Below are 55,184 nucleotides of genomic sequence, written 5' to 3'. Positions count from 1 at the left end.
CCGCGAGAAGCAGGCTGAATGGCGACCAGAGATCGTCGCCCGACTGCAGAAGACAACCTCCTCGACCGACGGGTCATCGGTCATCGCCAACGTACGCGTAGCGGCGGCGCTCGAAATCTTGTGGATCGTCCTCGGGCAATGGAGTGCGAGCGACGGCCAAGAGGACCTCGGCAACCTGCTGGACGCTGCGTTCGCCGCCTTCTCGACCCCGGCACGCCAGCAGACGGACGCTCCGTTGTAAAGGGCCGAGGCGGCGGCTTCCTCGGCGGTGCCGAAGCGGCCGAAAGGAGTGATCGCCCCGGCGGCGGTGATCGCGTCGTCGGAGTCCAGCCCCGGCCGCGAGTCCAGGAGTGGGGTGTCGATCCGGCCGAAGCGGACGGTGTCCACGCCCAGCCGTGCGGGGCCGCCGAGGCCCCCACAGCACCTATCTGCGCGACCTCTAAGCCAGGGCGGTGGGTCAGCGTGTCGACAGACGGTACTCGCCGGCCGGCGGCGCGATCTGGTGCAGGGCTGCCGTCATGGGCTCGACGGTCGTCACGATGGTGACCGTGCCGTCGAGGAGTTGCCACTCGAACTGCGTCAGCGGTCGCGACGGGACGGCGGGGCCCACTTCGAAGCAGCGCCGGTCGAGCTGCTTCCGTGCGCGGTCGCGGCTCGGGTACGGGCGGTGGGCCATGGCGTCGCCTCCTTGATCTCCGTCAGGATGGCAGACGCTCACGGTTCCTCGGGCCAGGTCGTCAACGCGCCGCCTGAAAGGGGCATGCCTACGCTGGGGGTGTGGGCGTGCGGATGTCGTGGGCGTGGGAGGTGGACGGGATGGCGGGCGCCGATTTCGCGACCGTCGACGATGCCGCCACGGCCATGGCCGAGAGCGTGGAACTGGCGGCCAGCCACTTCGGGACGGACCGGCAGCGAGAAGTGGTCCGGTCGTGCGTGCTCCCCATGGGTGCCCGTATGCGTACCGAGGGAGCCCGTACCCTCGCGGACGGCCACGGGTGGTTCTGTGAGTGTGAGGGCCTGTACGTGCGAATGAACCCCGAGGAAGGATGACGGGCCGCCTCGCCCTGAGCGGCAGGGTCAGTCCGCCTCTGGCCACTCTGCCAACGTCTCGCTGGTCTCCTCGTCGGTGAGGGTGACCTGTGGGTCCGGCATGCTGCTGTACTCCCGGGCCCACGTGTCGAAGTTCCGACGCCCGGTTTTCTCCTCATGCCACCAGCCGTGCTGTACCGGTCGGCCGCCGGTGGCGAGCAGGAGGTGGTAGCGGCCGGCGCGCGTCACCTGAGCCGGATCCCGCGCCAGCGGTGAGGGTTGCGGACGATGGCGCCCTTCGCTGCCAGCTCGGCCAGCTGGTAGTGCACGGATGCCCGGGAACGCATGCCGACCGCCTCGCCGATCTCCGCCATGGTTGGTGCTTCCCCGCGGTCGGCGATGGCTTGCCGGATGTGGCGGAGGATGCGCTCCTGGGTGTCGGTGAGGTGGTCTACGCGGTGCATACTGAGATTAGAGCGCATGTTCGATTTTCTGGGCAAGGCGAGACACGCCAGCGCAGTGCAGAGGAAAACCCAAGTGCACGACGATCACCCGCCGACCCGCCTCGACATGCTGCGGTTCGCCCGCCGCGTCGTCGAGCAGCAGACCGCGCGGCAGCTGGCCCTGATCGACCGGTGGATCGCCGACGAGGAACGGCGGGAGCGCGAGCGCCGGCAAGGCGAGCAGAGCCGGCCGCCGGAGCCGGAGTGGCTGATCCAGTACGGGCTCAACCGCAGCAACGTCGACGCCGTGCACACCGGCAGCTGCTGGACGGCGGCCACGAGCGGGCGGTGCCGGCCGGCGACCCGGCAGCAGGTACTCGACGCGCTACGGCGCGAGGTGCCGGCATGCCCCCACTGCCGGCCGGACACCGCACTCGGCATCCTGGACTAGCGTCGGAGCAGTCAGGCGCTGCGCGGGCGGCGGCCTGTCGACTTCTTGGCGGTCGTCTTCTTCGCCGTGGTCTTCTTGGCCGGCTGCTTTTTCGCGGGCGCCTTCTTCTTCGGCTTCGGCAGCTCGTGCACTTCGGCCGGACCGGTCTTCTCACCCCGGGACGCCTTGGCCTGCTGCACGGAGGCGTTCAGCGCGGCCATGAGGTCGAGGACCTGGGCCGGTTGCTCCGGTTCGGGCACCTTGGGGAGCGGCTGCTCCTCCCGCTTAGCCTCGATGATCTGGCCGAGCGCCTCGGTGTACCGGTCGGTGAACTCCTCGCCCTCAAGGGCGTCGACCGTCATGGTGTCCATCAGGGCGAGCGCGCCCTCGATCTCCTCCTCCGACACTTCCGTCGGCGCGGGGAGCAGCTCGGTGGGATCGCGAATTTCATCTGGCCACAGCAATTCCTGAAGAACCATGGCGTCGCCGCGTACGCGGAGCACGCCCAGCCTCTCCCGGCCGCTCCATGCATACTTCGCGATGGCCACCCGGCGAGAGCGGCGCAACGCTTCGACCAGGAGCTTGTACGGCTTGGCGGCGACCTGCCCGCCGGCGGCCAGGTAGTACCCGGCGCCCATGCGGATCGGGTCGATGTCCTCCAACGGCACGAAGGCGTCGATCTCGATGGCCTTCGCCGTCGGCAGCGGCAGGTTGCTCAGTTCCTCGTCCGTGATCGGGATGAGCCGGTCCCGGGTCAGTTCGTACCCCTTGCCGATCTCGGACTGGTCGACCTCGCGGTCCTCCAGCTCGCACACCTTCCGGTAGCGGACCCGGCCCATGTCCTCGAGGTGGTACTGGTGGAAACGGATCGAGTGGTCCTCGGTCGCGCTCACCACATTGATCGGCACGGTCACCAGGCCAAAGCTGATGGCTCCTGACCATATGGTTCGGGGCATCGGTAAACCTCCGTGATAGCCCCGAGCACCATCAGACTACGGACGGTGCTGGTGTCCCGCATGCGCGCTCCCGGCGCGCGTCGCACCCTGGCAGCATGACCGAGATCCCGCAGGTCGTCGTCTACCCGCCGGCCGACGACGGCGGCAGACGCGTCCGCGTCGGCAGCCGGTTCGTGGGCATGGCCTACACGCTGTACGACATCGTCGAGTTCCTGAACCGGACCGGCTCACAAGACCTCGATCCGGAGGACGTGGCGAGCGCGGACTGGGTGGAGTGGCGGGGCTCCGGGCCTGACGTGTGGGCGCCGCCGGGGTAATGGAGGGCAAGTTCACGAGATGGCAAGGACGTTCAGGCCAGACGCGGAGTTCCGGTGGGAGAAGCCCGGTGCCGTGGTGAAGCGCCGTAGTCAGGGTGTGTCGCCGAAGTAGTAGAAGCGGCAGCTGATACCCGGGCCCGGGGTGCGGGGCTCGCCGGAACGCGGGTCGTACAGGGCGCGGCCGCCGGGCCACCGTGACAGCTCGGTGGACAGGGCCACGCCGTCGTCGACTTCCTCCGGCCGCCACCCGGTGATGTCCAGCAGCAGCCCGTCCAGCGGACCGCCGACCAGTGCGGCGTACGTCCGGTGCGGACGCGGGCCCGGGTTGGGGTCGTCGTGCTCCGCGCCGTAGACCCGGCCGTTCAGCAGCTGCTCATCGCCGTTCATCCGACCAAGCGTTGCACCCGCCACCGACAACGCGGGCTTGCCCAGCATCGCCTGGGCTTGCCCGCGTGGTCGGTCGCCGCGGCTTGCCCGGGTCAGGTGCGGAAGCGGGAGAGCCAGCCGCCGGCCTTCTGCGCGGCGGCAGCCTGTTCCTCTGCCTCCTGGCGCAGGCGCTCCTGCTCCTGACGCTCGCGTTCGTCGGCTTCGGCCTGCGCCTCGGCTGCGACGGCCCGGCCCTGGCAGTCCTCGCATAGGTGCGGATGCGACTCGCGCTCGCCCCAGCCACGGGTGTAGCCGATCGCCTCCCATCGGGCATCGGTGAACTTCTGCCCGCAGTCCTTGCACACCGGCCGCCGCGCCTCCCGCTCCGCGGCCTCCCGCTCCTCACGGCGCCGCTGCTCTTCCCGAGCGGCCTGACGGCGGTGGGCGAGGTAGGTGTCCCGGCGGGCGTTGCCGATCGCGTCCAGCAGCGGCTGGCGGTGGTCCCGGCCGAAGCGCCAGAAGGCGGGCCCGACCGGGCCGTGTGCGCGCAGCTCCTGCAGCGTGGTCGCCACGATCGGGATGCAGCGGTCGTAGGAGTGGTAGCCGCCCTCGGGATGCCACCGCCCCTGCCAGTGGTGGCGGGTGAGGTCGGCGACCCGGGCCATCTGGCTCTTGGCGGAGCGCTGGCCGACCTGGTGGAAGACGAGCAGGACCGGCGGGTGCACCCGCTCGTACTCATCACAGGCGGGTGCGGACCAGCGGGTGCGCCACAGCGGCTTCTCGATGCCGTCGGTGTCCTTCTCCTGCCTCTGGAAGAACCGGGCGTACTTGTCGAACTTCTGGGCGATGAGGACGGCTTCCTCGGTGCAGTTGTCGGCCTCGATGAACAGCAGCGGCACCCCGGCCTCCGGGGCGGTCAGGACGACGTCGGCGCGGGCGCTGCCGATCGCGGGGTTCTTCCAGGTGCCCTTCACCGGGAGCGCGACCTCGGTGGCGTAGGAAGGGCTTGCCCGCCATCAGGCTCGCCCTCCCGTCGTCCGCGACCGGCCAGCGGCCGGGCGCCGGCCCCCGGCCGTGGAGGGGACCGGGCCCCCGAACCTGACGATCTCCCCCTGTGGAAGCCACCGTGCCCACTCATCCCCAGCGGCGGCCCCGCACGGAGCGCCACGGGTTCGGCCGGCCACCGGGGTACTGCCGTGAGCGGGAGCGGCGCCGGACGGGCGGCGGCTTCGGCGACGGGTACAGCGCCGCGCGCAGCCGGGCCGCGTCGGCGAGCTGCTCCAGGCGCTCGCGCTGCTCCGGCGAGAGGTGCGGCAAGGTCGGGTAGACCATCGGGGCCTCCGTGCTTGGGTGGGTTCGCTCCCCTGCACCTTCGCCGTCTCCGTCGCCCGCAGGGGCGCTCGCGCGGCCCGCGTCCCGACAGGCGCTCCAGCGACTTCGTCCGTCGTCCCGTGAGACGGGCACGAGGGCTCCGGGGCCCTCGAGGAAGCGAATGCGCTGGCGCCCACGGACATCTGGTCCGTGGGCGCCAGCGGGGTCAGCGGTCGGCGGTCAGCTCGCCATCATGGCCTGGAGGTCGCTGAGCGACAGCTCGTTCGTGCCACGGTCCGCCGCCTTGCTCTGCGTCCACGCGAGGATCGCCGGGTGGGCGTCCTCGTACTGGGCGCCGACGGTCGTGTGCTGCCCGTCGGTGGTGGCGACCTGGGTGAGGTAGGCGGCCAGGGCGTGCGGGCCGCCGCCGTTGTACCCGATCTCGTAGCCCAGGCCGTTCCTCTGCGGAAGGAGCGAGAGCACGCCCTTGTCCGTCCGGGCCCAGAACAGACCGCGGCCGGTGTAGAAGCGGCTGAAGACGTCGTCCGGTCGCAGTTCGAGCGGGGCGTACGTCGTGTAGCTCCACTGGTCCGTGCCGCCTTCGCGTCGTTGTTTGAAGTGCTGGCCGACGACGGGCAGCCCGTACTCGGGGTCGTAGAAGGTCCGGCGGCACATGCAGCCCGAGCCGTTGCTTGCCAACGGGCTGTTGGGGTCCTCCGTGACGCACGGGTGGAACAGGCCCGGGATCTCCTTCGACCCCACGAGGGTGCAGTGCAGCGCGTTCGGCTCGCACCGCGCCAGCCTGCCCAGCCACTCCTGGAAGTGTGGTGTCACGGCCTGCTGCGCCTCGATGTCCAGCACTGCGTTCAGCGACGACGTGACGGCGCCGCGCTGGGGCTCGGTGTAGAGGACGAAGTTCAGGTAGCCCTTCGTCGGATCGGTCAGGTTCAGATCGCGGGCCTCGTAGGGCAACGTGGCGCTCCAATGCGGGTGCCTGGCGGCCGGGGCGCGGCCGCGGGAACGGGGTGCCAACGCCCCGATTCTCATTCCGGCTCCCGCAGGCTCGCGGGTGAAGTCGCAGATCGGCCATGCTCTGGCCGGTTGCATCCCTCACCGCTCACGGCCCGCTCCCCTGCCGTGGTCAGGCCGGTTCGTGTGGTGCTGCTGCTGGTCGGCGGGCTTGACCACGTCGGCCGGCTGCTCGGGCTTCGGCCGGGCCTCGAAGGCGCGACGGCGGGCATTGGCCGTGCGGGTGAAGGCGGCGAGCCGTTCCAGGTTCTCCGGTGTGCGCAGCCACGTCGCCGGGTCGGTCGTACGGCCCTCGAGGTGCTCCTCGGGCATCGCGCCCTGCTGGTGGGCCTGAACGGCGGCGGCCCGCTGCGCTGGGGTGAGCACGGCATCCCGGCCTGGCTGGTCGACGGCGTGCGGCGGGTCTGACGCCTGATCGTGGTGGTCTTCCGTGTGCCCGGCGGCCGGGGCGTCGTCCCGTGCGGCGGCGGGCGGGGTACGGGCGGCGCGGATCGCGTTCTGCACGGCGAGGCTGGCGACCCGGGCCCGCTCGTACCGGCTCGACTCGCGGGGCGGATTGCCGTCGGCGCCGGCGATCCACCAGCGATCGGGCTCGGTGAAGTCGGCGGTATAGAAGAGCTGGTCGGTGGCCGGGGCCCGGCGGCCGGGCTGGGGAGCGGTGGTCTGGCGGGAGTGGTCGGACAGGGCGCGGCCTGCGATGTAGTCGTCCAGGCCGCGCGTGAACTCCTGGCCGCGCAGGGTCTCCAGCAGGTGCCGGCGGGCTTCGGCCAGGACGTGGCGGCGGGCGAATTTGCTGCGCACGGTGGAGACGACCGCGGCGACGTCGACGGCGGCGAGTACGGCATCGACGTGCGGGTCGACCCGGGCCCGGATCGCCGCCCCCGCCGCGCGGCAGCGTCGAAGAAGCCCGCCGATCATCTGCTTGCCGAACTTCAGGAGCGCGGACGCCCGCCACCATGCGAGCAGCTGCTTCAACGGGCGCGGGGTCTTCTTCTCGGGGCGGGTGTCCTGCGCCGCCTGCCACCCGAGGCCGTGGCGGGCTTTCTCGCCGGGCAGCCGCCCGTGTTCCTGCGCGTACTTGTAGGTGAGGCCCTCCAGGACGTCCTCGATCCGCTGGCGGCGGGTGGAGGACCAGTCGATGAGCTCCGAGTCGACACCGGCTATCTCCATGACGGGGCGCAGGCCCGGCGTCACCTCCCGGGGCACCGTCGCCAGTCCCAGCTCCTCACACGCCTCGGTCGTCATCGCGAGGGTGTAGAGCGTCCCGGCCGCCACCACATGCCGGTAGAGCCGGGTCGTGTCCAGCGCGCCCCACACCGGCTCGCCGTTGTCGTCCAGCGCTGCACGCGGTTGAGGATCAGGCAGTGGTCGTGCAGGAGCGGGAAGCCGTCCCGGTTGTCGAAGTGCCGGAACGCCGCGACCACGAGGGCCGGCGTCTTCGCGCGGCCGCGGCCCGAGGACCACCGGGTCTCCGCGACCTCATCCTCCAGCCAGCGCAGCACCTTGGCGATGGCCCGGTCGTGCGCCCGCTCGATGATCCGGCGCGTCCTGTCGTCTCCCAGCGCCCACAGCACGATCAGGGACGCCTGCGGCCGGAAGGTGAAGTCGAGGGCGAGCAGCGGGGTCTGCTTGCGGGCCTCGATCTCTTCGATCGGCTGCCCGAGCACGGTGGCCAGCCGTGCCGTGGCCGGGTCGACGCCGTCGTCCAGGAGGTGCCGCTCGATGCGGTCGGCGTCCGGGTGCCGGCCCTGTCCGAACAGCAGCTCCATCTGCCGCTCGGACACTTCCGCGCCCTCGATGAGCCCGAGCGCGTCCAGGCCGCGCCCCACCCACCTCCCCGGCGGGAGGCCGGCCATCTCCTGGGCGTCCTTCAGCGACTGGCCGACCGGACGGCGGCCGTCCCCGAACGCGACTCCCCGCACGTAGTACCGCCACGCGTTACGCCTCTGAACCTTCGCGACACTGATCATCCCCACAGGGGACACCAGCTCTGACCTGCGAAAAAGCGCGATCCCGTGGGGCGGGAGAGTTCACCGGAACTTCACGGCCGATCCCGCACGGCGGGCGTCGGCGGCAAGGCCGTGCCCGCCCGGCGGGCACCATCGGGGCCATGCAAATGCTGCGCGGCGACCAGCCACACAAACCTACGCCGCCACTTCTACGAGGTCGTCTTCGAGACGGCCGTGCCACTTGAGTCGGACACGACCCGCATCTGTCAAGTCGGAAGGAGAACTCAGGCCCAGCCAGGGGCAGTTGTGCTAGCTTCGGGGCAATCTCAGACCGAGCTCAGCGCCCGGTCTGTCCGCGCCCTGGGCGGCCCGGCTCCGTGCTGGGGTGCCAGGAAGGTTTCCACAGAACCGTGCCCGCCTCCGACACGGGCGGCCGGGGAGTGGATTCGAACACGCAGGCATGTGGGCCTGCATGCACCACCCTGTAAGAAGCCCCCGGGAGCTGATCCCGGTCTGAGTTCTTGGTGTCGGCGGGAAGTCAGTTCTGCCCACGCACAGCGTGGTCGAACTGAGCCTGCCTCCTACCGGTTCGACCACCATCAAGAAAGGTCGGCCGGTGAGCAACTCAGCAGTACTCACGCTCCTTGCAGGCGCAGGTGTCATCTCCGTTCTCCTGTTCGCTGTCCGAGGCATCCTGGAGCAGTTGCCTGATGTCCTCCGGTCATGGCAACGGGTCCGTAAGGCCTGGCGCGACACGGCGTCCAATGATGACCAGCCCGCTCCGTGACGCACGGCGGCACCGCAGAAGCGCGGTGACAACCACCACCCCTGGCATCCGCCGGTGGCTTCATGCTTCCTGGAGCTGTCGCCGTGCCCACGCACAACTCTTGCCCCACTTCACCGCCAGCCTGGCCCGCTCCCCCCGAACAGAGTCACCAGTCCCTGGCCGGGAGGTCCCACAGGAAGCTGAGCGGCCCACTCCCTGACGAGTGAGCCGCTCAGCTTCCGCGAGTAGGCGCTGCATGGAGGATGTCCCGCCTCCTCTGCTGTGAGGAAAGCGAGTGCCACTGCAGCTTGTCAGCTGGCTTCGGCCGCGAGCTGCTCGATCGACCGCACCATCTCGGCGTACCGGACGGGGTCCCGTCGGATCGCCTTCTCGTTCAGGAACCGAACCAGATCGAAGAAGTGGTCGTTGTTTTGCACCTTCGCGTCCAAGAGCATCGCCAAGGGCCCGGGCTCGTCATACGGAACTTTCCGGAGCGCCCGCTCTTCGCTAGCGCTTCCGTCCGGGACGGCCTGGGCCGACGGGTCCGTCCTCGGCTCAGGGATCGTGTCCGAGTCAGGCATGACGGGGCTCGGCCCCGTCATGCCGGTGTCCGGGGTGATAACTGAGTTATCACCAGCCAGATCCATGGCTTCTTCCGTCGGCTCGGTGCCGGGGGTGATAACTGAGTTATCACCCTTCGGAGCGGCCTTCGCCGCCTTCTTCGCGGCAGCACGCTGTTGCTTCTTCTCTGCGTCGACCCGCGCCCGCCGGTCTGCTTCTTCCCGCTGCTGCTCGTGTGGGAGCGTCGAGAGGTTCCGCACGTGGGAGACGAGCCGTTGCCCTGTAGCCAGGTCGGCCTGGAGTTCTGGGCTGAGTTCCAGGAGGGACAACTTCTGGCTGATCAGGGGCTGGCTCATCGTCAGGCGCTTGGCTGCCTTGTGCTGGGAGCCGTAGTGATCGACGAGGCGCTTCAGCGCCTGAGCTTCCTCAAGCTCTGTCAGGCCCTTGCGCTGGGCGTTGGCGATGAAGGCGGCCTCAAGGAGGGACTCATCCGTAGAGGCGAACTCGTTGCCAAGGATCACCTTTATCTCTGGCAGTCCGGCCTCACGCGCTGCTTTCAGGCGGCAGTTGCCGTCGACGACGACGTACTTGGCGCCTTCCTCCAGATCGTCGCGCCGTTCGGGCCGGTCAGCCAGGTAGGCGTCGACCGTGGCGACGGTGATGGCCACGATCTGCCCGACCTCGGTCATGCTGTCGCGGAGCTCCGACACATCCCCGATCTCATCGCGCGGGTTGTCCGGGTTGTAGCTGATCTCTGAAGTGGGGACCTTGGGCGTCTCCGGGGGCAGGGGATCGCCCATCACATCCGAGATCATCTGGCCCCGACGACTTCGCCCGCCAAAGGACGGTGCACCGACGCGGTCGGCCGCAGTCTGGCGGTTACTCACACGAACTCCCGAACGATCCGACGGATGACCTTGGCCTGCTGGCTGTTGGGGGCGTAGGAGAGCAAGGCCTTCTTGTTACGCACGGCTTCCCTCTGGTCCTTCAGCCGTGCGATCACGCCGATGACGCGTGGCTCTCCAACAGCCCTCCACGCGTTGAGTGATGAGGTGACGACGTAGCCGTCGCGGGCGTCGTACAGGTTGACGACGAGGCCGAGGTGGTCGACCTCGATGTTCCAGTCCGCCTGCCCGTCGTCGATCTGCTCGATGAGGAGTTCGAAAGCGTCGGCGGAGGAGTCTTCCGCCTGCACGGGGACGAGTACGCCGGAGTTGTTGGGTTCTTCGTCCGGCCGCCGGCGTCCGTAATAGATGGCGGCGTCCATCCCGACTCCGAGGCTGGGTGGGCAGTCGATGACGATGGCGTCGTACTCGGCTTCGAGGGGCTTCAGTACCCGCTCAAGGGTGGCCTGCCGGTTGCGGTCTGTGGAGATCATGATGTCGAGCAGGAAGGCATCGGCACATGAGGGCAGCACGTCCAGTCGGCCACCGAAGCGGTCGTCAGCCACAGTGACGATGAGGTCCTTGGCGGACCCCTGCTGGACAGTGCCTGCCATGTACTTGGCCAGACTGGGCTGTTTCGCTGGGATCTGCGGGATTCCAAGTTGGCTGGTCAGGTGTCCCTGAGGGTCGTAGTCCACAAGCAGGACGCGCAGTCCGAGACCGGGGTGGACCTCGTCCAGGTCTTGGATCTGGACGTCATCGAGATCGACGTCTGCTGCTTCCAGATCCTCGAGCAGGGTCATCTTCTGAGAGGCAACGAGCACCTTCAGGTCGCTGCCTTCAGCGCAGGCCGCCGCGACGCCGGCGGCGACCGCGGTCTTCCCGACGCCGCCCTTCTGGTTGCAGACGATGATGCGGCGGGTGTAGCGGCGAGCAGGCGGAGTGGCGTTCTCGGCCAGCCAGAGCGACACGGACTGTGCAAGGCCTTGGACCTGCGGGATCTTCCGCTGCGAACAGGTCTCCTTCAGTTCTGCCCACTGCCCCGCGGGGAGCCAGGTTGACCAGGCCCGGCCGGTGGCCGTGTCGACGGAATCGAGGTCCTCTCAGTTATCACCCCCGAGAACACGGCAAGCGCCTCAAGGCGCGCGGGTGTGGCTGATTGTCCCGTCTCACTCAATCGAGTCGTTTTCTCAACGAACCGAGTCGTTCGGGCGTCTGTCTCAGCGAACCTAGTCGCCCGGCTGAGTGCGCTGAGGGTGCTGGATGGCCGTACCGGCTCGGGTGGATCTGGAGGGGCCGTTCCTAGCTGGGGCCTCAGTCGCAATGGGCGACCGAGTCGGGAGCGGCGTCGAGCGCATCGAGCACTGCGTCGCCGTTCGCCCTCGCCCACTCGGTCAGCATGTGGATCGGATCGATCAGCGTCGCCCCGAGCGGGGTGAGCTCGTACTCGACGCGGGGCGGCACCTCGGCGTAGGCGTGGCGGCGGATGAGTCCGTGCGCCTGGAGCCGTCGGAGCGTCTGGGTGAGCATCTTGCGGGAGATGCCGCCGATCAGCTCGATCAGCTCGCCATGGCGTACCGGGCCCTCGCTGAGACCGTAGAGCACGACCACCGTCCACTTGTCGGCGATCAGTTCGACCGCCAGACGCGCCGGACAGTCGGCGAGAAAGGGATCACCGGGACCGAAACCGCTCATGGCGCCCAAGGTACCTGCGCCACAGGTACGTGCTGGTTCCTATCGGAAACCTAGCCTGGGCTCTCTTCTCCCCTCCAAAGCCAGGAGAGTCATGCGAGTCATCACCCAGCAGACGCTCGGCGGTCCCGAGGTGCTCACCATCGTGGACGCGCCCGAGCCCCAACCCCTTCCGACCGAGGTTCTCGTCCGCGTCAAGGCGATCGGGCTGAACCCGCTGGAGGCGCGCCTGCGTGCCGGCGAGTTCCCGCTGCTCGGCCGGCCGCCGTTCATCCTCGGCTGGGACATCAGCGGCGTGGTCGAGGAGGCGCCGCAGACGTGGCGGTTCAGGCCCGGCGACGAGGTGTTCGGGATGCCGCTGTTCCCGCGGGCGGCGAGCGCGTACGCCGAGGTAGTGTCGGCGCCGGCGGTGCACCTGGCACGCAAGCCGGCGTCGCTCTCGCACGTCGAGGCGGCGGCGCTGCCGATCGTCGGGCTGACGGCGTGGCAGGGCCTCGTCGACCTCGGCGGCGTGAGCGAGGGCGACCGCGTCCTGGTCCACGGCGGTGGTGGCGGGGTCGGGCACGTCGCCGTCCAGATCGCAAAGGCGCTCGGCGCGCACGTGATCGCGACCGCGGGCGGGAGCAAGCGGAAGTTCGTCGAGGGGTTCGGCGCCGACGAGGTGATCGACTACACGGCGGTCGACTTCACCGCAGCGGTGCGCGATATCGACGTCGTGCTCGACACGATCGGGGGCGACACCGTCGAGCGGTCGCTCGTAGTGCTCCGGCCGGGCGGTCACCTGGTGACGGCGGTCGCCGAGGAGGATTCGGAGCTCATCGCCAAGTACGAGGCGGCCGGCATGCGCTTCAGTGGCATCGCGGTCGACCAGGATCCGGTCGCCCTGCGAGGGCTCGTCGAACTCGTCGAACAGGGCAGGCTCCGGGTCCACGTGCAGGAGACGTTCCCGTTCGAGCGCGTCGCCGACGCGCACCGGCTGCTCGACGGCGGTCACCTCCAGGGCAAGCTCGTCCTCACCGTCTGATCCCGTCGTGAGGCCTCGCGTGAGCGAGGCCCCCCACTGAGATGTCCTCCGAATCCTCACGGGTTGGCTCCGGCCTTTCGCCTCAACCAACCGCGTCGGCCTGTCTCATCCAACTCAGTCCACGCAGGTCACCGTCATGCGGACGACTAACTTCGTTGAGACAGGACACTGATGTCCTGTCCAGGTGATGTGTAGGCAGTCCCGGACTTCCGTGGGCATATGCGGCGACGTCCCGGTCATCTGTAGGCAAGCTCTGAGGTGCGGTCAGATCATGACGCGCGGCGCATCCGCGTCGCACGAATGTCCCGGCCGGTGCCACCGTAGGCGCACGCAGCCGCGGTTGCGTTCCACCTGCTGAGACCGGCGACGAGCTTGCAGGTGATCGAGAACAAGACAGCCACGGAGCGGACCCCTGTTCGGCCGGGCTCCTTCAGTCGATCAAGAACCTTCCCTGGCATCACACGTACCGCATCAGAACGGTCGTCAGCAGGGGGCGAGTGGTCGACACACTGAACCCCAGTCACCCACAGAGACGCACCCTTCAACCCGATCATGGCTGTCTGTATTGGATCTAGTGCGTATAGTGATGGTCTCTTTATGGTCAAAGCGCCGCCAACGTCGTATCCCTGGAGGATTCGTGGCACGCTTCCGCACTCGTCTGGCCCTGCTCGGCTCGGCCGCAGCTCTCGCCGCAGGCACTCTTGTCCCCGCGCAGTTCGCCGGGGCTCAACCTGCCGCCGCGGCGGACCGCCAGTGGGTCGCCCTGGGTGACTCCTACACCGCCGGGGTCATCCCGGCCGCCGGCGAGGTCTTCGAATACCCCCGCGATGGCTGCGAGCGCACCGACCAGTCCTACCCCCAGGTCATCGACCGCGACCTCGGCTCGCTCTTCGACCTGCACAACGTCAGCTGCGGCGCCGCCACCATCGAGAACGTCACCGACGAAGCCCAGGAGCCGATCGGACGTCACCTGCCGCCCATCTCCGAGGACCCGGACTACCCCTTCCCCGCAGTGCCGCCTCAGTCCGCGGCGGTGAGCGCCAACACCGACGTGATCACCGTCGGCGTGGGCGGAAACACCCTCGGCTTCGCCGGCATCCTCCTCAAGTGCCAGGAGCTGGGCCAGGGAAGCGGCGGCGTGGGCACCCCGTGCAAGGACGCCCTGGCCGCCGGCATCCCGGCCCGGCTGAACAAGGTGAGCAAGGAATACGACCGGATGCTCACCGTGCTCCACGAACGCGCCCCGCACGCGAAGATCCTGACCGTCGGCTACCCCACCATCGTCCCCAAGGACACATCCAAGTGCCGCTACAACGACCTGACGCAGTTCGGCTCGGTCACTAAGGGCGACCTGGACTGGCTGCGCCAGGACGTCCTAGAACCCCTCAACAAGACCATCGAGAAGTCGACCGGCACGCAGGAAGCCGCCAGCTTCGTCGACCTCTACGACTCCTCCCAGGACCACAGTGTCTGCGACGCCGGCAAGTGGGTGGAGGGCATCATCACACCCCCTGACCAGCTGTCCTTCGTACACCCCAACGCCCGCGGTCACCGCAACGCCGCCGACCACATCGAAGAAGCGATGTTGAACGCCATCAGCTGAGCCGACCCGGCACCCGGCCGACGACCCCACAGTGAACTGGCCTCCGGCATCATCGGAGGCCAGTTCTGTTCTGTGTGACTCTCCGACGCGTGCCACACGCCGAACTGCCTACACATGAGGCGGACGTCCAAGGCCAGCCAGTCCCAGTCAAGACGAAGCGCTCCAGGCCACGACCTGACGCCGCCTACTCCTAGTTGGGACAGGACAGCTGATGTCCTGTCTCACTGAACCTTGACCGATCTCACCGAACTCTGACCGGTCCCGCTACTGGTCAGCAGGCTGTAGACGCTCGGGGGCGGTCAAGGTTCGTTGAGACGCCGGTCAAAACGAGACGGGCCATCTACCCAGAGGCCTCTGCGGCAGGCTGTTCTGCCCGAGGCGCAGCCGGATCAGTTTCGGGACAGGGCCTGCCGAACCAAGTTTGCGAAGGTGGAGTAGGTCGTGTCGTCCTCAAGCTCACCCAGGAGTTCGGTCACCGCAGCGGCCTGGATCGCAGGCGCCCACCGAGCCTTCATGTTCATCATCGCCGGTGTGCTCTCGGCGTAGACCACGTCCCAGAAGCCGGAGTTACAGATCACCACCATGTACTCAGGGACAGAGTCCAGACCTTCTTTGCGGCGGTAGATCTCCAACCACAGGGGTGTGAAGTCCTTCTTCGACAGCCTGCCCCACTCGTAGTACCCGGCCGCCTCGACGGCCTCATCGTGGTCCAAGTCGAACCGGGCTAGCGGATCGGCTTCCAGCTCAACCCAGTGATCCGCTGTGGTGAGCATGAAGGCACCCTTCTTCGTCATGCCGCCACGGTGCCGCATCAGCAGGCCATGCACCGCCGCTTTGGTCACCATTTTCCGCCCGCGCGACGGCAGTCTGGGTCCCCTCTCGCTGCACCTTGACCAGCATCTCAAGGACCTTGCCCCCACAGCCTCAACAGCCTGCTGACCAGTAGGGACCGGTCAGAGTTCGGTGAGATCGGTCAAGGTTCAGTGAGACAGGACACCTGAAGATCCTGCATGAGAAGCAGCCGGAAGCGTTGTCCCGTCTCGAAGGATCTGGCCTCCGTCTCAAGTGACCTGGTCTGATGGGTCGTTGATCTCAGTTGATCTGGTTCGTCCTCCTGATCACTGCATTACTCTGTCGAGCCATGAACGCGGACCGCTGGTTGGCAGACACCCGGACCTCCTACGACACGGTCGCGGCCAGCTATGCCGACCAACTACGCGAGGCTCTGGCCGGGGCGCCGTATCTTCGGGCGGCTCTGGCGCTGTTCGCCGACCTGGTGCACGCCGCTGGCGGTGGGCCGGTGGCGGACGTGGGCTGCGGACCTGGACACGTCACCGCTCACCTGCACGAGCTGGGTGTGGACGCTTTCGGCATCGACCTTTCTTCCGTGATGATCGACGTGGCTCAGCGCGACCACCCCCGCCTGCGGTTCGAGGTGGGCTCGATGACCGACCTCGACCTCGCCGATGCTTCAGTCGCCGGCCTGCTCGCATTTTGGTCGTTGATTCACGTCCCGGACGAAGCCGTGCCCACGGTCTTCGGCCACTTCCGGCGCGTGTTGCGTCCCGGCGGACCACTGCTGCTCGGCTTTCACGTCGGCGACGGGTCGAGGCTGAAGACGCAGGGCTACGGCGGTCACCCGATGAACGTCCACGTTCACCGCCGCCAGCCTGACCAAGTGGCGGCCTGGCTACGCGATGCCGGGTTCACCGTCGAGGCCCAAATGCTGATCGACCCCGACGAGACCGTTCCAGGTGCGGTCCTCTTCGCACGCCGTCAGTCCTAGCCACGCCAGCGGTCCGGTTGCAGCCGACGGCACAGCGAAGTCGGACCACATCAACTGAGACAACCTCTGGCATCCGCTCGCCCGGTGTCGGCGTACACACGATCGTCCCCGGTCGCGTACGAGTGAAAAGGGACGCTTGATGGTGCGGTGAATCGTGGTGCCCGGCACCCTGCTGTTCGTCCGGTGAAGGGTGGCGGAGGGCGGTGACGCGGTGGTTTTGGACCCGCAGCGCTGGCTGGAGCTGCGGCGGTTCCGTGCTCTGGTTGAGTCAGGAGCGGTCAGTCTGACCGAGGTGGCCAAGGAGACCGGGCTGGACCGCAAGACGGTCCGCAAGTATCTGTCGAGCACGGCGGCGTCAGTGCCGCCGAGGCGGACGTCGAACGGCCGGCCCCGGAAGAAGGTGGTCGACGAGGTCGCCCCGTTGATCGACGCGATGCTGCGGGCAGAGATCCTCATCAAGGGCGCCGTGGTGCACGAGCGTCTGGTGAAGGAGTACGGCTCGACGATCAACTATCAGCGGGTCAAGCTCTATCTGCAGGAGGCCCGGCCGCGGATCGCGGGTGAACTGGGCATCGAACCGCGGGAGTTGGCGGGTATGCATCGCCGCTTCGAGGTGGTCCCCGGGGCCCAGGCTCAGGTCGACTGGGGCGATGAAGGCAAGATCCTCGCCCACCTGGGCATCCCGAAGGTCTACTCGTTCCATATGGTTTTGTCGTACTCGCGCGACCCGTTCTGCTGCTTCACCACGAGCCAGGACCTGCAGACCTTCTTCGACTGCCACCGGCGGGCATTTGCGCACTTCGGCGGGGTGCCGATGTCGATCGTCTACGACCGGACCAAGACCGTCGTGCGCCGGCACGTCGCCCCGGGCGAGGCGGTGCCGCTGCATCCGGAAGCGGTCGGCTTCGCCGGCCACTACGACTTCGACATCGACGTGCTGGCCGCCTACCGGCCCACCGGGAAGGGCCGGGTCGAACGCCAGGTGTTGATCGTGCGTGATCACGTGCTGGCCGGGCGGGCGTTCTCCTCGCTCGAGGAGCTGGATGCCGCCTTCATGGCGTGGGTGCCGCAGCGACGCGCCCGCACCCACGCCACCCACCACGAGGTCATCGGACACCGGGCCGCCCGGGATCACGCCGCCCTCAAGCCGTTGCCACCCTCGCCCTATCTGGTGGCCGAGCGGCATCTGCGGCCGGTCGGCAAGGACTGCCTGGTCGCGTTCGGCGGAAACCTCTACTCGGTGCCCGCCCGCAAGGTTCGCCCGCGTCAGCTGGTGGAGATCAGAGCGACGAAGTCCCAGGTCATGGTGCACACGACCGTCCCCGATGCCGGCGGCGAGACCCTGCTGTCCAGCCATCCGCGGGCGGTCGGCCGTGGCGTGGTTGTCAGGCAGGACGAGCACTGGGACGGCCTGCCGACCGGCAGGAACCGCCGCACCACGACGGGCGACGAGCCGCCACCACCGCGGAGCGAGTCCTCCGCGTCCGGTCGCATCGGGCCGTTGCAGGCCCTGCTGAGCCGGTCCGCCGCAACCCAGATCGAGGTAGGGAGGCGACCGCTATCGGTCTACGACGAACTGACCGGCACCCGGCCCTTCACCACCAACTTCCCGACGAAGGAGTCGTCTTGAGCGAGCTGACCGGCAACCGCATCCGCACCACGGCCGGCAAGCTCGGCCTGCCCCACCTGGCAGAGACCATCAACGAGTACACCCGCCGGGCCGACGAGGCGAAGATGGGCTACCTCGACTTCCTCGACCTGGTCCTGTCCGAGGAACTGGCCGTCCGCGACGACCGCCGATTCCGCCAGGGCCTGCGGCTGTCGAAGCTGCCGCACCACAAGACGCTGGACGAGTACGACTTCTCCTTCCAGCCCGAGCTCGACCCGCGCAAGGTCAAAGACCTCGCCAGCCTCTCCTTCGTCGACGGCAAAGCGAACGCAGCGCTGCTGGGGCCGCCCGGAGTGGGCAAGACGCATATCGCCGTCGCTCTCGCTGTCGCGGCCTGCCGGGCCGGCTACTCGATCTACTTCACCAGCCTCGACGACATGGTCCGCAACCTGAAGGCCGCCGAGTCGGCCGGACGGCTGGTCAACAAACTCGGCACCTACCTGCGGCCGAGCTTCCTTGTGGTCGATGAGGTGGGCTACCAGCCCCTCGAACGAGCCGAGGCGAACCTGGTCTTCCAGGTCATCTCCAAGCGTTACGAGAAGGGCTCCACCATCCTGACCTCAAACAAGACCTTCAGCGAGTGGGGACAGGTCTTCGGTGACGAGGTCCTCGCCACCGCGATCCTCGACCGCCTCCTCCACCACTGCGAAGTGATCGCCATCAATGGCCCGAGCTACCGGCTCAAGAACCGCCTACAGGCCATCGAGCGAGAGACCGACGTGGCCTGACAACTGGGGACGTTCAAACGTACCGGCCCGGCCCGAAGGGAGAGTACGCCGACACCCGGGACCACATCACTTGAGATTCCTGGCTTTCCCACGTCTCAACTGAACTGGTCGCCGCAGGTCAGCGACCCGACTCGGAACTAGATCATTTGAGACCGGACAAGTACAGGGCGCTGCTCCAGGAGCTGGCCGAGCAGGAGCAGCAACCAGTCTGAGTCTCCAAACTGGGCTGGAACGCAAAAAGGCCCGTGCGCCCCGCGAATCCATCGCGGGGCGCACGGGCCTTCGCCGTGTGGTCATGTGCGTCAGACTGACCGTGTCGCAGGTGCGTGGTCAGCCACGGTCATCCCCAGCGCTCGCGGGATGGGTGTAGCGGATGGGCTTGCCAAGACTGCGGGCGTAGTCGATCTCGTTGCGGGTGCTGTCGCCGATGTAGCCGTCGGGGTTGACGACCAGGATCTCGTCCGCCATGTCGATCTTCCGCAGGTGCAGGGTGCCCAGCACCTGCTTGAGCCGGTGGGCCTGCTGCGGATCGGCCCAAAGGGGGTGGGGGACCTTCATGTTGCAGCCAGGGGCGAGGACGATGCGGCCGGCCACAGTCTCGTACAGGGCCGCTTCGGCGAGTTCGTCCCAGTAGGTGGTGGAGCCGCACAGGACGACAACGGTGGGCCGCTCGGGGGCGTGGGGCTGTTGCACAGGTTTCCTTTCAGGTGGGTGCGTGTTTCTCAACTCCGGCTAATCGCATACCTTCCGTGGGTCGCGTCAACGAGTACGTCAGCACTTGCCGAGCAGCGCGGTCAGCCTCAACGATGACGCGGTGGCAGACAACACATGGACTTCGCTCATCACTGCAGGCGGCGCCCTCTTGGGCGTTGGCCTTGGCGGATGGCTCACGACTTGGCGGGATCGAAAGACGTGGGCCAACGAGGACCGTCCAGCACGCCGGCGCTGGTGCGGCTTGCTGCGCAGCTGCCCCGCGTCGGTCAATCGCATACGCGCCCGTAAGCAGTTGAACCCGGATAGAGTCCCCTCTGCACTTGCTCGATCTGAAAAGGGGGGGTCCCTTTGCGTGCTCGTCTTGCTGTCTCGGCCACGGCTGTCGCCCTGGCCGGCATCTTCTTCAGCGCACCAGCCGCTTCTGCGGCGACGCTGCCGTCCACCAACACCGCCCACCACTGCACCCGCCACACCACCGGCCTGTGCGGCTGGACGCACCACCAAAAGCCCAAGGACAAGTACGAGACGGCGAAATGCGTCGACGCTTCCCTGTCCTACTCGCAGCACTCGCAGGGCACCTGCTCCCACCACCACGGCGTGAAGTACTGGTTCAAGTAGACCGACCCAGCACAGGTCGCCTGCGCATCGAGCGCAGGCGGCCTGCTGCGTTTCGCCGTAAGCCGGCAGACGTCCCGACAGCTGAGGGTCAGCCGATTCCGGTGACCTGCAGGGCCGTGGTCCAGTTGTTCTTGATAGCGCTGCGGGCGGAGGACAGGGTGATGGTGCCGGCGCAGACGGCGTTCTTCAGCTTCGTTTCCACTCCGTCTTTGGAGTGCGCGGTCTGGGAGCCGGCGTAGGGCTCGGGCCACAGGTTGCCGGCATCGCGCGGTGCGCCGCCCAGTTCGAGGGGGACGAGGTGGTCTTCCTCGTAGTCGGCCATGTTGGTGTCGGAGTAGCCGTAGTCGATGATGCCCTGGGCCTTGAGCGGGTTGGTGTAGGAGGTCGGGGGGCGGACGGTGGCGGTCCAGCCGGACACGCAGATGGTGCTGTTGATGTTCGACTGGGTGACGTCAGGGTTGTAGGCCCCGGGTGTGCACGAGGAATCGGGCAGCGGCAGGAAGGCGTGGGAGCAGGTCGAAGCCTGGGCGGTGCCTGCCGAGGCGGTAATCAGGCCCGCGGCTCCCAGAGCCAGGACGCTGATGGTGGCGGTGAAGCGGCGCATGTGGGGTTCTCCCGCAGAGTCGGCCCGGACAAGGAGGGGCGGGCGGCTGACGGCATGACACCATCACCCGCTCTATGCGGGTAGAACCCGTGGAGTGAACACGAAGTGACCTGTGCAGTTGCTTCGAAGTACCCGCTGTTTTCCCGGGGTTGAGCGCCATTCAGGACAGTGGGGCACGGGCCGGCCGGTCTCCCCGCTCTCAGCCGGGTTCATTGACAGCCTGGACAGCGTGCTGTCCAAGGCCGCGGTGCGCCCCGCTGTAATGATGGAGGAGCGGGGCGCGCTGCAGTCTGCTGGATCCCCGGCGCCGCGTGCGGCATTGGGCCGTCGCGGGGGCGTCAGTCGCAGGTGTTGAGCATCTCGACGAGTTTGTTCTTCTCAGGGGCTGTGATGCTCAGCCCGTACCCGTACTTCACGTCGGTCCAGGCCCGTGAGTACGTGCACCAGTAGTCCTTGTTCGGCGGCGCCCACTGATCCGGGCTCTGGTCGCCCTTGGAACGGTTCGAGCCGGCGGAGACGGCGATGAGCTGCGAGTGGTCGAGGTCGTTCGCGAACTTCTTGCGCTTGTCGGTACTCCAGGTGTCGGCACCGGAACGCCAGGCGTTCGCCAATGGGACCATATGGTCGATGTCGATCTTGGAGGCGGCATCGAGTGTCTTGTCGTCATACGGGCTGTACCAGGTTCCGGCGACGGCCCGGCACATGGAGTCCTGCGTGACGCCCTTCCCGTCGCGGGCGAGGACGACTTCGCGGGTGTCGCATTCCCCGTACTGCTTGATCCAGTGGGGGAACTTGGCGCGGCTGTAGCCGGTCATCGAGTGGGGGGCCTCGATGACGAGTTCGTCGAGTTCCTTGCGGGCGACGTCGGAGCTGGGCGGCTCGGGAAGGTCACGCCGGACGACCTGGGCGGCCGCCGTGGTTGCGGCAGTGGCGGCGGCAGCGGGGACGGCGCTGACCGTGACCAGGAGGGACAGACACGCCACGGCGAGGCAGGCGGCGCGGCGCCGCACGGTTGAGGTGATCACGGAGGAATCAACTGGGCACGGGCCGCCGCGGTGCTGCTTCGTCCCCCGATCGCGGCGTGCCACTGCGGCGAGTTGACGCGGTGCGCGCCGCCCTGCTGCCCGTCCGTGTCCCGCGACCGGGTGACGTGGCGTGGATATGCCCGGGCTGGTCAGCCTCGGGTGGCTAGGCTGCCCGGCGAATATCCAGGTCGGTGAGAGGGACTGGACAGGCGATGAGGCGTCGGCAGCAGTGGTGGGCCAGCCAGATCACTGCGACGGTACTGGTCACGGCAGCCGGGTGCACCAGTTCTCATCCCGGCGGGACACCGACATCGGCCGGCCGCGGTGCCGGCAGCGCTCACGCACAACAGCCAACGACCCTGCCCGGCCTGCCCACCGCCGAGGTCGCGCGCAAGGAACTGACCGGCCTGACGGTCGCCGCCCAAAAGACCCTGACAGGCTACAGCCGCGCCGACTTCCCGCACTGGGCCGAGCAGGACGCCTACTGCTACACCCGGGAAAGAGTGCTCGAGCGCGACGGCACCGGCGTGCGGCGCGATGCCGAGTGCCAAGCAAGCTCGGGCCGGTGGACCAGCCCTACGAGGGCAAGGTCCTCACCTCTGCCACCCAGACCGACATCGACCACACCGTGCTGCTGGCCAACGCCTGGCGCTCCGGCGCCAGCACATGGACACAGGAGCAGCACACGAAGTTCGCCAACGACCTCACCCAGCCGCAGCTGCTCGCCGTCTCCACCGCTTCCAGCCGGTCCAAAGGCGACCAGTCACCCGACCAGTGGGCGCCACCCGCGCACTCCTACTGGTGCGCCTACGTCCGTTCCTGGGTGTCGGTGAAGGCCACCTACCAGCTGACCGTGACCGCGGAAGAGAAGAACAAACTCACCGGGATGCTGGACACCTGCACCGCATGACCACCCGTCAACACGCCCGTACAGGCTGCCTCGACGAGCCGGACACCGGCCCGGTCGACACCGACGCCGACTACCACTGGCGCGACATCCCCGACCCGCCGATCCTCCACGCCCAGGATCGGGGCTTGCGGGACGCCAGGCGGCCCGCAAACCGACCACCGCTCCCACCGCCCCTCGACGGCACCGGCAGCTCTCGGCTGGGCGAGCAGGGTGGAGAGAGGTGCGGAGGGGGGAGCCAGGATGAAGGAAATCCATGCGCCCACACCCACCACCCTCAGCAGCGCAAGACGCACCGTAGGAAAGCCGGGCCGGGAGGCGATGAACATCAGCGGGGCAGCAGGCACTGACCGGCACGTCGACGCGGTCATGGCCGGGCCGGGAGGGGTGATGACCGACCAGGTCGGCGTCATCACCGGTGACCTGACTGTCCGCACCGTCCTCGGCGCTGACAGGCACACCGCGCACGTCACCGTCCAGTACACCGGCGCCGAGGAGTGGTACACCCTCACCGGCAGCCCCGCCCCCGTCCCGGACGGGAACCTCACCGCCTACCACCAGAACCTGCTCGACCGCATCCGCAACGGCGGAGCCACCGAGGCCACCTGACAGCCGCCGGGGGGCTGTTCCGGCCCCTGCGTTGCGGCACAGCCACCCCCGCAGTGCGCAGACGCCGACCAGCCTCACACCACCAAGGAAATGATCTCCATCCGAGTCGACTCGCTCCTCGAAGTCATCCTCAGGGCCCTCGCCGCCGAACCCGACCCGGCCCCAACACCGGGCCACGCGCCAAGCCTCCTTCGACGCTTCATCGACGCCCTCGCCTGCCGCCCGCCAAGCCCCTGACACCCAGCGCAAGCCCCTCCACATGAAGGGCACCCCGGCAGCCTGCTGCCGCGGGCCTGCGCACCGTCGGCACTACCTCGTGGCGACCGCTCCCCGCCGCTCACACCAACACGGCCCGGCAGGCAGGCCGGGCCGTCAGGCGGCCGCCAGGCCGAGCCTGCTCAGTGCGGTGGTCCAGTCCGTGGCGATGGCCTGCTGTGCGGCCTTGAGCGTGACCTTGCCGGAGCAGACCGCGGTGTGCAGCTTCGTCTCCACCGGGTCCTTCTTGTTGTTGATCCCGCCGCCCGGCCTGTGGCCCGGGTCGGCCGGCTCCACCCACAGGTTGCGGGCATCGTTCGGGTCACCGCCGAGCTGAAGGCTGATGTCGTGGTCGTACTCGGCATCCCCAAGACTGCCGGTGTAACCGTAGGAGGCGGCGTTCAGCTTCTTCTCCTTGCCGGTGACCGCCACCGGCGGCCGGATGTCCTTGGTGTAACCGCCCTTGCGGCAGATCGTCTGTGCCAGATTCGCCTGCGTCACCGCCGGCGACGTCGCACCCGGCGTGCACTTGAGATCCGGCAGCGGCTCACCCTTCTCATGCCGGTAATGACAGCTGCCCGCGGGCGGCTGCTGCTGCACCGTGTACGTCGACTGCGGCCCCGCACCCACCGGGATCTCCCCCACCGAACCCGCGGCCGGCGCCGAACCCGACGGCCCCGCAGCCGACGCGCCGTTCTTCCCTCCAGCACCCCCACCCGCATGCGAACCGGACGACGAACACCCCGCCAGCACAAGACACGACAGCACCACCAGCGGGACGGCGCGACAACGCAACGAACTCATGACGACCCCTCACGGACGAGCAACAGCTGAGCGAATGCTCCCCCACCCCCGCACCCGGCTACTACCCGGGGGCACAGGCGCACAGGCGCACGGTCGGAGAGCCCGGACGCCGGTGAGGCCGACATCGGTAGCCTCCTCGCGTGGATCGAAACGCACGGGCGGTTGGCACGGTCATCGGCGCGGCAGTCGGCGACGCATTGGGAGCGCCCTTCGAGTTCGGCCCGCCGGGGGAGTTCTCCGCTCGGTTTCCGGCACCCGGCGCCGGCGGTGAGATGTGCGGAGGCGGGGGCTGGGACCCAGGGGAGGCGACGGACGACACGCAGATGGCAGTCCTCGTCGCCGAATCCCTGATCGAGCGGCAGGGGCTGGACCTGCCGGACATCTTCAGCCGCTTCCAGCGGTGGGCCGCATCCGAGCCGAAGGACATAGGCCTGCAGACCGAGGACGTGCTCACCAACGGCATGCCCTGGGACCGGGCTGCCGCCGTTCACTTCCAGACCAATCTGCGGGCTGCCGGCAACGGCTCGCTGATGCGAGCCTCCACATCAGCGGTCCATTTCGCCGACCAGGGACAACAGGCCACCATGAATGCGGCACGCCGTATCGCCGCCCTCACTCATGGCGACCGCGCGGCATGGGAGGGCACGGCCATTTTCCATGAACTCGTGCGCCGCATGCTTCACGACGCTGACCCTGTAGCCGCGCTCCCGGACATCCTGGGTTCAGTGCATCCCGACCACCGGGACCGATACGCCACCGTTCTGGCCCTCGACTGGACACCTGACCAGGCGACCGAGTTCAACGGAGCCGTTTGGCCCTGTCTGGGCTCCGCCGTCTGGGCGCTGCGCACCACCAGCAGTTACGAAGAGGCAGTGCGAGCCTCGATCGACCTCGGCGGCGACACCGACACTGTCGCGGCGGTCACCGGTGGTCTCGCGGGCGCCTACTACGGGCTGGACTCGATTCCGGCCCGCTGGACCGAGCCTCTCCACGTCCCGATGCCGAGCTCCGGCAACCGGGTACTACAACTGCCCGAGCTTCTCGATCTCGCACTCCGACTTGAAGCCTGAGTCACGGCCACGAGGCCCGCCCCACCGCATTGACTGCCTCCGCCAGACGCAGTCGATTGGTGACTGTCGGCGATATAACCGTGACAGCCAACCTGGGGAATGCGTCGCGCTGTCGCGGCTACGGATACGAGGCGGTCGATGGTCGCCTTCGTGACATCGGTGACCGTGGTGTTGTCGTACACCGAGTACCAGGAACCGGAGGCCGGCTGGCAGCTGCCCGGCTTGTCCTGCACGTTCTTCCCGTCCCGGGCCAGCACCTCCTGCCGGGTCGTGCACCCGTCGGGCTGAGAGGCCCAGATGCCGAACTTGTCCCGGGCGTAGCCGTTCACCGAATGCGGAGTAGCAACGGTCAGCGCAGCCAGCTCGCTGCGGGCGGATGCCGTTCTCGTACCGACCATGGTGGCCGGTGGTTCGAGCGTGCGGTGTCTCGAGCGGGTGATTTCCGGCTCGAGCCGGTGTGCGGCGGCCTCGCCAGGGGCTCTTGCGGCTGTCCGGTCGGGGCCACCCGCTGCCGAGGGGACCTCGGCCACGTCAGGGGGGCGAGCTACCGGGTGCGCGAACAGCCTGGCGGACAGCGTTGCGAAGCCAGTGGTGGGCTCCGTCAGCGGCATGGCGGGGGTGCCAGGCCATGCCGATAGCCAGGGGCGGCAGTGGCACGGGGACGACGAGGAGATGCAGGCCGAGGGCGGTGGCGGCGTCGGTGAGGGGCGAGGGGGCGGAGCCGGGAAACGCGGCGGGGACGAGGCAGACGACATCGCTGCGGGCGGCGAGGGTCATCGCGGCCAGGTGGCTGGGAAGGACGGCACTCACCCGCCGGCTGAGGTCGTGCTCGGCCAAGGCGGTGTCGAGGGGGCCGGTGAACCGGCCGCGGCGGCTGACCGCGACATGTTCGGCCGCGGCGAACCGGGCCAGGGTCAGGGTTCCTTCGGTGAGGGGGTGGCCGGGCCGGACAGCAGCCACCATCCGGAGGGTGAGCAGTTCCTCGACCTGTGTTTCGGGGTCGACGTGGTCGATGGATCCGACTTCCAGGTCGATGCGGCCGTCGCGGAGTGCCGGTCCGGCCTCCAACTCCTCGGCCCGGAACCGCAAGGAAACCCCCGGCGCCTCCTGCCGGGCCAGTTGCAGCAGTCCGGGGGCCAGCGCCGCGCCGACCAGGTCGGCGGTCTGGAGGGTGAAGGTGGTGTGCAGGGCGGCGGGGTCGACGCCGGTGCCGGGGGTGAGCAGTGCTCCGAGACGCCGCACCACAGTGGCGGCTTCGTCGCGCAGGGCCTGGGCGCGCGGGGTGGGGACCATGGTCTGTCCGGCCCGCACCAGGAGGGGGTCCTGGAGGACGCGGCGCAGGCGGGCGAGGGTGCGGCTCATGGCGGCTGGAGAGGTGTGCAGGCGGGCGGCGGCGCGGGTGACGCTCTGCTCGGACAGCAAAGCGTCCAACGCGACTGCGAGTTGGGCATCGATAGCCGGGTCTGGGTTGTTCACCAGCGTAATTCCGTTTCGGGCAATGATTCAGTGCTGAAGTTCCCATTGTGGCAACACCGTTGGCCTCCGCAGGATGAGGGGGTACCGATCCGTACGACCCACGAGGTTTTCATGATCGTCATCACTGGCCCCACCGGGAACATCGGCCGCCACCTGCTGCCGCTGCTCCTTGAGTCCGCCCCCGCCGCCGGCGAGGAACTGCGCGTGGTCGTGCGTGACCCTGCCCGGCTCCCCGACGCGGTTCGTGAACACGTCGAGGTGGTCATCGGCTCGCACGGCGACGCCGGGACCGTGGACCGGGCCTTCGAGGGCGCGAATGCCGTCTTCTGGCTCGTCCCCCCGGACGCCTCCCTGAGCCCGGAGGATGCGTACTGCGGTTTCACCCGCCCCGCCGCCAAGGCACTCGCCGCCCACGGCGTCGGCCACGTGGTCGGCGTCTCCGCGCTCGGCCGCGGCACCCCGGTCGCCGACCGCGCCGGGCTCGTCACCGCCTCCCTCGCCATGGACGACCTGATCGCAGGCACCGGCGTCGCCTACCGGGCCCTGGCCAACCCCTCCTTCTTCGAGAACCTCCTGGAGGAGGCAGACTCCATCCGCGAGAAGGGGGTCTTCACCGACACCGTCGACGCCGACCGCAAGACCCCCCTCGTGGCCGTCGCCGACATCGCCGCCGTGGCCGCCGGCCTGCTGCTGGACCGCTCCTGGAGCGGCACCGACGGCGTCCCGGTCCTCGGGCCGCAGGACCTCTCCCCCAACGACCTGGCCCGCGTCATGACCAAGCAGTTCGGCCGCCCTGTGCGCTACGAACGCCAGACGCTCGACGATCTACACACCACCCTCGTCGGTTACGGCCTCAACGAGACCTTCGTCCGGGGCATCGTCGACATGAAGCGGGCCAAGGACGACGGCCTGGACACCGGCGTCGCCCGCACCCCGGACACCGCCTCCCCCTCCACCTTCGAGCAGTGGTGCGCCCGGACCCTCAGACCCGCCGTCCTCTCCTGAAGGCCCAACAGCCATCACTGCAACCCATGGTTCCCACCACACCGAGACCCCCTGCCACCCCGGAGGCACTCATCATGTCCACTGAGGAAACGGAACCGCCGGTCACCGCGTTCATGCTCGTCAAGACCACACCCGAGTGGCTCGCCCTGACCGTCCAGGAACGCGTGGACGCCTTCACCAACCAAATCATCCCCGCGATCAAGGCCAAGACCAGCGGCGTCCGGTCACGCTTCTACGACACAGAGTTCTACTCCGCACGCGTCACCGACGTCTGGTTTTGGGAAGCAGACGACCACCACGCCTACCAGCTCCTCGTCGACGCCCTTCGCGAGACCCCGTTCTGGGACCGCTACTTCGAGGTCGTCGACCTGCTCGTCGGCACCGAGAACGGCTACGCCCGCGCCTACGGCCTCGACCCCGTCGCCACCCTCACCACCTGACACCCGCCCGTCCGGCCTACGGCACACTCACCCGCGCGCGCTGATCGCGAAAAGGCGTGGCACATTTCAGCCCCCGAACGCGGGGTGGCCACCCCTTCACGACGTAAGCCCGTCGGCGGCGGCTGAACTCGGCTGACGCTGAGACCGGCGTCGGGCCTCCGACCGATCTCCGCCACGATTCGAGGTTCGTGCCGGACCTGAGTGGGATGCAGGGCGCGGGCCCTCCGCTCCATGTGCCCCTGGGTGGAGCCAGGTGAAGTTGGTCATCTGTGATTGCCATCTGTCGTAGCCCAGCGTGGCGTGGCCCGGCGATCGGATGCGCATCGCGGCCGACGAGAGCGCCGGGCCCCTGCCGTATCCATCCAGGCGACCTGCCTCGGCCCGGTCGGCGGCCGCGACGTCCCGTTGGCCACATCGCTCGCCGAGCAGGGGGGATCGCTAAGGTCTGCCCTCCGGCCCAGCACAAGGTGACCGCAGAGGCAGCTGCTCGTTGGACCGGGCGCTGCCATGTGCACCGCGGGCCGGGGCGAACCGTCTCCCGGCCCGGCCCGCGCCACAGTGGCCCTTCCCCCGCCTGTCGGGGGCGCGGGCGGGCAGCCTGCGCCAGACCCGCCCCGGGGCGAGTGGGTCTGCTCAGTTGGTGCAGGTGTCGAGCATTGACGACAGTGCCGACTTCTCCGCCGCGGTCGTGGTCAGCTTCCATACCGACTTCACGTGCGTGTAGTCCTCCGCATACGTGCACCAGAACCCGTGGTTGGCGGGCTTCCAGCCGTCCGGACCGCTGTCACCCTTCGAGGAGTTCGATGACTCCGACGCGATCAGAAGCTGGGGGTCTTTCAGGTCGTTCCCGAAAGCTTTGCGCTGGTCAGCGGTCCAGGTATCGGCGCCGGAGATCCAGGCCATGGCGAGGGGGACCATGTGGTCGATGGTCGCCTTCGTGACATCGGTGACCGTGGTGTTGTCGTACACCGAGTACCAGGAACCGGAGGCCGGCTGGCAGCTGCCCGGCTTGTCCTGCACGTTCTTCCCGTCCCGGGCCAGCACCTCCTGCCGGGTCGTGCACCCGTCGGGCTGAGAGGCCCAGATGCCGAACTTGTCCCGGGCGTAGCCGTTCATCGAATGCGGAGTAGCAACGGTCAGCGCAGCCAGCTCGCTGCGGGCGGTCGACACCGGCGGCGGCGCGGGAGGATCCGCGAGAGCAGGCCCGGCAAAGACGACGGCCAGGAGCAGGCCGGCGGCGGGCAGACCGAAGTAGGCACGGCGCATGAACTCTCCAATGATTGTGGGGGGTTGGAGATGGCTGTATGAGGAAACCGCAACTGCCGGACGGTGCGCTACGCGCGTTGAGCGGATACGAACAGCTCCCCCACCACTCGTTCACCACCCGGTCACCGTCACCCGGACAACCAGGGCGGACCGTTCGGCCGAGGAGGGAGCCCCAACGGTCGCCTCTCCCGGCAGTCGTGACGGCTGCGCTCGCGCCGGTGCAGCGGGCCGCGGCCCTCCAGGCGGGCATGCGCAGGCGAAGAGGCGGGCCACCCCCGCACCAGAGGTGGCCCGCCCGTACAACGCTGCTTCACCGGCCGGCGTCACCTACCCGCCGGCCTCCGCGTCAGCGGCGGTGGCCCCGGTCACGGCCCCAGGAGACCGCGTCGTCGATACGGCCGCGGTCGGTGCGCAGGGTCGCAGTGTCACCGTTGTTGTTCCACACGTAGTTCCGCCGGTCCTGGTAGAGGTCCGAGCGGGTGTCCCGGCCGATACCGGTGTGGACACGGACCGTTGTGCGCGGGGCGAGGCTGACGTGGCGGAAGGTGTAGGTGTGCCCGGCGTCGTCCCGCAGCGTCCAGCGGTCCAGGTTCACGGCCCTGCGGGTGCTGTTGGTGACATCCACCCACTCGGCGTTCAGCGAGCGGTTCGACCGGTCGTCCCGCCCCGGGGAGTCGTACTGGACCCTGCTGATGTACACCGCGGCGTGGGCCGCGCGGGCCGGCTGCTGGGCAGCCGCGGCCGGCAGCGCGACCGCACCGACAACGGCAGCGGCGATCGCGCCGGCAGCGGTCATACGACGGACTGAAGAAGAAACGGACACAAGGTCCCCCTTCAAAGGTGCCCACACCCCGGACCGGACACAGCAATACAAAGCCGCAGGCCAGGCGGGGTGCGTTGTGCGGATGGCGGCCGGTCGGCCGCACAACCCACACCCTCCACCCGACACCTCCACACCGTGAGGGAAACGCGAAGAGTATTACTGATCAAACAAATTCCTGTTACTCACAACTGCAATGACCATCTATGCGTTGAATGCACCAGATTGACGACCCGTCGGGCTGTCAACGACGGAAATACGGGCCCCAGGCAACCATCCGCCAGCACCCGCCACCCCGTTACGACGAACGCGTTCACCCGAAAGTGAGTAACAAGCCCTGACTTATGTCCAAGCGTGGCGTGCCGGACAGCAGGGAAACACCCGTTCTCGATGCCGACCACGGGCAGTCAGCCCGGCACTACTGGATGCCTTACTGGCACCGCGGCCTGAATGCCCGAGCAGGAACCCAGGCACGAGCCCCTCCACGCCATGGAAAGACAGGCAGGACGGTGATCGGATACGCCCCTACAGTGGGGCCATGGCAGCAGGCCAGCACCCGGATATCGTCGTCAGCAGCGGCATCGAGATGCCCGTCCCCGCCGACGGCGAGCTGTGGGCGGTGGGCGCGGTGATCCTCAACCAGCAGGGCCGTGCCTTCGCCCTGAAACGCAGCCCCGACCGGCGGCTCTTCCCCGACTGCTGGGACATCGTGGGGGGCCACGTTGAGTCCGGCGAGACCCTGCTGGACACGATCGTGCGGGAGGTCCGGGAAGAGACGGGGTGGCGTCTGCGCCGGGTCCGGCGCCTGCTCAGCGTTACTACCTGGACCGGCGACGACGGCGACGGGCTGCGGCACGAGGCCGACTACCTCGTCGAGGTCGACGGCGATCTGGACCACCCCGCCCTGGAATGGTCCAAGCACACCGCCTACGACTGGTTCGGCCCCGAAGACCTGCCCCGGCTCAAGGAGAACCGCGCACCTGGGGAGTTCCTCATCCACGAGCTGGTCGCTGCGGCGCTACAAGATCGCCCGGACACGCCCTAATCACAGCGTGGGCACCAGGGGTGCACACGCCGCCGAGCGCGGTGAGCGTCTGCGCGTTGCTCGTCCATGCCCGTCCGCTCGGACAGTGCGTCATTCGGATCTGGTCATTCTCGCCTGCGTAGACCCCTCCAAGATCGCAGTCCTCTTATGTTGCCGGGGACCACATCTTCAGGGGGTATCTGTGAAATCTGCCAGATGGGCTGTTCCTGTCGTCGTGAGCACGCTTGCCGTGCTGTTATCGCCCGCGACGGCGGCAGGTGCCAGCGGTCCGGATCCGTCCCGCATCACGTACACGGCAACCTACACGCCGCTGGACGATGCGGGTTCTGTCTCGGCCGGCAGCCCGGACGAGGCTGCGGGCGCTCGCGCCGGCGGGGGACGGCCGCCGGGCACCGACTTCAACTACCACGACGTCACGTATGCCGAGTGTGTCAAGCACGGCAACAGTGCCGGCAAGCCGCAGTGGGTCAAGAACCACTTCGCCCTGTGCCGTCGGGGCACCGTCCAGGTCGTCGGCAGGGACCGTGACACCGGTACGCCGGTCGGGACGCTCACCTACGTCGAGACGATCATCGGGTACGCCTTCCAGAACGAGCGGTCCGTCGCCTTCGACCAGTACATCGAGAACATCCAGGCCACGGGCAGCGTCAAAGAATCGACCACGTTCCTCGTCAACCGGTGGAACGAGGGAAGCGGGAACGGAGCCATCCTGCACAAGGGGGAAAAGCACGGCGGCGTCACGCAGGTCTCGGGCGGTTTCAGGGGCGAGATCGGCTCGGCCAACGAGGACCCCAGCATCAAGAGCTGGAAGAAGGACAGCATGGAGGTGCTGATCTTCGACGAGGACCAGGCCTCCGGCACCGGCAAGGACAAGGTCCACACGTACGACTTCGTACCCGCCACCTTCTTCATCTCCGACGGCAGCCACAACGAACAACTCCCCGAACCCAAGATCACCGTCCGGTTCGACAGCGCACCCTACGAGAAGTTCAAGAAGGGCAGCATCTTCCCTGGCATCCGCGCCACCATGAACTACAACCGCGCCGATCCTGACGTCAACGAGACCGCCCAGCACATATGGGACGCCCAGAACCACCCGGAGAAAACCGTTCCCCAAAAGGCAGGCAAGAAGATACCGGGAGCCCCGTCATCCACCCCGCTGCACCGGGTCTTCTACGACGAGCGATTGCGGGACCAGAACCGCAAGACCGCACGTGCCGCCTGCCAGGCACAGTGGCCGAACTACTCCAGCCAGGGCAAGGACTGCGACGAATACCCCTTCAGCACCACGAAGGAAGGCGCCTACAAGGCAGGCGGGAACTACTCTGCGCGGGCGCTGACAAGCACTGACCTCGATCCTTCAGCTGCCTTCGTGGGGTGATCGACTCGGCGGTTCGCCCGTAATGTCCCCATGGTCATCAGGGCGGGCCGTCGCGTGACGCTGCGGGGGCGCCGGCTTCCACGGGGCCGGTGTCCTGCCGTTCCACTCCTTCCTGGTCCTCGTCGAGGCGGTGGCCGGAGCGTTAGGTGACGTCCGGGAGGTCGGTTAGCCGTTGCCAGGCCAGGGTGAACGCGTGGGCCCAGGACCAGGTGCGTTCGATCCGCAGCCACCGGCGGCGGGCATGGCGGGCCAGGCGGGCGGGCAGGTGGTAGATCCGGTACCGCATCGTGTCGGGCTCGGCTCGCACCAGATCGTCCTGGTCGTGCAGGGCCAGGAGACGGACCCAGCAGTCCAGGTCATGGCCGATGTTCGCGGCGAGCACCCAGCCCTGGTTGACCTGCCACTTCTTGGACGGCAGGTTGCGCAGGCCCATCGCCTTGTCGCCGCGCACGCGGTCCTCGACCGTGGCGTGGGAGCGGCTGAGGGCATCGAGCCACTGCGGCTGGTGGGAGCCGGCGATGCCCCACATGTGGCGGATGTTCGTGGCGACGACCGAGTACTTCCAGCCGGTCTTCTTCTCGAACGCGGTCAGCTTCTTGACCTGCCGCCCGGACGGTTTGACCCGACGGACCAACAGCCGCATCCCGTCCGGCCAGCCCGACCGCTGGTTCAGCCCGGTCAACTCCGCCACCCCGTAGCTTTCGTGGGGTGTGCCGTCCTGTTCGAGCAGCGCGTCCCACGCCCGCTCGGGCAGGTGGGCGATGGCCTGCTCGTCGTCGGCGGTGATGGTCCAGCCGGTCAGGTAGCGCACAGTGCGCCGGGCGGTGTTCAGTTTCTCCAGATGCTCCAACAGTTCGTGGGTGGCGCCCGCGCCGTCGACGCGGACCAGGATCTTTGCCCGGGAGCTGTCGGGGATCTGCCCAAGCGCGTCCGCGAGCACGGCAAGGTGGTCGGCGACCGTGTTCGATCCGGCGTTGCCCGGCCTGAGCAGCATGGCCAGCGATTCCTGGGTGTTGGCGCACCACGCCGCCAAGGGGTGGAAGCCGAACGTCTTCTTGAAGGTGGCCGCGGCGCCCTCCTTCTTGAGGAGGCCAGGATGACCGTGGCGTCGATGTCGATCACGATCCAGCCGGTCAGCACCCTACCACCGCCAGCCAGGGGAAACCTCCCGGTCGCAGTGCGAGCAGGCTCCAGAGGTGCCGCCGGACCCGGGCTCTCGCCCTGGCGATCCGCCCCAGTTCCCGCTCGTCCATCCCCGCCAGCAGCCGGTGCGCGGTCGAGTCAGACCCGGCCGGGCCGAGGATCGCCTGATGGTGGGCCTGGAGCTGCTCGGCCTCGGACAGGTTCGTCGCCCCGAGCACGATCGCCGAGGCCAGGCCGAGGAGCACATGCGCACGGTTCCGCCAGGTTGCGCTCCCGCCCGCCAGCCACAGTCGCTGGAGCGCGACGGTCAGCCCGACCCGGTCCGCGACCCGGTGCAGCAGCACCGCCCCAGCATGCCCAACCAACCCCCTCCCGTCGGCCGTCACAGACAGCTGCCGGCCCCACCCGGTACGCTCCACCACCAGAAAGGTGCACCTGCTCTCTGCGCGGACACGACTTCGACACTCGTATCCTCGCAGGCCACGAGGCACCTTTCGCTAACTCTGAGTCAGACCAACTCGCCCGGCTCAATACCCGAGGCCAGTTCCTGCGCCGTCTGGACGTCGCCGGGATCATCGATGGGCTGTGTCCGATGCGGACCGAGGTCACCCACATCACCCACAGACAAGTCATCGAGGCGTTGATCGCCAACCGGCTCTCCTCGCCGATGCCGATGTTCAAGGTGAACAAGTGGGCTGAGCAGTGGGCGGTGGACGAGGTCTTCGGCATCACCCCGGACTTCCTCAACGACGACCGGATCGGCCGTGCTCTGCACGCGATCGCCCCGCACCTGGCCCAGATCAACGGCTCGGTGGGCGCCAGGGCGAAAGCCGAGTTCGGGATCGACACCACGCGCTGGCACTGGGACATGACCAGCATCTCCCTGCACGGCGCCTACGACTCCATGGCCGCGGTCGTGGGACATTCACAAGCACCACTGGGCGTGGATGTCCGGGAAGTGCCTGCTTGCCGCAGGGTACGGCCGCCCGGGGTCGGGCAGACCCCGGGCGGCTGGGAATGTGCTGAGCGGCATTGCGTCCAGTGTCGGCCGGTTCATACGCCGCCGACGTCTCGCCCGTGACTACGGGACGCTGTAGCCGCCGTCGACGGGCAGTGCGATGCCGGTGACGAAGCTGGACTTGTCGGAGGCGAGCCAGACGACGGCGTCGGCGATCTCCTCCGGGCGGGCGATCCGGCCCAGGGGGTGGGCAGCGCCGAACGCCTTCCGGTCCTCCGCTGGCATGTCCGCGATCATCGGGGTTTCCACCAGGCCGGGGCACACGGCGTTGATGCGGATGCCCTGGGGTGCGACCTCGAGGGCGGAGCTCTTGGTCATGGCGACTTCGGCGGCCTTGGTAGCCGTGTAACCGGAGAACCCGGGGACACCCACCAGTGCCGCGCCGGAAGACATGTTGACGATCGCGCCGGAGCCCTGCGCCACCATGTACTGGAGCTCGTACTTCATCGACAGGAACACGCCGCGCACGTTGAGGGCGAGCATGTGGTCGAGCATGTCCGTGGAGTAGTCCTTGGTGAGCTGGTACTCGCCGTCGTAGCCCGCGTTGTTCAGGGCAATGTCCAGGCGGCCGGTGTCCGCGGTCGCGGCCTTGACGGCACGCTCGATCTGAGCCTCGTCGGTCATGTCCGCCACCACATGGCGGGCCGAGCCGCCGGCGGCCTCGATCAGGCGCACCGTCTCCTTCAGGGTCTCCGCGGTGCGGCCCGCGACCGTCACCAGCGCCCCTTCGGCGGCAAGGGCCAGGGCGGACGCCCGACCGATACCGGATCCGCCGCCGGTGACCAGTGCGGTCTTGCCTGCGAACTGCTGGGTCATCTGCGTCTCTTTCATTCGTCGTGTCGCGTCGTATGCGTCGCGTGCGGGTGGCGACAAGTGGTCAGTAGCGGGTGGCACTGGCCTGAAGCAGGGGCGAGACGATGGTTTCCTGGCCGTCGACCGTCGCGCCGGCGAACGCGAGCATGGCGGCGAGCGTCCTGTTGTTCTCGGCGGGGAAGTTCAAGGTGGGGGCGGAGACCTCGTCGAGGGTCGCGCGCTGGGCGTCGGTGAGGGTGACGGCGAACGCGTCGAGGTTGGTCTCCAGCTGTGCCAGCCGGCGGGCCCCCACCAGGGTCGAGGTGATGCCGGGGCGGTTGTTCACCCAGTTCAGGGCGACAGCGGCCGGGCTGGCACCGACCTCGGCGGCGATCTCGTTGAGCGCGTCGATGACGACGTAGTCGCTCTGGCTCGGGGTGCCCACCAGGGCCGAGCGCGCGGTGTCGACCGGTCCGGTACGGGCGCTGGAGTACTTGCCGGACAGGAAGCCGCTCTTCAGCGGACTCCACGGCAGCACGCCCATGCCCTTGGCCTGGGCCAGCGGAATCAGCTCCCCTCCGAGGAGCGCTCGAGCAGGGAGTACTCCAACTGAAGCGCGACGATAGGAGCCCAGCCCCGGAACTGTGCGAGGGTGGCAGCCTCGGCGGTCCGCCACGCCGGCACGTCGGAGAATCCGATGTAGCGGACCTTGCCGCTCGCCACGAGATCGTCCAAGGTCCGCATGGTCTCCTCGACCGGCGTCACGGGATCGAAGTTGTGCAGCCAGTAGATGTCGACGTAGTCCGTCTGCAGGCGCCGCAGCGAGTTCTCGAGCTGCTGCACGATTCCCTTGCGGTAGCCCCGCCACCATTGGGGTCCTTCGCGTAGAGGTTCCCGAAGAATTTGGTGCCGATCACGACACGGTCGCGCAGCGACCCCTTCCCGGCGATGTAGTCGCCGATGATCTTCTCGGAGTGCCCGTTGGTGTAGATGTTGGCTGTGTCGATGGAATTGCCACCGCGTCCCAGATAGGCCGCGAGAATGTCCTTCGACTCCGCCGGGCTGGTGCCCCAGCCATGGTCCTCACCGAAGGTCATGGTACCGAGGGTGAACGGACTGATTCTCAGCCCCGAGCGGCCGAGCGTGACGTACGAGTCCAGCGCCATGGTGCAACTCCCAATGTGTCGGATAACGGGAACCGGCGGAGCGGATCGGCCCCGCCGCCAGTACCTCCATCCGACCACCGACCTCGTCCCAGCCCTAGGCCAATACGCTCAGAGCAATGCACGATCCGCTCAGCTTCGCCGGGATCGTTTGCCGTCCCGGTGTGGGCGCGTGGTGGAATGGGACGGTGGACAAGCTCGACGAACTCTGCGCACAGATCACCCGGCTCGCGACGCGCAACGCCCCGCCGACACGGCTCGACGGAGTGCAGGTCTTCGCCACCGACCGGGTGACGGAACCACTCGGCACAGTCACCGAGCCGTGCCTGGCCATGGTTGCCCAGGGGGCGAAACGCTCCGTCCTCGGAGAGCGGATCTTCGACTACCGTGCCGGCCAGTACCTGGTGGTCACCCTCGACCTCCCCCTGACCTCACAGATCACGCGCGCCGACGCGGCCGAGCCCGCCCTCTTCTTCGGGCTTCGGCTCAAGCCCGCGGTCATCGCACAGCTCCTGCTCGACGCCGGGGCCGCTCCCGGCACGGGAAGGGGAGACACGGGCGCAGCCATTGGCACGAGCGACGCCGACGACGATCTGATCGACGCAGCAGTCCGACGCCTCCGGCTCGTCGGCAACCCCGTCGACCAACGCGTCCTCGCGCCGGCGATCGAGCGTGAGATCCACTGGCGCCTCCTGACCGGCCCCCAAGCGGCCATCGTGAGGCAGATCGGACTCGCGGACAGCAGGCATTCCCTCGTGGCACGCGCCATCCGCTGGCTCCAGGCACACTATGCCGAAGTCATCCGCATCGACGACCTCGCCGCCGATGTCGGGCTGAGCATTTCCTCACTCAACCGGCACTTTCGCGCTGTCACAGCCATGAGCCCGCTGCAATACCAAAAGCAACTGCGTCTCCAAAAGGCTCGCATCCAACTCATCGCCGACCCCCACGACATCGCCGCGATCGGGCACGCCGTCGGCTACGACAGTCCGTCCCAATTCAGCCGCGAATACAAGCGCATGTTCGGCGCACCGCCCGCCCAGGACGCGGCCAGACTTCAGGGGGTGTGCGTCTCGATTTGATTTGAAGAGCATCATCGAACTGATGTGGCATCAGAAGCAATTTCCCAACCGAGGGATACAGCTGCTGCTCGAGCTTCCGCGCGCATCAGCCTCGTTCGGGTGATCGCTCCGCAGCCAGCGCATAGGAGAAGGGCCTCCTGCACAGTTCGGTGATATCGACCTCGATTCGTCTGAGCTTCTGATCGGCTGACGGTTTGTCGATTCGCCCCTTTCGTCTCGCACGGTTGTGGGCAGGGCAGGGCCTTCGCGTGTCGCTGCGGCTGCGCCCGGGCTCCACGGCACCGGGGTTGTGTGTGTTCGCTCCTTCCTGCTCTCGCCGGGGTGCTGGCGGTGAGTCAGCTGGGGGCGGGCAGTGGTCGAGCAGGTCGTGGGTGGCGCCGGCGCCGTCGATCCGGATGAGGATCTTGGCGGCCGAGGAGTCGGGGATCTGCCGCAGGACGTCAGCCAGGAGGCGCAGATGGTCGGCCACGGTGTTCGCTCCCGCGTTGCCCTCGCGCAGCAGCATGGCCAGGCATTCTTGGGTGTTGGCACACCATGCCGCGAGTGGGTGGAAGCCGAACGTCCGCTTGAAGGTGGCCGCGGCCCCGGCCTTCTTGGACGCGGAGGCGATGATCGTGGCGTCGATGTCGATGATGATCCAACCGGTCAGGCGCTTGCCGACCACGCTCAGCCAGGGGAATCCGCCCGGCCGCAGTGCGACCTGACTCCAGACATCGCGGCGGACCCTCGCCCGGGCCTTGGCAATCTTCGCCAGGACTTTCTCGTCGATCGCCGCGAGCGCCCGGCGCATCGTGGAGTCCGAGGCCGGCACCCCGAACAGCGCGGCCTGGTGCGCGAGCAGGACCTCGGCGTCCAGCAGGCTCCTCGTGCCGAGCACGATGGCGACCGCCAGCATCACCACCAGCTGGCCCCGCTCGCGCCAGCCGGCTCCCGACCCGCGTGGAAGCACCTGCCCCAGCACGCCCGTCAGCCCGGTGCGGTCCGCGCAGCGGCGCAGCAGTGCCGCACCCGCGTGCCCGACCATGCCCTTGCCGTTGACCTTGTCCGACAGCCGCTCGTCCCAGCCGATAGCCTTCACCCAGAAGGTGACCTTGCTCCTGCGCTGGATATGACCTAAACACTCACATCCTTGCAGGTCACGGGGCACCTTCTACCGACTCAGCCTCAGCTCACCTCAGCCACTGAATACCCAAGGCTGACAACCAGAAGGCGGGCTCCCAGCTCGGCGCCTGGTACAACGACGACCGCATCCTCGACGGTGACGCCTTCTATGTGAGCGTGAAGTGACCTGCGGCGGTGGGGCGGTCAACGTGCTCCCGCCTCACCGCCGACTCTCACGTCCACAGCTGGATCACGAAGTTCTCGAAGAAACGGTACGGCTCCAGATCCTCCTCCGGGTTCTCCTCCCGTGGGCTCACCCACACACGCACCCGGAAAGGACCAGCACCGGGGAGCTCATGCTCCTCTGACTGCGGCTCCTCCATCAGACTGACCAGCTGGATCTGCTCGGACTCGAAGAAGACGCTGCCCGGATCCCCCAAGCTCGTGAACACCCCACCGGAGGGCGCCTGTGGGGGCGAGTCCCACACCTCCACCCGCACCCGGGCCCTCTGGTCCTCCAGATCCGACGCAACCACCACGCAGCCGTCATGGGCCAAGAACCTCATATTGGCCGGGATCCGCGAGAACGTCTCCCTGCCCGGATCAATGTCGACCAGCGCGAACAAGTGCCGTTCCACTCGCACGACCGCCGAAAACGACTCCACAAGCCCCACGTGACCCTCCCAGCACCGAACGCTTCGCCAGTATCCCAAGCCCCACAGCGAGCGGGACCCCAATCGCCCCCAACTGGTGCCCGTCTCCGTATCCAGCAACCGGACCAAGGGCTACCAGCGCCCCAACCAGTGGACCCCGCCCCCGCACTCCTGCTGGTGGCACCCACGCGCGCGCCCGGACCCACGTGAAGTACGTGTACACCCAAGGAGCTACCGGAAGGCCTGACGGCCTGTGGACGGCTCGGAACGAAAGCTGCGGCGCTGGCGCTCGTCTTTGAGGGACAGCCGTCACCTGTCGTGCGGCCGCCACCGGTGGAAGAAGGGCAGTGAGGCTGATCCTTTGGAGTGGACGCCCTCACAATGGATCTTGGTCCAGGGAGGGATGTCCAGGTGGGACGCAAGTCTCCGTACCCGGAGGAGTTCCGGAAGACGCCGTCGCGCTTTACCGCGCCGCTGCGGGCAAGCGCACGTACGCGGCGGTGGCCGCAGACCTCGGCATCGCCGCGGGGTCGCTGCGGACGTGGGTCCGCAAGGGCGAGGCCCAGGCCGTGCCCGGACGCCGTGACGCGGGCGGGAGCGAGGCGGAGGAGCCGGCCCGGCCCGAGCGCGAGTACGAAGTACACCCAGACGCGTGAGGGGAGACTTCGCAGTCGTCGCTCGCGAGCCCCGGTCTCGTCCAGCACCGCATCCACCAGCTCGAGTGGGATGACCTGCGTCAACTCACCGATATGACCGGGCGCGAACACGTCGGTTCCGCCCGTGACAGACTGAGCCACAGGGCCTCTGCTTCCTCAGGTAGATCTTGGTCGATCCCCTGAATAGCAGAGGTCTCCTCTTTCTCACCTCGCCCTTGACAGCGCCAACTCGCCCTTAACTACGTGGCATTGGTCCAGCATCGCCCGGTGGCCGTACCCTTCCGGCTGCCCGCCCCGGCCGCGCAGCCAGGCCGGCACCGGCAGCAGCGGCCGGGTGGCCGCCCACTCCGCGTCCGTCATATCCGATGGATACCGCCGCACCCTGCCCGGACCCTCAGCCACGTTCCCGAACCGATGCGCGAGACAATCGCACACCGGTGGTACCGACTGGAACTGCGTGCACGAAACCGCATACAACTGTGACAACAGGGCCTCCCGACACACGGGTTGGCTTCGACAACCCTCGTGCTGCACCGGAGGCCCTGTCCTCATGCGCCCACCCTGTCAAGATCACCCGACCAGGCGCCCTGTTCGATCGAAGCCGTCCTCACGGTCGATACGGATACGGCTTCTGATGGAAGGCCGGCCTGGCCGTCCCGCTGGCTGACGGGGCGGCCAGGCCATCGATGGTCAGTTGTCGATCTGCTTCTGGATGTCGCTCGCGTAGGTGGCGACACGGACGAGGACCCCGGGCAGTTCCACCGGTGTGCAGGGCTCACGGCCGAACGACACTATTCCGGCCAGTTTCCCGTCGACGACCAGTGGCCCGCCACTGTCACCCTTGCACTGCCGGGTGGTGTCCGACCCAGCACACACCATCATCTCCGGGTCGAAGTCGGGGTATTCGACATCACAGAAGCTGTCCTTGGACACCGCCACAGCACCCTTCTGCAAATGTGTGATGCGGGGGACGTTGTCGCCGGTCAGGCCCCAGCCCAGGATGGTTCCGGGAGCGCCGGGCCGGTACAGGTCGTCGTCCGGCGTGCCGAGGGGCAGGGGCGGGGCGTCGGCCGCCTCGGTGAGGGTGAGGACGGCGACGTCATTGCCGTTCCAGACGTCATAGAACTTGGGGTGGATCCATACGGAACCGACGTCCAGGACCTTGCCGCTGGTGTGGTCTTTCAGATCGGTACGGCCGGTGACCACCTTCAACTCGGCTGCCTTCATGCCTTTGGCGCAGTGCGCGGCGGTGACTACTTTGCGCGGGGCGACCAGCGTGCCGCCGCAGAACATCCCAGAATACTGGTTGTTGGCCGAGGGCGCGTAGGAGACCGCCACCATCCAGGGGAATTCCTCGGTGCTCGCCTCCGAGCCGCCGATGACCGACGGCTGGGCGGCGGGGGGCCCAGTCTTGGCGGCCGCGGGCGCGGTGATGGCCAGGGCCAGCCCGAGTGCCACCAGGGCAGCCCACATCCCGGTACGGAATCTCATGCCTCGCCTCCAAAGCGATGGGGAGCGTGGAAGTTCTCTCCGGATCAGTGGCTGCCACCGCGTCAACGGTAGTGAGTGTCCGCCTAGCGAGGAAGCGCGGGAATTCTCGGTTTTAGGCTTGCGAGGCCGGTCATTGACAACGTGGTGGCGGAAGGGTTGGTTACCAACCATGGCGCCAACCCCATTACTGCCAGGGCCTGGTGAGCCAATGCCCTTCGCGGACGCACTACGGGCCGCGGTCAGCGCATGCGGGCTGGCACTGGACCGTATCCAGCACCGGCTGCGGCAGCGTGGCACACCCGTCAGCGTTGCCACCCTCAGTTCCTGGCAGTCAGGCCGCACCCGGCCGGAACGGCCTGGATCGCTGGCCGCGCTGCCGCACCTTGAGGACATCCTCGGCATTCCATCCGGCGGCCTGAGCGGACTGCTGGGAAAGCCCAGACCCCGAGGCCGGGGCCGCCGGGAGGCACGGATGCTGCCGATCGGTGCGCTCAAACCCCACGCGGACCGGGTAGCCGCCCTGTTGTCCGGGCTGGACGTCGACTCAGATCCGTACCTGATCCGGATCAGTCAGTACGACCGCTACGAGTACGGGCCCGACCGCACTCAACTCCGCGCGTGGAACCGGCAGATCCTGCGCGCGGACCGGGACGGCCCCGACCGATGGGTAACCCTGTTCTACGAGGACGAACCCGGCTCCGGCATTCCCCGGCTCCGCGCGCTGCGCAACTGCCGCTTGGGCCGCACGGTGAAGGACGAGACGGCCGGGATGCTCGCCGCCGAATTGCTCTTCGACCGTCCACTGCACTGCGGTGAAACATTGATCATGGAGTATGAGCTGGTCAACCTGGTGCCACAGCAGCCCGCGACCCAAGGCAGTTGCGGCCGCACCCTGCGGATGCTCACCCGCGAGTACCTCTTGGAGGCGGCCTTTCACCCCACTGCGCTGCCAGCCCTCTGCGAGGAGTTCAACGAACCCGCGGACGGCGGCCCGGCCACCAGCCGCCGGATTCCCCTGGACAGCACCGGGTGCGCCCACGCCCTTGCCCTGAACACCGGCCCGGCCCAGTTCGGCATCCGCTGGACCTGGAACGACTGAACTCTGTCCTTCATGGCCAGGGCGAACTGGGCGTCGCGGTCCGGATGGCTGGCGCCCTCGGTGGTCTTGACGGTGCCCTGCAGGCTATAGCCCAGGCCGTGCAGCAGGCGCCCGACGGTTGCGGCACTGACCGGATGGCCCTGCGACGTCAGAGTCGAGGCCAGGGCCCGCAGCGACAAGGTGGTCCATCGCAACGGGGAGACGGGATCACCCCGGGTGTGCGGCTCGATCAGCGCCTCCAGAGCCGCCAGCAGGCCGGGGTCGGTGACGGTCAACGGCTTGCGGCCAGCTCCCGCAGCCCTCACCCTCCGCGTCGGCACCGGGTCCCCGGCCAGCTCGGTGACGCCACGCGCGATGGTGGCGGAACTGGTCCCGGAGGCAGCAGCAACCAGAGTGATCCCGCCGTGGCCGATGGCCGCGGCCTCGCTAGCCAGGTAGAGCCGACGGCGGCGCTCGTCGAGATGCGGCAGGATCCGATCGAACTTGGCCCGTAAGGCGGTGACGGGTGGACGCACGGTCATGGTCCACCGTCCCACCAACTTCGCCTGAAGAAGCACTAATTGAAATACAAGCCCCGGCGGTGCCGGAGTACTGGCGCTGCACGCCGGCCGAGGTAGTGCCTTTCTTGAGGAAGCCGGTGTCGTCGAGGATGAGAGTCCCGTCGGGCTCTCCGAGCCGTTCGGCCACGTAGTGCTGCAGGTCGTCGCGGAGTTCATCGGCGTCCCAGCGGGCGCCGTTGAGGAGCCGCTGGAGGCGGTCGGGTGTGCGGTGTCCGGCGTATTCGGCCAGCTGCCAGCCGTTCTGCGGCCGACCGGGCCCAGCAGTCCACGGATGTAGTCACGCATCCTGCGACGCGGCTCGACACGCCTGAAGCGGTGGCCGGTACGCAGGAAGAGTTCCTCGAGCTCGTCGTTCCAGATCTCAACTGCACGCTCGTCGATCACGCCGGGAGGCTGCCCGCGCCGCTGCCACTATCAGCGGCGCCTGCACACGATCGAGGGGCGGCCCGGGAAAGAGAACACAGGCCGCCAACCAGCCCACTACACTCACCCAAACCGCCCCTGAACAGGGAAAACGTCAAAGTGCTGCTGGAGTACTAATACTCCAGTCGCCTTTCTCCATTTGTGCTGGTCAGCGCGTCGGTTTCGAGTCTATTTGACTGACGCCCCATCAGGGGGGCGGTGGTTCGTGACTCACCCGATCGAAGTGCGTGCGGCGCCGGTAGTGGCAGTGCCGAGCGACGGCTTGGTGTCGTCGGCGCCAGTGCGACCAGTGGAGCCGGCGCCGGGGTGGTTGCGGTCTGCCTGTCGGGACATGGGCAAGATCCAGGAGCCGTCGCACTTCTGCCACGGTGAGGGGAACGAGGCTGCCTGGACCGTTTCTGCGACCCCCCTTTCGAAGGCGTGGGCGGCCATCGCCGCCAGGAAGCAGTGCGCAAGCATGGCCAGCGTGATGTGCCGATACCAGCCGACGTAGCGGCGGACCTCGTACTCATCCAGGCCGCACTCGTTCTTTGCGGCCTGGAAGCACTCCTCGATGGCCCAGCGTGAGCCGGCCACGCGGACCAACTCGGCGACGGTCGTCCCGTGTGGTGCGAAGGCGAGGTAGTAGGCGATCTCCGCGGGGCGAGCCAGGCTGCGGCGTGCCAGCACCCAGCGGTGGTGCGTGGGTGCCTCACCGTTCTCGTCGTCGGCAGCGGGGAGCCTGGCTGCGGCCCAGTCGTAGACCCGTGGCCCCTTCGCTCCGTCCCCGCACGAGATCCGCGCCCAGGCATCGTCTGGTGCGCCGGTCAGGACATGGTCGATGCGCCAGCTTCCCGCAGGTGACTTGACCTGCTGCGACTTGGGAACGGCCAGCACATAGCCCACGCCGGCATCCTCCAGCACCCGCCGAAAGCCCCGTTCCTGTCCGTAGGCCGCATCAGCGGTCACCCAGGCGATCGGCAGCGCGGAGCCGAGCGCACGCAGCACCATCGCGCGCGCCAGTTCGGGCTTTGTCGCGAAGGGCCTGTCCTCGGGGATTCTCGCTGCCCGACACCGTTCCCGGTCGTCGGTCCAGGACTTGGGCAGATACAGCTCCCGGTCCACCAGGGCCCGCCCCTTGGCTGAGGCGTAGGCGGCGAACACGCCGATCTGGCAGTTCTCGGTGCGGCCGGCGGTCCCCGAATATTGGCGCTGCACCCCTGCCGAAACGGAGCCCTTCTTGATGAAGCCGGTGTCGTCGACGATCAGCACGCCGTCCGGCTGTCCGAGCCGCTCGGCCACGTAGTTGTGCAGGTCGTCGCGGATCTCGTCCGGATCCCACTGGCACCACGACAGCAGTCGCTGCAGTCCGTACGGAGTGGCATGGCCCGCGTGCTCGGCGAGCTGCCAGCTGTTCTTCCGGCCGACCGGGCCGAGCAGGCCGCGCACGTAATCCCGCATGCGTTGCCGCGGCTCTACCCGCCCGAATCGCTTGCCCACCCGCAGCAGCAGGGACTCCAACTCACTGGCCCACAGACCCGCTTCGACATCCGACTCCATGACCGGCTCAACGCACTTCGATCGGGTGAGTCACGAACCACCGCCCCCCTGATGGGGCGTCAGTCAAATAGACTCGAAACCGACGCGCTGACCAGCACAAATGGAGAAACGCGACTGGAGTACTAAGTAGCGTGCGAGGTCATGCCCGCATGTTGCAGACGATCGGCGTCCGCTCAGCTCCACGTCCAGTTCTGTGGTGCGTCGTAGCCGATGTAGTCCCAGACGAGCACGGGGTCACCGTCGTCGGCAGGGGTCCACCCGCCGAAGTTCTTGGCGTCTAGGTAGTCGCAGCCGCATCCGGCTTTGGCGCCGTTGCCTGCCTGGAGCACTGAGTCACCGGCGTAGCCATACCCCTGGTACCACAGCTGGTTGTCCCACCCGTTGCACGTCCACAGTTGCACTCGGTGCCCGTAGTAGTCGTAACCCGTGCCACCGACCGAACCACCGCTGATGTCCATGTCCAGGCACAGGCCACTGCGCTGGTTCGTGATGGTGAAGATCGGGAGACCGTTCGGTTGGTAGCCCTGGATGTGGAAGATCCAGCCCTGCTGGGCCTGCTGGTTGCAGTGCCACATCTGGACTGTGTCGCCGTTTCGCCACGGATTCTGGACCGGGTCGTTGGCCACGTACGCGGCGTCCAGGCACATGTTGCTCGCGTACGCCGTGTCCAGGTTCCAGTTCCCCGGGCTCGCCTGCGCAGTCCCCCCGCTCAGGCTCACCAGTGCCAGCGAGGCCAGCGCAGCGACGCCCGCTCCGAGCTTCCGAGCCACCTTCATGACATCCCCCTACGGCTCCGTGTCTCGACCGAGACGACAACAGTCTTGGGAGTGTGTCGATTTGAGTCAATGCGGCGGCGGCAAGTGACATGCCAACGTCCGGTCAACGCCGTCCGCGACCCGCGGGTGGTGGCGGTGCCGCCGAAGGGAGTCCTGGATGATCCCGAGCGGCGGGGCGTAGCCGTCGAGGTGCGCGGACAGCACGTCAGCCCGACTGTCACTCAGACGAGTGGCAGTCGGGCTGAAATCCGTACACCGCAAGCGCTTGGTGGTTCAATCGCGTCTACCGGGCTGACGGTCGACCTCGGCGACGGCCGCTGGTTCAACCTCCGCCCCTTCACGGGTGAACTCGTCGGCCTCCTCGCCCCGGCCGCGCCTCAGCCCTACGGCACCATGCACCCAGCCATCCAGGCGCCCGACGATCGGCCGGTCCGAGTGCGCGATCCGGCGCGCGATGAGCATCCTTAGCCGACCGGTGAACTCGTGCGGGCGCCGCGATCCCGCCGGGTTGCCAGCCGGCAGCAGCCTGATCCATGCCCTCACCGCGTGGTGCAGATCCGGCACCTCCCGCGCCAGCGAGGCGTCTTGTGCCGCTGCGACCGTCGCGTCGACGTAGGTACAAAAGCTGCTGGTGGCGTGCCGGTACGTGCGGCACGATCCCTCCCGGAAGCCCGCCGACGCCGCCAGCTCGACCCACATCCGCTTCCACGCCCGCCAGCGGACGCGGTCCCAGCCCGAGCCCGCGAGCATCCGGCCGCCCTGGCCGATGAACAACGCCACTGGGTCCAGGCCGCCGCCCGTCTCCAGCACGGTGAGCCGACGGCTCGTGGTCCATTTCAGGAAGTAGCGGATCAGGTAGCGTCGCTCTGTCCGGTGCACGCGCGCGCAGGTGGGCTGACCACTCCGGCCCGGCCCGCGCCACCTACCGGGCCGAATCCGCGTAGACCATGGCCGCCCAGGGCCGCCTGCCGCGCCCCGCTCGACATCGTCACCAGCAGCGGTGCACTGAGGTGTCAGACATCGGTCCGGCTGTCAGGTGCGGCCGTACCGGCGGCTTGACGGATCTGCCTGTCGAAAGCCCGGCCGACGCAGGCTCGGGGCAGGGACGGACGGAGTGTGCAGGTCAGGTGGCTTGCGGCCAGGAGCGCAGCTGGGCAGCGATCCTCTCGGTGGTACAGGCGGGATCCCGTAGCAGGTCACGCAAGGCAATGGCATCATCGCGGGTGGGTTTCACCGGGATGCCAGAGGCCTCCAGATACATGACGCCGGTCGCGGCGGCGACGGCCATGTTGGAGCGCTCCAGCCAGCGGCAGCGGCCGAGGATGTGCACCAGAGCGGCGGCACGGGCATAGGGGCCGTCGTACACGGGCTGCTCAAGCAGCTCAGCCCGGTGGCAGGCGACCGCGGCCACCGGCACCCCGTAATCGTCGGGGGCCGGGTCCCCGGCCCCCGCCAGCTCGGCGACCTGCAAGATCCAGGGGACGTCGATGTACAGATCCATTACGCGGCGTGCGCTCCCGGGGCGTGACGGTCGGCGTCTTCCGCTTCGTCGAAGACCCCCTGGTGCTCCGCGAGGAAGCGCTCCGCAGCGTCCAGTCCTCGCTGTCGTAGCCCACCGGTGTCCTCCTGCACGAGGACGGCAATGTAGTCGCCGAGACTCAGGCCGCGGTCAGCGGCACGAGCCTCGGCGAGTTGCTTGATCTCCGCGTCGACGCGCGCGCCCAGCTGTGTCTTCGCCATACGCCGATGGTAACACTTGTTACCACTTCGCGGGGCGCACCAATACGGCTCTGTGACAACCAGGCGGCGGGGGCGACTCGGATTGGCGCTGGCCGACCGGGCCGGGGCCCGCCTTGGCGGCCGCGGCCGGTATCACCGTGGGCAGGGACACACTGCTGCGGATGGTCCGGGCCCTGTCCGAGCCGGAAATCGGCGAGGTTGAGGTGCTTGGTGTCGACGACTTTGCCTTCCGCAAGGGCCGCCACTACGGCACGGTGCTGATCGACATGGCCACCCACCGGCCGCTGCATCTGTACGACGGCCGCGAAGGCGAGGACCTGGCCGCCTGACTCCAAGGCCATCCCGAGGTGAAGGTCATTACGGTTTGATGCTCCCTCTGGTCGGACGCCTGGGCCGAGTTCGTGCCCTTCCTCTCCTTCGACGTCGGGATACGCAAGGTCATCTGCAGTACAAATGCAATCGCGAGCGTCAACGCCCGCATTCGCAGGGCCGTCCGCGCCCGCGGACACTTCCCCAACGAGGCCGCCGCCTTGAAGTGCATCTACATGACGCTGATGAGCCTGGACCCGACTGGCAGGGGCCGCAAGAGGTGGACCCTGCGCTGGAAGGCACCGCTCAACGCGTTCCAGATCGCCTTCGAGAACCGCCTAGCCCCGAGCAACAACTGACCACTCAACAACCAAGATCAGCCGTTAAATTGACACATCATCAGGCACCGAGGTACGGGCCGATCGTGGCTGCTGTGGCGGCAGATCGAAGATAGTTTCTGGCCTGGTGGAAATCGAAGGGTGCGATGGCTGCCGTGTGATCGAGAGCTATGCCCTTGAAGTGGGGACTCAACTGCGGGGGCACGGACACGGGATCGCCGGGGTCAGCGATGTTCACCCAGCGCCCCGCACTCGGTGGGCGCCGGCCGAAGACGTTGGGTGGTTCACCCTGCGGGGTGGGGTGCAGCCGGTGGAACACTACCTGGGGAAGGGCGAGCGGTGAGCCGAGTGTGAGGAAAAGGTCCGGCCTCAGTTCCGGATGGGCGTGCAGGGCTTCGTATGCGACGACAGAACCGAGTGAGTGCGCAATCACGACGTTTGGCCGCTTTCGCGCGATACGCTCGGCGACCTCTTCGCGTGCCGCGCGTCGTGCCAGTGAGTTCGGTTCTCTGAGGTAAGCGGCCACCTCACGGAACAGCACACGGATGAAGGCGCTGAGCGGACCCTCGGCCAGATTGAATCGGGCGGCCACCCACCTCGTGATCTGACGCAACGGAACGGTCAGATGCCCCTGAGCTATCTCCATGGGCACTCCGAGCTGGGCGGACCACGCCGTCAGCATCTCCTGTTCCAGCGGATCGCCGATGCCATCCGGGGAACCGGCGCCCTGCTCCGCGACCCAGGGGAGCAACCGGTCGGCGTAGTAGGCGAAGTCGAGATCGATGCGTTCGGCGGTGATGCCCAGTCCCTCCGCCAGGTGGCCCGCCCACGCTGCGGCCCTGACCTCGCGCAGTTCTTCCTTCCGCTCGGGCATCACGTCTGCCCCGAAACTGTTCCCGACCCCGTGGACCGCGACGACGGTAAGGTCGCCCGCGGTCCCGCTGGGCATGGACGATCGGTCCTCCACAGCCCTGACCTGTTCGTGCTCTACACCGGCATCCCCTGGCGCTACCTCCCGCAGGAACTCGGCTACGGCTCCGGGATGACCTGCTGGAGGCGACTGCGGGAATGGAACGAGGCCGGGGTCTGGCAGCGCCTGCGCGAGATGCTGCTGGCTGAACTGCGGGCGGCCGGCGTACTGGATCTGTCCCGGGCGTCGGTCGACTCGAGCCATCTGCGGGCGATGAAAGGTGGTGCGGCCACCGGCCCGTCTCCGGTGGACCGAGGCAGGACCGGCAGCAAGCACCACGTGATCGTCGAGGCCCACGGCATTCCGCTGGCCGCCACGCTGACCGGCGGCAACCGCAACGACGTGACCCAGCTGATCCCACTGATCCAAGCCGTCCCGCCGATCCGAGGCAAACGCGGCCAACCACTGCATCGCCCCAAGCACCTCTACGCCGACGGCGGCTACGACCACGAGAGCTACCGCGATCAGGTCCGACGGTTCGAAATCACCCCGTACATCGCCCGACGCGGCACCGAACACGGCTCCGGACTCGGCGTCCACCGCTGGGTCGTGGAAGGCGCCATCGCACTACTGCACTGGTTCCGCCGCCTACGCATCCGCTGGGAGATCCGCGACGACATCCACCGGGCCTTCATCACCCTCGGTTGTGCCGTCATCTGCTGGCGACGACGAGGACCCTCTCTGATTCCAGGCCCAAGTAAGGTGGCATCCCATGTCGCGAACTCGCGCCGAGCCCAAGGAGGCGCAATTGCTCGCCAACCCGTCGGCGCTGGCGGCAGGAAGGCGTCATTCGGTCGGACGGCGCTGGGACGGAACCGTTCTCGCCGTGGGCAATACCGCAGCCGCAGAATGTCGTGTCGAGCATTGGGAAGACGTCGTCGTGGTGGCAGCCGGCAACGTCCATACCGCGACGAACACAGGCAGGTCTCATACGGTGGGACTCCGGTCGGACGGCACGGTGCTGGCAACGGGCTGGAATGGCGATGGGCAATGTGATGTCGCCGGATGGCGAGGCGTCACGGCCGTGGCCGCAGGCTGGCGCCGCACGCTCGGGCTACTCGCAAACGGCCGTGTGCTGGCGCTCGGCCGGAGTTCGGAAGGACAGTGCGACGTGCAGTCCTGGCGCGAGATGGTCGTCCTCTCGTGTGGTGACTGGCACTCGGTCGGCGTCCGGTCGGACGGTTCTGCACTGGCCGCGGGGAACAACCGACGAGGGCAGTGCGCCGTTGAAGGGTGGCGTGACCTAGCTGCCATTTCGGCCGGGTATCTCCATACCGTCGGCCTCAGAGCCGACGGGCGGGCAGTAGCGACCGGAGACCGCGCAACCGGGGCGTGCGAGGTCGATGAGTGGGAAGACGTAGTGGCGCTCGACGCGGGCAGCTACCACACCGTCGGGGTCACTGCGTCCGGACGGGTCCTCGCGGCGGGAGACAACAGGTACGGACAGTGCGAAGTCGGCGATTGGCACGACATTGTCGCTGTGGCGGCCGGTTCAACGCACACCCTTGGCCTGCGCACCAACGGCACAGTCGTGACGGCAGGCAACAATGCCGACAGACAGTGCGAAGTCGATGACTGGTCCGGAGTCCAGCTTCCATAAACCCCCGGGCCGCACACCCGCTAACTGACATACCGTCACCTCCTAGCCCAGAGACCTCATTCTGATTCCAGTCTTTAGCGTCCATGAAAGTGACCGCGGTGGGCTGCGCGCCGGTGGGGATGAGTAGGTGGTTGCTTGGCTGCCCGTCCTGCTCCTTAACCGTTGCGGGGCGCTGTGCGGGATAGGCGATCGGCCAGTGCATAGTGTTGGGGGTGACGTAAGAGGTCAGCGTGCAGGTGGCGCCGACACCGTGGGCGGTGTCGCCGTTGTCGCCCTCGGTGGTGACCAGGCCGTAGGCGGTGTCGTACGTGCGGGCTGTGGTCAGGACGCGCCAGGCGGTTCCGTCGTCGAGGAGCTTGGCTGCGGCCTCGGTGACTGTGCCCGAGCAGTCGGCCTGGGCGTCGGGCAGGGCGGGGCCGGCGGCTTCCTGGCTTGTTCAGGTCGGTGATGTGCTGGGTAGCGGTGGCGTCGGATTCCCAGGGCGTAGGTGGCCTTGGCGCCACCAACCTACCGCCGGGCACTCACGAGCCCCTGCGCAGGCAGCTCACCGGCATCGCCCCAGGAACGATGGCCAGCACGTCTCGCGGCCAGGTCGCGAGTTGCACGAACTGCGCAGCTGCCCATACATGTGCGAGGGGCTGCGCGCTTCAGCGCCTCCGCACACATGTCGGCTGAAGGATGCGGCACAGCGAGGTCGGCAGACCGGATACGTATCATCGTGAAGTCTTCCATCGCATGTTTGCGGTCATCGAGACAGTACGGAGATTCGATATGACGTCCGGAACCGGCCCTGCAAAGGATATGCACTGCTTCGATCTGGTCCATGAAGCCGAGGAGTACCGGGAAACGCTCGGACAGGGGCTCGGTACCGCCCAATGGCAGGAGGCCGTCTCGGTGGCCATCGACAACTTCACCCGAGCTCACCGCGACGTCCTGGAGAACGAACTCGCCGCTGCAGCTCGACGGCTCGCCGCCCTCGGCTCTGCCGTCGGCGTGTCCGGGGCGCCAGAATCCGCACTCACCGGCTCAGCTGCAGCCGACCTGCACGCTGATCAAGCGAGCAGGCCACAGACAGCGGTGGACCGACCCCTGCCGGTCGCGGTCGAGGGTGAGCGTGGCGCTGTCACCTCCTGGGACCTACTGCCGCCCGAGACCCGGCAGACAGTACTGGAGCTGACCAGAAGAGAACTGGAACGGGTGAGGTTCCCCTACGATGACGAGGAACTGGAGGCTGAGGTAGGAGACCGCTATGCGGAGCTCCATCCAGCTTTCCGCGCCCAGCCCCTCCTGCGCGTTGCCACCCTCCTTGCGACCGGAATCTCCAACGAAGGCGGTACGTTCTTCCCCGGAAAGGGCGGGGCCTCGCACCTGCAGGCGTGGCGGGAAAAGCTCGGTGATCCCGACACACAGGAAGTCCGCCATGATTCTTCGAACTCCTTGAGCGCCGCAGAACGGCCGGGATTCACGCAGTGGAGCGCAGAACAGCGCATGCACAGCGATCTGCTCGGCGCACTGGATTTCGTAGGCGAGTGGTCGAGCGTCTCGAGCGTTTTCGGTGCTCGCAGGTCCCCCGGCCTCAGGAAGATCGACTCTGTCGTGCGTGAGCTTTCACGGGATCGCACCGATGCATCTCTCCTCGTGGCTGTCCTGGAAGCGGTCGCGCAGTGGCGGGCGGAAAAAGATCCCGCCAGTACCCGATGGCCGGCGGTCAGGGGGTTGGCCGCCCAGACCCGGCAACTACTCGCCGCCTCCGGATCGGAGCAGGCACGGGAATTCCTGCTGGGTGAATTGGCGGGTTCCACCGTCGCCGGGGCGGCGCGGCGACCGGACACCACGGGGCTGGCCGCTGTCTACGGCGAGGACATCCTCGGCCTGCGCGCTCTCCCCCAGGCTCCCGACTTCATGCGTCTGACGGCCTCGTACCTCGACGTGCGGACCCTGCCTGCCGCCCAGGTACCTGCTCTGCTCCACTGGCTGGACCTGCGGAAACTGAAGAAGCCTACCCATGCTCAGATGCAGACGAAAACCCTCGCCTCGTCCACTCACCAGGTGATCACAGGCACGTATCTCCCCTCCCCGAACGCCGAGGGTTTCCCCAGGGAAATCCCCAAAATCCAGCACTACCTCTGGTTCGGGGGGCCCTTGTTCGACGACGGAGCAACCCGCGGGTCGTTCCAACGGAACGTGGCGAGAAACGCCGAAGTCAACAAAGGATTCCTCACGGTCCTGTGGACGGACGTGCCCCGGGACGACTTCCTGCACGCCGCCCGCTCACCGGCTCCACGCCATGGCTACACTGCGGAGGTGGACCAGATGCGGCAATGGGCTTCCACATCCGGCGTCGTTCTTGCCAACATCGACGAGCTCCTTACGGAGCAGCAGCTCGCCGCGGCACCGATTCCGGCGCGGTTGCTGGCAGAATACGCGAAAATGGAACGCCAGCGGCACGTGACACCCGCCTACGCTTCCGCGAGCGACGCGTGCAGAATACTCATCCTCCATTTCCTCGGAGGACTCTACAACGACGTCGACAACACCATCACGCAACCGCTCGACAGTTTCACCCGCCAGGTGGCGGAATCCCGGGACGGCTTCGCCCTGATCCGCGACGAGGACGGCTACACCGACATATCCGCCCAGGTCTCCTTCGCGGGGAGCCCGGCATCCATACGCTACATGGAAGCCATGGCCTCCCATGTAGTCGAGAAGCTGAGCGATTTGTACCTGAAGGTAACCGGAAGCACCGAAAACCTCACACAGAACCCGGTACTGCCCAAACTCGAGACGACCCTCAGGACCGGCAGGGTGCACGGCGAGTTCGCCCGTCTTCTGGGGTACGAAACCCAAAGCAGCGACGACGGCCACGAGATTTCCCCCCCGTCCCAACTCCTCGCGGCCGGACCGGACCTGATCGCGGCAGGCGAGGCCCACAGTTGGCACAACGCCCAGCCCCGGTCACACGATCAGGAAAGGTGGCTTCTCGAACTCACCCGGTCCGCGGTGCACCAGATGCAGCGCGACGTCTTGAACCGTGAGGGCGTCGTCAACCTCCCACTCATCGCGGAAATCATCAACCAGGCAGACCCAGCACAGCGCATCGACATCTGGACCGTCGCCCTCGAGGTCGGCACTCAGTCTCCGGAGGTACAGCGAGGACTCACGGGCTACTCGACCATTCATCCACTGACCCAGGAGAATTCCATCCCGACATGGATCCTCGACGCCATTCGGTCCCGTTTCCCGCACGCCACAGGCCACACGTCGGAATTCCCGGACTCCGCAAGCCTGTATGGGGATGAGCCCATCGCCATGACGGAGGCATCCTCCGCGCAAGGGGCTTCGGATGACACAGACGCGCTGGTCCGCATGGCGCGCGTCGACAGCAACAGGGCGGATGCCGCACCGGAGTTGCTCGTCCGGGAGGCACCTGCAGAGCTGGACAGCAGTGAGGTGTCTGATGCGGCACTACAAGGCGGTGCCAGCTTGGCGGAGGGGGACGACTCCCGGCCGGTAGCGTTCCTGGATGTCGCTCCGCGCCCACTGAGCCGCAACGACCCTCGCGCCGAGCACACCACACGGAGCGACCGGCGGGAGTTCCCGGCCACGGGAGTCCCAGGCGCACGGCCCGGCGTCGAGGCGTCCTCCGCTGCGATGGATCATTCAGGGGCATTGGACCTGGCAGGTCTGCAGTCGCTCATTCGTGATGTGGTCGGATACGTCGGGAGTGTGGCGGCGGAGGATTCCGAGCTGCCGGGGGCGCCGCTGGGCCTGTGCCTCAGTTCGGTGGAGAGGCTGCGTGAGGCGCTGTTCCCGGAGGGCGTGCGGTCTGGTTCGGTGCTCGATGACGGGCTGCTAGGTGTGCATCCAGCCCGTGACGGCCTGTCAACCGGTCAGGACTGGACCCGCGTGCCGTCGTGGCGGCAACTGCGCGACGCTGTCGGTGAGCAGGGGCCGGGCAGCGCGGCCTTCGTCCTGGCCCAGCGCACGGCGGAGCGCGGTCACGCGCTGGCGGCCTATGCCCTGCGTCCGGCACCTGGCCGGACGGATCAGCAGGTCGTCTTCGTGGAGATGCTCGCTCCCGACGGGGACCGGGTCTCGGCCGATTCGCCCTGGCTCCCAGTCGCCGATGCCCGGGCCGTGGTCGTCGAT

57 protein-coding genes and 8 pseudogenes (2 of these 65 only partly in view) are annotated in these 55,184 nt (G+C 67.8%); 27 read left to right on the top strand and 38 right to left on the bottom strand.

The genetic code is table 11. The features are described 5' to 3' along the window. Positions 1–241 carry the 3' end of a TetR/AcrR family transcriptional regulator gene (locus tag A6P39_RS44045; RefSeq protein WP_275884153.1) on the top strand. 377 nt of this gene lie to the left of the window's left edge, so the window shows 241 of its 618 coding nt (coding positions 378–618); the start codon falls outside the window, past its left edge; it ends in the stop codon at positions 239–241. A gap of 216 nt (positions 242–457) precedes the next feature. Here the strand turns inward: A6P39_RS44045 and A6P39_RS44040 are convergent, their stop codons facing one another. Further along, positions 458–676, bottom strand: coding sequence for a hypothetical protein (locus A6P39_RS44040; RefSeq protein WP_275884152.1), 219 nt, complete (start codon positions 674–676; stop codon positions 458–460). A 101-nt stretch (positions 677–777) separates the two neighbouring features. On the opposite strand from A6P39_RS44040, the gene A6P39_RS44035 reads away from it, so the two are divergent. Continuing rightward, complete coding sequence (locus tag A6P39_RS44035; protein WP_275884151.1) at positions 778–1,050, top strand: hypothetical protein; 273 nt, start codon at positions 778–780, stop codon at positions 1,048–1,050. A 27-nt stretch (positions 1,051–1,077) separates the two neighbouring features. On the opposite strand, the gene A6P39_RS44030 is transcribed toward A6P39_RS44035, so the two are convergent. Then, positions 1,078–1,278 (bottom strand): hypothetical protein, encoded by a 201-nt coding sequence (locus A6P39_RS44030; protein WP_275884150.1) that lies wholly within the window; start codon positions 1,276–1,278, stop codon positions 1,078–1,080. After that, positions 1,275–1,493, bottom strand: a complete 219-nt coding sequence (locus tag A6P39_RS44025) for a LexA family protein (protein ID WP_275884149.1) — start codon at positions 1,491–1,493, stop codon at positions 1,275–1,277. The genes A6P39_RS44030 and A6P39_RS44025 overlap by 4 nt, the downstream gene beginning before the upstream one ends. Positions 1,494–1,599: 106 nt before the next feature. On the opposite strand from A6P39_RS44025, the gene A6P39_RS44020 reads away from it, so the two are divergent. After that, positions 1,600–1,923: a DUF6233 domain-containing protein gene (locus A6P39_RS44020; protein WP_275884415.1), complete on the top strand. Its 324-nt coding sequence runs from the start codon at positions 1,600–1,602 to the stop codon at positions 1,921–1,923. Between the two features lie 11 nt (positions 1,924–1,934). Here the strand turns inward: A6P39_RS44020 and ku are convergent, their stop codons facing one another. Then, positions 1,935–2,858, bottom strand: coding sequence for a non-homologous end joining protein Ku (gene ku, locus A6P39_RS44015; RefSeq protein ID WP_275884148.1), 924 nt, complete (start codon positions 2,856–2,858; stop codon positions 1,935–1,937). A 95-nt stretch (positions 2,859–2,953) separates the two neighbouring features. On the opposite strand from ku, the gene A6P39_RS44010 reads away from it, so the two are divergent. Next, positions 2,954–3,175, top strand: a complete 222-nt coding sequence (locus A6P39_RS44010) for a hypothetical protein (RefSeq protein ID WP_275884147.1) — start codon at positions 2,954–2,956, stop codon at positions 3,173–3,175. Positions 3,176–3,265: 90 nt separating this feature from the next. Here the strand turns inward: A6P39_RS44010 and A6P39_RS44005 are convergent, their stop codons facing one another. From A6P39_RS44005 to A6P39_RS43965, 9 genes are all read right to left on the bottom strand, one after another. Then, complete coding sequence (locus tag A6P39_RS44005; RefSeq protein ID WP_275884146.1) at positions 3,266–3,562, bottom strand: hypothetical protein; 297 nt, start codon at positions 3,560–3,562, stop codon at positions 3,266–3,268. Positions 3,563–3,654: 92 nt separating this feature from the next. Next, positions 3,655–4,515, bottom strand: coding sequence for a replication-relaxation family protein (locus A6P39_RS44000; RefSeq protein WP_275884145.1), 861 nt, complete (start codon positions 4,513–4,515; stop codon positions 3,655–3,657). A gap of 160 nt (positions 4,516–4,675) precedes the next feature. Then, positions 4,676–4,873: a hypothetical protein gene (locus A6P39_RS43995; protein ID WP_275884144.1), complete on the bottom strand. Its 198-nt coding sequence runs from the start codon at positions 4,871–4,873 to the stop codon at positions 4,676–4,678. Between the two features lie 219 nt (positions 4,874–5,092). Then, a complete protein-coding gene (locus tag A6P39_RS43990) occupies positions 5,093–5,884 on the bottom strand; it encodes a hypothetical protein (RefSeq protein ID WP_275884143.1) in 792 nt (263 codons plus the stop codon). A 78-nt stretch (positions 5,885–5,962) separates the two neighbouring features. Further along, positions 5,963–7,198, bottom strand: a complete 1,236-nt coding sequence (locus A6P39_RS43985) for a relaxase domain-containing protein (RefSeq protein ID WP_275884142.1) — start codon at positions 7,196–7,198, stop codon at positions 5,963–5,965. After that, positions 7,123–7,851: a MobF family relaxase gene (gene mobF / locus A6P39_RS43980; protein WP_275884141.1), complete on the bottom strand. Its 729-nt coding sequence runs from the start codon at positions 7,849–7,851 to the stop codon at positions 7,123–7,125. The genes A6P39_RS43985 and mobF overlap by 76 nt, the downstream gene beginning before the upstream one ends. 1,056 nt (positions 7,852–8,907) lie before the next feature. Then, positions 8,908–10,044 (bottom strand): ParB/RepB/Spo0J family partition protein, encoded by a 1,137-nt coding sequence (locus tag A6P39_RS43975; protein WP_275884140.1) that lies wholly within the window; start codon positions 10,042–10,044, stop codon positions 8,908–8,910. Next, positions 10,041–11,012, bottom strand: coding sequence for a ParA family protein (locus A6P39_RS43970; RefSeq protein ID WP_275884139.1), 972 nt, complete (start codon positions 11,010–11,012; stop codon positions 10,041–10,043). The genes A6P39_RS43975 and A6P39_RS43970 overlap by 4 nt, the downstream gene beginning before the upstream one ends. A 343-nt stretch (positions 11,013–11,355) precedes the next feature. Next, on the bottom strand, positions 11,356–11,736 hold the full coding sequence (locus tag A6P39_RS43965; RefSeq protein WP_275884138.1) for a winged helix-turn-helix transcriptional regulator: 381 nt from the start codon (positions 11,734–11,736) through the stop codon (positions 11,356–11,358). Between the two features lie 91 nt (positions 11,737–11,827). Here A6P39_RS43965 and A6P39_RS43960 point away from each other — a divergent pair, with 91 nt between their 5' ends. Continuing rightward, complete coding sequence (locus tag A6P39_RS43960; protein ID WP_275884137.1) at positions 11,828–12,757, top strand: NADP-dependent oxidoreductase; 930 nt, start codon at positions 11,828–11,830, stop codon at positions 12,755–12,757. Positions 12,758–13,394: 637 nt separating this feature from the next. Then, positions 13,395–14,360, top strand: coding sequence for an SGNH/GDSL hydrolase family protein (locus A6P39_RS43955; protein WP_275884136.1), 966 nt, complete (start codon positions 13,395–13,397; stop codon positions 14,358–14,360). Between the two features lie 389 nt (positions 14,361–14,749). Here the strand turns inward: A6P39_RS43955 and A6P39_RS43950 are convergent, their stop codons facing one another. Then, complete coding sequence (locus A6P39_RS43950) at positions 14,750–15,154, bottom strand: hypothetical protein (RefSeq protein ID WP_275884135.1); 405 nt, start codon at positions 15,152–15,154, stop codon at positions 14,750–14,752. Between the two features lie 347 nt (positions 15,155–15,501). On the opposite strand from A6P39_RS43950, the gene A6P39_RS43945 reads away from it, so the two are divergent. The 3 genes from A6P39_RS43945 to istB all read left to right on the top strand — a co-directional run bounded on the left by A6P39_RS43945 (position 15,502) and on the right by istB (position 18,543). After that, positions 15,502–16,146, top strand: coding sequence for a class I SAM-dependent DNA methyltransferase (locus A6P39_RS43945; protein WP_275884414.1), 645 nt, complete (start codon positions 15,502–15,504; stop codon positions 16,144–16,146). Between the two features lie 211 nt (positions 16,147–16,357). Beyond that, on the top strand, positions 16,358–17,776 hold the full coding sequence (gene istA / locus A6P39_RS43940; protein ID WP_199273008.1) for an IS21 family transposase: 1,419 nt from the start codon (positions 16,358–16,360) through the stop codon (positions 17,774–17,776). Further along, complete coding sequence (gene istB, locus A6P39_RS43935; protein ID WP_275884134.1) at positions 17,773–18,543, top strand: IS21-like element helper ATPase IstB; 771 nt, start codon at positions 17,773–17,775, stop codon at positions 18,541–18,543. The genes istA and istB overlap by 4 nt, the downstream gene beginning before the upstream one ends. 330 nt (positions 18,544–18,873) lie before the next feature. On the opposite strand, the gene A6P39_RS43930 is transcribed toward istB, so the two are convergent. After that, positions 18,874–19,236: a hypothetical protein gene (locus A6P39_RS43930; protein WP_275884133.1), complete on the bottom strand. Its 363-nt coding sequence runs from the start codon at positions 19,234–19,236 to the stop codon at positions 18,874–18,876. A 369-nt stretch (positions 19,237–19,605) separates the two neighbouring features. Between A6P39_RS43930 and A6P39_RS43925 the strand changes: the two genes are divergently transcribed. Further along, positions 19,606–19,875: a DUF3761 domain-containing protein gene (locus A6P39_RS43925; protein ID WP_233273155.1), complete on the top strand. Its 270-nt coding sequence runs from the start codon at positions 19,606–19,608 to the stop codon at positions 19,873–19,875. An 88-nt stretch (positions 19,876–19,963) separates the two neighbouring features. Here the strand turns inward: A6P39_RS43925 and A6P39_RS43920 are convergent, their stop codons facing one another. Both A6P39_RS43920 and A6P39_RS43915 read right to left on the bottom strand, forming a co-directional pair. Beyond that, positions 19,964–20,479, bottom strand: coding sequence for a hypothetical protein (locus A6P39_RS43920; RefSeq protein WP_158916799.1), 516 nt, complete (start codon positions 20,477–20,479; stop codon positions 19,964–19,966). 338 nt (positions 20,480–20,817) lie between these two features. After that, positions 20,818–21,504: an HNH endonuclease family protein gene (locus A6P39_RS43915; protein ID WP_275884132.1), complete on the bottom strand. Its 687-nt coding sequence runs from the start codon at positions 21,502–21,504 to the stop codon at positions 20,818–20,820. 565 nt (positions 21,505–22,069) lie between these two features. On the opposite strand from A6P39_RS43915, the gene A6P39_RS43910 reads away from it, so the two are divergent. Together A6P39_RS43910 and A6P39_RS43905 are read left to right on the top strand one after the other, a co-directional pair. Beyond that, positions 22,070–22,414 carry a GmrSD restriction endonuclease domain-containing protein gene (locus A6P39_RS43910; protein WP_331454222.1) on the top strand — a complete coding sequence of 115 codons (345 nt, stop codon included), beginning with the start codon at positions 22,070–22,072 and terminating at the stop codon, positions 22,412–22,414. Between the two features lie 240 nt (positions 22,415–22,654). After that, the gene (locus A6P39_RS43905) at positions 22,655–23,020 is read left to right on the top strand and encodes a hypothetical protein (protein WP_331454221.1); all 366 of its coding nucleotides are present in this window, start codon (positions 22,655–22,657) and stop codon (positions 23,018–23,020) included. 372 nt (positions 23,021–23,392) lie between these two features. On the opposite strand, the gene A6P39_RS43900 is transcribed toward A6P39_RS43905, so the two are convergent. Continuing rightward, entirely contained in the window at positions 23,393–24,079 is a 687-nt protein-coding gene (locus A6P39_RS43900) for a hypothetical protein (protein ID WP_275884131.1), read from the bottom strand. 140 nt (positions 24,080–24,219) lie between these two features. On the opposite strand from A6P39_RS43900, the gene A6P39_RS43895 reads away from it, so the two are divergent. Beyond that, positions 24,220–25,149, top strand: a complete 930-nt coding sequence (locus tag A6P39_RS43895; RefSeq protein WP_275884130.1) for an ADP-ribosylglycohydrolase family protein — start codon at positions 24,220–24,222, stop codon at positions 25,147–25,149. A gap of 150 nt (positions 25,150–25,299) precedes the next feature. After that, on the top strand, positions 25,300–25,437 hold the full coding sequence (locus tag A6P39_RS43890; RefSeq protein ID WP_275884129.1) for a hypothetical protein: 138 nt from the start codon (positions 25,300–25,302) through the stop codon (positions 25,435–25,437). Positions 25,438–25,680: 243 nt separating this feature from the next. Here A6P39_RS43890 and A6P39_RS43885 read toward each other — a convergent pair whose 3' ends face one another. Continuing rightward, the gene (locus A6P39_RS43885; protein WP_443053124.1) at positions 25,681–26,634 is read right to left on the bottom strand and encodes a LysR family transcriptional regulator; all 954 of its coding nucleotides are present in this window, start codon (positions 26,632–26,634) and stop codon (positions 25,681–25,683) included. 102 nt (positions 26,635–26,736) lie between these two features. Between A6P39_RS43885 and A6P39_RS43880 the strand changes: the two genes are divergently transcribed. Both A6P39_RS43880 and A6P39_RS43875 read left to right on the top strand, forming a co-directional pair. After that, entirely contained in the window at positions 26,737–27,630 is an 894-nt protein-coding gene (locus A6P39_RS43880; protein ID WP_275884127.1) for an NAD(P)H-binding protein, read from the top strand. Positions 27,631–27,704: 74 nt separating this feature from the next. Then, on the top strand, positions 27,705–28,070 hold the full coding sequence (locus A6P39_RS43875) for a darcynin family protein (protein ID WP_275884126.1): 366 nt from the start codon (positions 27,705–27,707) through the stop codon (positions 28,068–28,070). 633 nt (positions 28,071–28,703) lie between these two features. Here A6P39_RS43875 and A6P39_RS43870 read toward each other — a convergent pair. After that, complete coding sequence (locus A6P39_RS43870) at positions 28,704–29,336, bottom strand: HNH endonuclease family protein (RefSeq protein WP_158916811.1); 633 nt, start codon at positions 29,334–29,336, stop codon at positions 28,704–28,706. Positions 29,337–29,682: 346 nt separating this feature from the next. Beyond that, positions 29,683–30,132, bottom strand: a complete 450-nt coding sequence (locus tag A6P39_RS43865) for a lamin tail domain-containing protein (protein ID WP_275884125.1) — start codon at positions 30,130–30,132, stop codon at positions 29,683–29,685. Positions 30,133–30,694: 562 nt separating this feature from the next. On the opposite strand from A6P39_RS43865, the gene A6P39_RS43860 reads away from it, so the two are divergent. Next, positions 30,695–31,201: an NUDIX hydrolase gene (locus A6P39_RS43860; RefSeq protein ID WP_158916815.1), complete on the top strand. Its 507-nt coding sequence runs from the start codon at positions 30,695–30,697 to the stop codon at positions 31,199–31,201. A gap of 214 nt (positions 31,202–31,415) precedes the next feature. Continuing rightward, positions 31,416–32,582, top strand: coding sequence for a NucA/NucB deoxyribonuclease domain-containing protein (locus A6P39_RS43855; protein ID WP_275884124.1), 1,167 nt, complete (start codon positions 31,416–31,418; stop codon positions 32,580–32,582). A gap of 142 nt (positions 32,583–32,724) precedes the next feature. Here A6P39_RS43855 and A6P39_RS43850 read toward each other — a convergent pair whose 3' ends face one another. Next, the gene (locus tag A6P39_RS43850; protein WP_275884123.1) at positions 32,725–33,615 is read right to left on the bottom strand and encodes a transposase; all 891 of its coding nucleotides are present in this window, start codon (positions 33,613–33,615) and stop codon (positions 32,725–32,727) included. 100 nt (positions 33,616–33,715) lie between these two features. Further along, on the bottom strand, positions 33,716–34,069 hold the full coding sequence (locus A6P39_RS43845) for a hypothetical protein (protein ID WP_275884122.1): 354 nt from the start codon (positions 34,067–34,069) through the stop codon (positions 33,716–33,718). A 248-nt stretch (positions 34,070–34,317) separates the two neighbouring features. On the opposite strand from A6P39_RS43845, the gene A6P39_RS43840 reads away from it, so the two are divergent. Continuing rightward, a complete protein-coding gene (locus tag A6P39_RS43840) occupies positions 34,318–34,806 on the top strand; it encodes a DUF4277 domain-containing protein (RefSeq protein ID WP_067045894.1) in 489 nt (162 codons plus the stop codon). On the opposite strand, the gene A6P39_RS43835 is transcribed toward A6P39_RS43840, so the two are convergent. Together A6P39_RS43835 and A6P39_RS43830 are read right to left on the bottom strand one after the other, a co-directional pair. Further along, entirely contained in the window at positions 34,807–35,559 is a 753-nt protein-coding gene (locus tag A6P39_RS43835) for an SDR family NAD(P)-dependent oxidoreductase (protein ID WP_067045892.1), read from the bottom strand. Positions 35,560–35,620: 61 nt separating this feature from the next. Then, positions 35,621–36,701, bottom strand: a pseudogene (locus A6P39_RS43830) (aldo/keto reductase). Between the two features lie 263 nt (positions 36,702–36,964). Between A6P39_RS43830 and A6P39_RS43825 the strand changes: the two are divergent. After that, a complete protein-coding gene (locus A6P39_RS43825; protein WP_067045898.1) occupies positions 36,965–37,780 on the top strand; it encodes an AraC family transcriptional regulator in 816 nt (271 codons plus the stop codon). A gap of 85 nt (positions 37,781–37,865) precedes the next feature. On the opposite strand, the gene A6P39_RS43820 is transcribed toward A6P39_RS43825, so the two are convergent. Together A6P39_RS43820 and A6P39_RS43815 are read right to left on the bottom strand one after the other, a co-directional pair. Next, a complete protein-coding gene (locus A6P39_RS43820; RefSeq protein ID WP_275884121.1) occupies positions 37,866–38,927 on the bottom strand; it encodes a transposase in 1,062 nt (353 codons plus the stop codon). Between the two features lie 187 nt (positions 38,928–39,114). Next, complete coding sequence (locus A6P39_RS43815) at positions 39,115–39,555, bottom strand: hypothetical protein (RefSeq protein WP_275884120.1); 441 nt, start codon at positions 39,553–39,555, stop codon at positions 39,115–39,117. 390 nt (positions 39,556–39,945) lie between these two features. Here A6P39_RS43815 and A6P39_RS45750 point away from each other — a divergent pair. Further along, positions 39,946–40,166: pseudogene (locus A6P39_RS45750) on the top strand (transposase); the annotation flags it as partial. Here A6P39_RS45750 and A6P39_RS43805 read toward each other — a convergent pair. The 3 genes and pseudogenes from A6P39_RS43805 to A6P39_RS43795 form a co-directional block, all read right to left on the bottom strand. Continuing rightward, positions 40,158–40,331: pseudogene (locus A6P39_RS43805) on the bottom strand (transposase domain-containing protein); the annotation flags it as partial. The pseudogenes A6P39_RS45750 and A6P39_RS43805 sit on opposite strands and share 9 nt — an antisense overlap. Positions 40,332–40,394: 63 nt before the next feature. Then, positions 40,395–40,550: a hypothetical protein gene (locus tag A6P39_RS43800; protein WP_275884119.1), complete on the bottom strand. Its 156-nt coding sequence runs from the start codon at positions 40,548–40,550 to the stop codon at positions 40,395–40,397. Between the two features lie 330 nt (positions 40,551–40,880). Continuing rightward, positions 40,881–41,681, bottom strand: a complete 801-nt coding sequence (locus tag A6P39_RS43795) for a S1 family peptidase (RefSeq protein ID WP_275884118.1) — start codon at positions 41,679–41,681, stop codon at positions 40,881–40,883. A 208-nt stretch (positions 41,682–41,889) separates the two neighbouring features. Here A6P39_RS43795 and A6P39_RS43790 point away from each other — a divergent pair, with 208 nt between their 5' ends. Then, on the top strand, positions 41,890–42,780 hold the full coding sequence (locus A6P39_RS43790; protein ID WP_275884117.1) for a hypothetical protein: 891 nt from the start codon (positions 41,890–41,892) through the stop codon (positions 42,778–42,780). 23 nt (positions 42,781–42,803) lie between these two features. Here the strand turns inward: A6P39_RS43790 and A6P39_RS43785 are convergent. The 7 genes and pseudogenes from A6P39_RS43785 to A6P39_RS43755 form a co-directional block, all read right to left on the bottom strand. Further along, positions 42,804–43,301, bottom strand: a pseudogene (locus tag A6P39_RS43785) (ISAzo13-like element transposase-related protein); the annotation flags it as partial. Between the two features lie 52 nt (positions 43,302–43,353). Further along, positions 43,354–43,700, bottom strand: a pseudogene (locus A6P39_RS43780) (transposase); the annotation flags it as partial. Positions 43,701–44,156: 456 nt separating this feature from the next. After that, positions 44,157–45,302: pseudogene (locus tag A6P39_RS43775) on the bottom strand (IS701 family transposase); the annotation flags it as partial. A 173-nt stretch (positions 45,303–45,475) separates the two neighbouring features. Continuing rightward, a complete protein-coding gene (locus tag A6P39_RS43770) occupies positions 45,476–46,078 on the bottom strand; it encodes an RICIN domain-containing protein (RefSeq protein ID WP_275884116.1) in 603 nt (200 codons plus the stop codon). 273 nt (positions 46,079–46,351) lie between these two features. Then, a complete protein-coding gene (locus A6P39_RS43765) occupies positions 46,352–46,957 on the bottom strand; it encodes a hypothetical protein (RefSeq protein ID WP_275884115.1) in 606 nt (201 codons plus the stop codon). A gap of 244 nt (positions 46,958–47,201) precedes the next feature. Beyond that, complete coding sequence (locus A6P39_RS43760; protein WP_275884114.1) at positions 47,202–47,579, bottom strand: fic family toxin-antitoxin system, toxin component; 378 nt, start codon at positions 47,577–47,579, stop codon at positions 47,202–47,204. Beyond that, positions 47,579–47,818: a hypothetical protein gene (locus A6P39_RS43755; RefSeq protein ID WP_275884113.1), complete on the bottom strand. Its 240-nt coding sequence runs from the start codon at positions 47,816–47,818 to the stop codon at positions 47,579–47,581. The genes A6P39_RS43760 and A6P39_RS43755 overlap by 1 nt, the downstream gene beginning before the upstream one ends. Before the next feature lie 161 nt (positions 47,819–47,979). Between A6P39_RS43755 and A6P39_RS43750 the strand changes: the two genes are divergently transcribed. After that, a complete protein-coding gene (locus tag A6P39_RS43750; protein WP_275884112.1) occupies positions 47,980–48,147 on the top strand; it encodes a hypothetical protein in 168 nt (55 codons plus the stop codon). 45 nt (positions 48,148–48,192) lie between these two features. Then, positions 48,193–48,486, top strand: a pseudogene (locus tag A6P39_RS43745) (transposase); the annotation flags it as partial. 40 nt (positions 48,487–48,526) lie between these two features. On the opposite strand, the gene A6P39_RS43740 reads toward A6P39_RS43745, so the two are convergent. Next, positions 48,527–49,111, bottom strand: a complete 585-nt coding sequence (locus tag A6P39_RS43740; protein ID WP_275884111.1) for a serine peptidase — start codon at positions 49,109–49,111, stop codon at positions 48,527–48,529. Between the two features lie 258 nt (positions 49,112–49,369). On the opposite strand from A6P39_RS43740, the pseudogene A6P39_RS43735 reads away from it, so the two are divergent. The 3 genes and pseudogenes from A6P39_RS43735 to A6P39_RS43725 form a co-directional block, all read left to right on the top strand. Beyond that, a pseudogene (locus A6P39_RS43735) lies at positions 49,370–50,104 on the top strand (IS5 family transposase); the annotation flags it as partial. Positions 50,105–50,147: 43 nt separating this feature from the next. Beyond that, positions 50,148–51,035 (top strand): RCC1 domain-containing protein, encoded by an 888-nt coding sequence (locus A6P39_RS43730; protein ID WP_275884110.1) that lies wholly within the window; start codon positions 50,148–50,150, stop codon positions 51,033–51,035. Between the two features lie 771 nt (positions 51,036–51,806). Further along, positions 51,807–55,184, top strand: the 5' portion of a protein-coding gene (locus tag A6P39_RS43725; protein WP_275884109.1) for a glycosyltransferase. Its footprint extends 1,515 nt past the window's final position; the window shows 3,378 of its 4,893 coding nt (coding positions 1–3,378); it begins with the start codon at positions 51,807–51,809; the stop codon falls past the right edge of the window.

Source organism: Streptomyces sp. FXJ1.172 (genome assembly GCF_001636945.3).
In the GTDB taxonomy this organism is placed as follows: domain Bacteria; phylum Actinomycetota; class Actinomycetes; order Streptomycetales; family Streptomycetaceae; genus Streptomyces.
Note: the sequence above shows the minus strand (reverse complement) of the source record. Positions and strands in the feature narration are given on the sequence as shown.

Coding starts and splice junctions, on each gene's coding strand:
- A6P39_RS43865 (WP_275884125.1), bottom strand. CDS start 30,132: ATGACCGCTGCCGGCGCGATCGCCGCTGCCGTTGTCGGTGCGGTCGCG.
- A6P39_RS43965 (WP_275884138.1), bottom strand. CDS start 11,736: ATGAGCGGTTTCGGTCCCGGTGATCCCTTTCTCGCCGACTGTCCGGCG.
- A6P39_RS43900 (WP_275884131.1), bottom strand. CDS start 24,079: ATGAGTTCGTTGCGTTGTCGCGCCGTCCCGCTGGTGGTGCTGTCGTGT.
- A6P39_RS43920 (WP_158916799.1), bottom strand. CDS start 20,479: ATGCGCCGCTTCACCGCCACCATCAGCGTCCTGGCTCTGGGAGCCGCG.
- A6P39_RS43750 (WP_275884112.1), top strand. CDS start 47,980: ATGGTCCGGGCCCTGTCCGAGCCGGAAATCGGCGAGGTTGAGGTGCTT.
- A6P39_RS43770 (WP_275884116.1), bottom strand. CDS start 46,078: ATGAAGGTGGCTCGGAAGCTCGGAGCGGGCGTCGCTGCGCTGGCCTCG.
- A6P39_RS43880 (WP_275884127.1), top strand. CDS start 26,737: ATGATCGTCATCACTGGCCCCACCGGGAACATCGGCCGCCACCTGCTG.
- A6P39_RS44025 (WP_275884149.1), bottom strand. CDS start 1,493: ATGCACCGCGTAGACCACCTCACCGACACCCAGGAGCGCATCCTCCGC.
- ku (WP_275884148.1), bottom strand. CDS start 2,858: ATGCCCCGAACCATATGGTCAGGAGCCATCAGCTTTGGCCTGGTGACC.
- A6P39_RS43790 (WP_275884117.1), top strand. CDS start 41,890: ATGCCCTTCGCGGACGCACTACGGGCCGCGGTCAGCGCATGCGGGCTG.
- A6P39_RS43755 (WP_275884113.1), bottom strand. CDS start 47,818: ATGGCGAAGACACAGCTGGGCGCGCGCGTCGACGCGGAGATCAAGCAA.
- A6P39_RS43960 (WP_275884137.1), top strand. CDS start 11,828: ATGCGAGTCATCACCCAGCAGACGCTCGGCGGTCCCGAGGTGCTCACC.
- A6P39_RS43800 (WP_275884119.1), bottom strand. CDS start 40,550: ATGACGGACGCGGAGTGGGCGGCCACCCGGCCGCTGCTGCCGGTGCCG.
- A6P39_RS43995 (WP_275884144.1), bottom strand. CDS start 4,873: ATGGTCTACCCGACCTTGCCGCACCTCTCGCCGGAGCAGCGCGAGCGC.
- A6P39_RS43950 (WP_275884135.1), bottom strand. CDS start 15,154: ATGACGAAGAAGGGTGCCTTCATGCTCACCACAGCGGATCACTGGGTT.
- A6P39_RS43730 (WP_275884110.1), top strand. CDS start 50,148: ATGTCGCGAACTCGCGCCGAGCCCAAGGAGGCGCAATTGCTCGCCAAC.
- A6P39_RS43860 (WP_158916815.1), top strand. CDS start 30,695: ATGGCAGCAGGCCAGCACCCGGATATCGTCGTCAGCAGCGGCATCGAG.
- A6P39_RS43875 (WP_275884126.1), top strand. CDS start 27,705: ATGTCCACTGAGGAAACGGAACCGCCGGTCACCGCGTTCATGCTCGTC.
- A6P39_RS44005 (WP_275884146.1), bottom strand. CDS start 3,562: ATGAACGGCGATGAGCAGCTGCTGAACGGCCGGGTCTACGGCGCGGAG.
- A6P39_RS44020 (WP_275884415.1), top strand. CDS start 1,600: ATGCTGCGGTTCGCCCGCCGCGTCGTCGAGCAGCAGACCGCGCGGCAG.
- A6P39_RS43760 (WP_275884114.1), bottom strand. CDS start 47,579: ATGGATCTGTACATCGACGTCCCCTGGATCTTGCAGGTCGCCGAGCTG.
- A6P39_RS44010 (WP_275884147.1), top strand. CDS start 2,954: ATGACCGAGATCCCGCAGGTCGTCGTCTACCCGCCGGCCGACGACGGC.
- A6P39_RS43905 (WP_331454221.1), top strand. CDS start 22,655: ATGAAGGAAATCCATGCGCCCACACCCACCACCCTCAGCAGCGCAAGA.
- A6P39_RS43740 (WP_275884111.1), bottom strand. CDS start 49,111: ATGGAGATAGCTCAGGGGCATCTGACCGTTCCGTTGCGTCAGATCACG.
- A6P39_RS44040 (WP_275884152.1), bottom strand. CDS start 676: ATGGCCCACCGCCCGTACCCGAGCCGCGACCGCGCACGGAAGCAGCTC.
- mobF (WP_275884141.1), bottom strand. CDS start 7,851: ATGATCAGTGTCGCGAAGGTTCAGAGGCGTAACGCGTGGCGGTACTAC.
- A6P39_RS43795 (WP_275884118.1), bottom strand. CDS start 41,681: ATGAGATTCCGTACCGGGATGTGGGCTGCCCTGGTGGCACTCGGGCTG.
- A6P39_RS43835 (WP_067045892.1), bottom strand. CDS start 35,559: ATGACCCAGCAGTTCGCAGGCAAGACCGCACTGGTCACCGGCGGCGGA.
- A6P39_RS43840 (WP_067045894.1), top strand. CDS start 34,318: ATGCGGACCGAGGTCACCCACATCACCCACAGACAAGTCATCGAGGCG.
- A6P39_RS43870 (WP_158916811.1), bottom strand. CDS start 29,336: ATGCGCCGTGCCTACTTCGGTCTGCCCGCCGCCGGCCTGCTCCTGGCC.
- A6P39_RS43945 (WP_275884414.1), top strand. CDS start 15,502: ATGAACGCGGACCGCTGGTTGGCAGACACCCGGACCTCCTACGACACG.